The organism is Paraburkholderia sp. J11-2, assembly GCF_905220185.1.
Lineage (GTDB): Bacteria > Pseudomonadota > Gammaproteobacteria > Burkholderiales > Burkholderiaceae > Paraburkholderia.
Genome location: NZ_CAJMYY010000012.1, coordinates 115344 through 173014, shown reverse-complemented (window position 1 = coordinate 173014; position 57671 = coordinate 115344). Strand labels below are relative to the sequence as shown.

40 protein-coding genes and 1 pseudogene (2 of these 41 cut by a window edge) are annotated in these 57671 nt (G+C 65.6%); 20 read left to right on the top strand and 21 right to left on the bottom strand.

The annotated features are described in order from the left end of the window. The 3 genes from U5A57_RS18590 to U5A57_RS18580 form a co-directional block, all read right to left on the bottom strand. Window positions 1–247 carry the 5' end (the start) of a GlxA family transcriptional regulator gene (locus U5A57_RS18590; RefSeq protein ID WP_321913139.1) on the bottom strand. 758 nt of this gene lie to the left of the window's left edge, so the window shows 247 of its 1005 coding nt (coding positions 1–247); the start codon lies at window positions 245–247; its stop codon lies beyond the left edge, outside the window. 352 nt (window positions 248–599) lie between these two features. Further along, window positions 600–1052, bottom strand: a complete 453-nt coding sequence (locus tag U5A57_RS18585) for a GDP-mannose mannosyl hydrolase (protein WP_321913138.1) — start codon at window positions 1050–1052, stop codon at window positions 600–602. 183 nt (window positions 1053–1235) lie between these two features. Continuing rightward, window positions 1236–3212, bottom strand: coding sequence for a hypothetical protein (locus U5A57_RS18580; RefSeq protein WP_321913137.1), 1977 nt, complete (start codon window positions 3210–3212; stop codon window positions 1236–1238). A gap of 628 nt (window positions 3213–3840) precedes the next feature. Between U5A57_RS18580 and U5A57_RS18575 the strand changes: the two genes are divergently transcribed. The 7 genes from U5A57_RS18575 (at window position 3841) to U5A57_RS18545 (ending at window position 13944) form a co-directional block, all read left to right on the top strand. Further along, window positions 3841–4845 (top strand): GlxA family transcriptional regulator, encoded by a 1005-nt coding sequence (locus tag U5A57_RS18575; protein ID WP_321913136.1) that lies wholly within the window; start codon window positions 3841–3843, stop codon window positions 4843–4845. 89 nt (window positions 4846–4934) lie between these two features. After that, window positions 4935–6443 (top strand): mannose-1-phosphate guanylyltransferase/mannose-6-phosphate isomerase, encoded by a 1509-nt coding sequence (locus U5A57_RS18570; RefSeq protein WP_321913135.1) that lies wholly within the window; start codon window positions 4935–4937, stop codon window positions 6441–6443. Between the two features lie 40 nt (window positions 6444–6483). Continuing rightward, window positions 6484–7875 carry an undecaprenyl-phosphate glucose phosphotransferase gene (locus tag U5A57_RS18565; protein ID WP_321913134.1) on the top strand — a complete coding sequence of 464 codons (1392 nt, stop codon included), beginning with the start codon at window positions 6484–6486 and terminating at the stop codon, window positions 7873–7875. A 76-nt stretch (window positions 7876–7951) separates the two neighbouring features. Then, entirely contained in the window at window positions 7952–10183 is a 2232-nt protein-coding gene (locus tag U5A57_RS18560; protein WP_321913133.1) for a polysaccharide biosynthesis tyrosine autokinase, read from the top strand. 100 nt (window positions 10184–10283) lie between these two features. Continuing rightward, window positions 10284–11402: a GDP-mannose 4,6-dehydratase gene (gene gmd, locus U5A57_RS18555; RefSeq protein WP_321913197.1), complete on the top strand. Its 1119-nt coding sequence runs from the start codon at window positions 10284–10286 to the stop codon at window positions 11400–11402. Between the two features lie 4 nt (window positions 11403–11406). Continuing rightward, entirely contained in the window at window positions 11407–12366 is a 960-nt protein-coding gene (locus U5A57_RS18550; protein WP_321913132.1) for a GDP-L-fucose synthase, read from the top strand. A 189-nt stretch (window positions 12367–12555) separates the two neighbouring features. Continuing rightward, entirely contained in the window at window positions 12556–13944 is a 1389-nt protein-coding gene (locus tag U5A57_RS18545; protein ID WP_321913131.1) for a glycosyltransferase WbuB, read from the top strand. Between the two features lie 30 nt (window positions 13945–13974). On the opposite strand, the gene U5A57_RS18540 is transcribed toward U5A57_RS18545, so the two are convergent. Beyond that, the gene (locus tag U5A57_RS18540) at window positions 13975–14574 is read right to left on the bottom strand and encodes a hypothetical protein (RefSeq protein ID WP_321913130.1); all 600 of its coding nucleotides are present in this window, start codon (window positions 14572–14574) and stop codon (window positions 13975–13977) included. 247 nt (window positions 14575–14821) lie between these two features. Between U5A57_RS18540 and U5A57_RS18535 the strand changes: the two genes are divergently transcribed. Beyond that, on the top strand, window positions 14822–15523 hold the full coding sequence (locus U5A57_RS18535; protein ID WP_321913129.1) for a putative colanic acid biosynthesis acetyltransferase: 702 nt from the start codon (window positions 14822–14824) through the stop codon (window positions 15521–15523). A gap of 66 nt (window positions 15524–15589) precedes the next feature. Here the strand turns inward: U5A57_RS18535 and U5A57_RS18530 are convergent, their stop codons facing one another. The 3 genes from U5A57_RS18530 to U5A57_RS18520 form a co-directional block, all read right to left on the bottom strand. Then, a complete protein-coding gene (locus U5A57_RS18530; RefSeq protein ID WP_321913128.1) occupies window positions 15590–16825 on the bottom strand; it encodes a polysaccharide biosynthesis/export family protein in 1236 nt (411 codons plus the stop codon). 195 nt (window positions 16826–17020) lie between these two features. After that, on the bottom strand, window positions 17021–18250 hold the full coding sequence (locus tag U5A57_RS18525) for a glycosyltransferase (protein WP_321913127.1): 1230 nt from the start codon (window positions 18248–18250) through the stop codon (window positions 17021–17023). After that, entirely contained in the window at window positions 18247–19644 is a 1398-nt protein-coding gene (locus tag U5A57_RS18520; RefSeq protein WP_321913126.1) for a sulfite exporter TauE/SafE family protein, read from the bottom strand. The genes U5A57_RS18525 and U5A57_RS18520 overlap by 4 nt, the downstream gene beginning before the upstream one ends. A gap of 314 nt (window positions 19645–19958) precedes the next feature. Between U5A57_RS18520 and U5A57_RS18515 the strand changes: the two genes are divergently transcribed. Beyond that, on the top strand, window positions 19959–21122 hold the full coding sequence (locus U5A57_RS18515; RefSeq protein ID WP_321913125.1) for an acyltransferase: 1164 nt from the start codon (window positions 19959–19961) through the stop codon (window positions 21120–21122). 51 nt (window positions 21123–21173) lie between these two features. Here the strand turns inward: U5A57_RS18515 and U5A57_RS18510 are convergent, their stop codons facing one another. Further along, complete coding sequence (locus U5A57_RS18510; RefSeq protein WP_415774643.1) at window positions 21174–22454, bottom strand: glycosyltransferase; 1281 nt, start codon at window positions 22452–22454, stop codon at window positions 21174–21176. A gap of 279 nt (window positions 22455–22733) precedes the next feature. Between U5A57_RS18510 and U5A57_RS18505 the strand changes: the two genes are divergently transcribed. After that, the gene (locus U5A57_RS18505) at window positions 22734–23981 is read left to right on the top strand and encodes an oligosaccharide flippase family protein (RefSeq protein ID WP_321913123.1); all 1248 of its coding nucleotides are present in this window, start codon (window positions 22734–22736) and stop codon (window positions 23979–23981) included. Window positions 23982–24013: 32 nt separating this feature from the next. Here the strand turns inward: U5A57_RS18505 and U5A57_RS18500 are convergent, their stop codons facing one another. After that, the gene (locus tag U5A57_RS18500) at window positions 24014–25180 is read right to left on the bottom strand and encodes a glycosyltransferase (RefSeq protein WP_321913122.1); all 1167 of its coding nucleotides are present in this window, start codon (window positions 25178–25180) and stop codon (window positions 24014–24016) included. A 433-nt stretch (window positions 25181–25613) separates the two neighbouring features. On the opposite strand from U5A57_RS18500, the gene U5A57_RS18495 reads away from it, so the two are divergent. Then, on the top strand, window positions 25614–26558 hold the full coding sequence (locus U5A57_RS18495) for a glycosyltransferase family 2 protein (RefSeq protein ID WP_321913121.1): 945 nt from the start codon (window positions 25614–25616) through the stop codon (window positions 26556–26558). Between the two features lie 57 nt (window positions 26559–26615). On the opposite strand, the gene aroG is transcribed toward U5A57_RS18495, so the two are convergent. The 4 genes from aroG to U5A57_RS18475 form a co-directional block, all read right to left on the bottom strand. Beyond that, complete coding sequence (gene aroG, locus U5A57_RS18490; protein WP_321913120.1) at window positions 26616–27689, bottom strand: 3-deoxy-7-phosphoheptulonate synthase AroG; 1074 nt, start codon at window positions 27687–27689, stop codon at window positions 26616–26618. Between the two features lie 427 nt (window positions 27690–28116). Next, on the bottom strand, window positions 28117–29583 hold the full coding sequence (gene tldD, locus U5A57_RS18485) for a metalloprotease TldD (RefSeq protein ID WP_321913119.1): 1467 nt from the start codon (window positions 29581–29583) through the stop codon (window positions 28117–28119). A 121-nt stretch (window positions 29584–29704) separates the two neighbouring features. Continuing rightward, window positions 29705–30532 (bottom strand): carbon-nitrogen hydrolase family protein, encoded by an 828-nt coding sequence (locus U5A57_RS18480; RefSeq protein ID WP_321913118.1) that lies wholly within the window; start codon window positions 30530–30532, stop codon window positions 29705–29707. An 87-nt stretch (window positions 30533–30619) separates the two neighbouring features. After that, a complete protein-coding gene (locus U5A57_RS18475; RefSeq protein WP_321913117.1) occupies window positions 30620–35101 on the bottom strand; it encodes a YhdP family protein in 4482 nt (1493 codons plus the stop codon). A 341-nt stretch (window positions 35102–35442) separates the two neighbouring features. On the opposite strand from U5A57_RS18475, the gene glnE reads away from it, so the two are divergent. After that, window positions 35443–38262 carry a bifunctional [glutamate--ammonia ligase]-adenylyl-L-tyrosine phosphorylase/[glutamate--ammonia-ligase] adenylyltransferase gene (glnE, locus tag U5A57_RS18470; protein WP_321913116.1) on the top strand — a complete coding sequence of 940 codons (2820 nt, stop codon included), beginning with the start codon at window positions 35443–35445 and terminating at the stop codon, window positions 38260–38262. Window positions 38263–38319: 57 nt separating this feature from the next. Here the strand turns inward: glnE and recN are convergent, their stop codons facing one another. Both recN and U5A57_RS18460 read right to left on the bottom strand, forming a co-directional pair. After that, window positions 38320–39999 carry a DNA repair protein RecN gene (gene recN / locus U5A57_RS18465; protein WP_321913115.1) on the bottom strand — a complete coding sequence of 560 codons (1680 nt, stop codon included), beginning with the start codon at window positions 39997–39999 and terminating at the stop codon, window positions 38320–38322. 128 nt (window positions 40000–40127) lie between these two features. After that, window positions 40128–41039, bottom strand: coding sequence for an NAD kinase (locus U5A57_RS18460; RefSeq protein WP_321913114.1), 912 nt, complete (start codon window positions 41037–41039; stop codon window positions 40128–40130). 233 nt (window positions 41040–41272) lie between these two features. Here U5A57_RS18460 and hrcA point away from each other — a divergent pair, with 233 nt between their 5' ends. The 7 genes from hrcA to pabB all read left to right on the top strand — a co-directional run bounded on the left by hrcA (window position 41273) and on the right by pabB (window position 50756). After that, window positions 41273–42292 carry a heat-inducible transcriptional repressor HrcA gene (gene hrcA / locus U5A57_RS18455; RefSeq protein ID WP_321913113.1) on the top strand — a complete coding sequence of 340 codons (1020 nt, stop codon included), beginning with the start codon at window positions 41273–41275 and terminating at the stop codon, window positions 42290–42292. A gap of 239 nt (window positions 42293–42531) precedes the next feature. After that, window positions 42532–43599: a ferrochelatase gene (hemH, locus tag U5A57_RS18450; RefSeq protein WP_321913112.1), complete on the top strand. Its 1068-nt coding sequence runs from the start codon at window positions 42532–42534 to the stop codon at window positions 43597–43599. 37 nt (window positions 43600–43636) lie between these two features. Further along, window positions 43637–44044: an RNA-binding S4 domain-containing protein gene (locus tag U5A57_RS18445; RefSeq protein WP_321913111.1), complete on the top strand. Its 408-nt coding sequence runs from the start codon at window positions 43637–43639 to the stop codon at window positions 44042–44044. A 551-nt stretch (window positions 44045–44595) separates the two neighbouring features. Beyond that, complete coding sequence (grpE, locus tag U5A57_RS18440; RefSeq protein ID WP_321913110.1) at window positions 44596–45186, top strand: nucleotide exchange factor GrpE; 591 nt, start codon at window positions 44596–44598, stop codon at window positions 45184–45186. A 240-nt stretch (window positions 45187–45426) separates the two neighbouring features. Next, a complete protein-coding gene (gene dnaK / locus U5A57_RS18435) occupies window positions 45427–47385 on the top strand; it encodes a molecular chaperone DnaK (RefSeq protein WP_321913109.1) in 1959 nt (652 codons plus the stop codon). 282 nt (window positions 47386–47667) lie between these two features. Then, window positions 47668–48804: a molecular chaperone DnaJ gene (gene dnaJ / locus U5A57_RS18430; RefSeq protein ID WP_321913108.1), complete on the top strand. Its 1137-nt coding sequence runs from the start codon at window positions 47668–47670 to the stop codon at window positions 48802–48804. A gap of 56 nt (window positions 48805–48860) precedes the next feature. Then, on the top strand, window positions 48861–50756 hold the full coding sequence (pabB, locus tag U5A57_RS18425; RefSeq protein WP_321913107.1) for an aminodeoxychorismate synthase component I: 1896 nt from the start codon (window positions 48861–48863) through the stop codon (window positions 50754–50756). 79 nt (window positions 50757–50835) lie between these two features. On the opposite strand, the gene panB is transcribed toward pabB, so the two are convergent. The 6 genes and pseudogenes from panB to hda form a co-directional block, all read right to left on the bottom strand. Then, complete coding sequence (gene panB / locus U5A57_RS18420) at window positions 50836–51651, bottom strand: 3-methyl-2-oxobutanoate hydroxymethyltransferase (RefSeq protein ID WP_321913106.1); 816 nt, start codon at window positions 51649–51651, stop codon at window positions 50836–50838. A gap of 84 nt (window positions 51652–51735) precedes the next feature. Further along, entirely contained in the window at window positions 51736–52428 is a 693-nt protein-coding gene (locus tag U5A57_RS18415; protein ID WP_321913105.1) for a deoxynucleoside kinase, read from the bottom strand. Further along, the gene (gene folK / locus U5A57_RS18410; RefSeq protein ID WP_321913104.1) at window positions 52425–52964 is read right to left on the bottom strand and encodes a 2-amino-4-hydroxy-6-hydroxymethyldihydropteridine diphosphokinase; all 540 of its coding nucleotides are present in this window, start codon (window positions 52962–52964) and stop codon (window positions 52425–52427) included. Before folK ends, U5A57_RS18415 begins: the two co-directional genes overlap by 4 nt. Window positions 52965–53036: 72 nt before the next feature. After that, a complete protein-coding gene (gene pcnB, locus U5A57_RS18405) occupies window positions 53037–54668 on the bottom strand; it encodes a polynucleotide adenylyltransferase PcnB (RefSeq protein WP_321913103.1) in 1632 nt (543 codons plus the stop codon). Continuing rightward, a complete protein-coding gene (locus tag U5A57_RS18400) occupies window positions 54665–55351 on the bottom strand; it encodes an HAD family hydrolase (RefSeq protein ID WP_321913102.1) in 687 nt (228 codons plus the stop codon). Before U5A57_RS18400 ends, pcnB begins: the two co-directional genes overlap by 4 nt. Before the next feature lie 608 nt (window positions 55352–55959). Continuing rightward, a pseudogene (gene hda, locus U5A57_RS18395) lies at window positions 55960–56700 on the bottom strand (DnaA regulatory inactivator Hda); the annotation flags it as partial. A gap of 296 nt (window positions 56701–56996) precedes the next feature. Between hda and purM the strand changes: the two are divergent. Then, a protein-coding gene (purM, locus tag U5A57_RS18390; protein WP_321913101.1) for a phosphoribosylformylglycinamidine cyclo-ligase crosses the window boundary here: on the top strand, window positions 56997–57671 show its 5' portion. It continues 387 nt past the right edge of the window; 675 of the gene's 1062 nt are visible here — the first part of the coding sequence; the start codon lies at window positions 56997–56999; its stop codon lies beyond the right edge, outside the window.

Genomic DNA, 57671 nt, shown 5'->3' with positions numbered 1-57671 from the left:
TCCGCAAGCCGCAGCCGCTGGCCACGTTGCCGCCTGGCTCGGAAAGCATCACGACCGAATAAGCAGGAAGCGTGTCGGCGCAGGCATCGTTCGCGAGACGAAACACGTCGGCGAGCAAGGTCACATCCCCGAGCGGGAAGCCCTCGAAAACCAGGATGCCTATGCGTTTGGCCACGTGTCCGAACTTCAAGTGAGCGCCGCGCGGCTGGAAAGCGGCTTGCCGGCAGACCACCCTGTCGATGTACATGGCCGGTTCCTCGCGCAGAAAGGATTCGCAGGAGTACGTTGCGTTTTTGCGCCGCGCGCCCTGATCCGGTTGCTTGGGGCTGCTTTGGGCTGTTACATGCGGTCACATCACGCTTTCGGGATTCATGATAGGCCGGTGCGCCCCTGACGCACGGCGCAGTCTGAAAATGCCGAGAAGTTGGCAGAATGGCTCGATATGCGCTGGGAGGTGGGGCTGGCCCTGGCCGGGCGTTGCGCTTGGGCGCCGCCAGTACATACAAGCGCGCACAAGGGCGAACGCGCCCCACGCGCGAGGTATTCGAAAGCCGCGCGCGGAACGCAGAGGGGCGGGTGTGTGTGGCGCTTGCGCGTTTTCAGCAAAAATATTGTTTCGTATTCTTGTGCACGTCGTCGCGCTTGAGTAGCTCCTCGGGCCAGAGCCACGCGTACTGGCTATGCTGGTCGAAGCGCCCGACGGGCACCGTGCTGTCCAGCATGAATGCATAGGCGAGCACCACATAGTGCGTGCCGATACCGTTCTCCGCCGCGAAGTTGTCGGGATAGTGATGTTCGTATACGCCGACGAAGCGCGCCGAGGAGCGTTGCATGCTCGCAATGCCCAGCTCTGTTTCGACGATGCGCGTGAACGCGGCGTCCAGCCGTTCGTCCTTGTGAATGCGTCCGCCCGGAACGAACCAGGTGCCGCGTGCGGGGCGATTGCGCCGCTGGCCCACGAGCACACGGCCGTCGGCGTCGGCGACGATCAAGTCGATCGCGACGAGCGGTGCGAGCCGCACCACCTCCAGGAATTCTGTCGGTGAGAGCATGGACGAGCGTATCCGCGGGGTGTCGGTCGTGTCGATTAGATGATCCGAAGCGCAGTCGCTGCGCACACGGCGCGTGCGAGGCACGTTCAAGAGCAGTCTAGGCGGGCCAATATCGCGTTGCACTGTCCGCAACCGCCGAAGTCTCGCTATCGTGGGCCAAGATGCGGCTAGCCGACCAGGCGCTCAAGGCTTCGGCGCGACGTAGCCCGCGGGTGTGACAGCGTTCGATCTGGCGATATCGGCGTTGTCCGACACCACATAAACGGGCGATTCGGTCAGGCGCAGCGGGAGCATGCCGTCGTTGTAAGTCATCGTGGTCGGATTGCCCATCATGTCGAAGACGCTGACCTGGCCCGAGCGCCCGCGCGCGTCCACCTGAAGCGTGTAGTTCGTTGCACGTGTGGCATCGAAGCCCGTCTTCGCGCTCCAGCGAGCGTTGTCGTGGCTCCACAGCGCGGTGATCACCTTGCCGCCGCCTTTGCCGTCTTTATTGCCGCCACCGCCCGGACGCGCGAACGCGTACGCATAGACGCCCGCCGGCGTGCCGCGCAGCGGCCCGAGCGTATACGTACCGTCGATCAGCCGCGTCATGGTCGCGACCGCGAGCGCGGCCGGCTTCGGACTGATGTTCGAGGCGCCGTACATGCCCTTCGGATGCTCGAGTTCAAAGAACACGCCATAGCCGGGCGTCGTCTCCGGCATGTCCGCGCCATAGAAGATGAACGTGGTGTCCGCGCCTTCGCCAAGCAGGATCAGATGCGCGCGCGCGACCACCGCACCTTGCGCGTAGAGCGTTTGCGCGTCGGGATAGTTGGCCGCGTAGTTCGTACCAATGTCGTAACTAATACCTGTTTCGGTGACAAAGAGCGGCGCGCCGGGCTTGAGCATGTCGCGCATTGTCGCGCGCAGCTCGCGCATGGCCTCGGGCAGCGAAAGCGTGCCCTTTTCGGGCGCGCCGTACAAACGCTCCGGTGGATGCGAAGGGCTCGTGCCGAAATCGTAGTAGCCGTGGATCGTCACGCCGTCGATATATTTAGCAATGCCAAACGGTGCGAACTTCTTGAGCCACTCGGTGTTGCCCTGCACGCCTGCATAGGTTGGGCCCATCACGATCGCCGACGTGTCGGTGGAGTGCAAGCCCTCGTAGACGGTCTTGTAGAGATCGACGAAATGCGCGTCCGTGTCTTTCCACGGCAGCCCGCCGTCCTTGTCGGGCTCCCATGTGACCTGATAGTAATTGTGCGCCTGGCGCGGAAAGACGCGCGCGCGGATGCGTGCGGACTCGGTGCCTACGCGCGCCATGTAATCGCGCAACTGGGCCAGCGAAGAAGGCAGGTAGCTGTGGGTCTCCTGGCCGTTCGGGCTCGCCCACGCGGGAAAGCCGTCGACCGTGATCAAGCGCATGATGTCGCCGGGCTTGAACTGCAGATCGAGTTCTGAGGCGGCAGGGTCGAATGAATTGGGACCTTTCGGTTCCATGACGTACCAGCCGCGCTTGTCGTTGGCCCATGCCAGGCCGAGGTTCGTGTAGAGCGGACGCAAGCCGTCGCCGCCGCAGCAGTGCTGGCCGGGCGCGATATATGCTGAGCCTTGGCCGCCGAAGCGGTGCAGGTCCTGGCGTGTAAAGGCGGGTGCGGGAAGTGCTGCGCTCACATCGGGCAGCACGCCGAACGTCGTGATGCCGGCTGGCCGCGTGCCGCGCTGGGGCAAACCAGTCGAGGGCTGCGAAGCCAGCGACGCCGAAAACGCGAAGTAGCCCGCCTGTGGCAGCGTGCAGGTGAGCGACGTGACGCGAGGGCCGGCTGCTACCGTGAAGTTGCCGCTGGCCTGCGGGCGGCTCCACGTATCCGCGATCTGCCATTGCACCTTGTCGTCGCGCGTCGCGCGCGTGGTCACGTCGATTCGCACGCTCTTGCCGCGCGGAAAAAGCCGCGTGCCGTCGCTGCCGGGCGTATCGGCCGAGATGGGATCGTCGCTTGCGTCTGTCGCCGCGCGGCTGTCGGCGCTCCTGCAAACGGGCGCGTCGGCGGCGCGGCAATTCATGGCCGGCAGAAGGATGCCGAGTGCGAGCGCCGCAGCCGGCAACCATGAACAGGCGCGCGAGCGGCGCGCGAAACGAGGCGTCACGAGTGCGGATGCAAGGGCTAGGCGCGATGTCATGGGCAGGTTCCTCACTGCATGAAAGGGTAAGCCTAGTTGTTCGAGCCAGTCATTTGACGCCAGCGTCCAGGCTTTTCGCGCAATTTTCCCTCGAAGCTCCGCGTGCAGGTTGTGCAGTGCTCTCGGAGTCCAATCATATAAGGCGGGATTTTGTGAATTTTTTTATTGTGCGGCGCAAACAGGATTTAACAGGTTTAAAATTCGCATCGCGTGCTCGAAATCCGGGCGCAAAGCTTCTTAAACATCATTTAATCAGACGAATAGAGGCGCAGTCTTTTATTGCTCGTTTCTCTTCCATCCCATGCGCACGCATCGATCGGAAGGCATCGAACGATTTTGTCGTAACAAAGGCGAAAATACCGGCCTGTAACGGTTATCCGGCACTTTTGCCCAAACCGATGTAATCGAACAAATTGCCTTTCACGCAGTTTGCGTTTTGTCATTCGACTTGGCGCCCAAGCTTCTAAACGGTCCTCGACCGGACTAAATGCGCCAATGTCTCGCCAGTTTCGGTCAGTCGTCGTTGCAGGAATTTTTCTCTGCATATGATGCACTGCACATGGAATGCTATCGAAATGCTATTACCGGGACTTTTCGCTTGATACGGGGGATTGTTTAGGGGAAAAGCATGGCGTACGCAAGTCTGGATTTACCGTCGTTCAGTCGCCCGCATCTAGTGACCGCGGGCATCAGTCGAGAGGTGCGTCATATCGCAATTCTGCTGTTCGATGGTTGTTCGCTCCTCGGCGCTGGCATTGTGGCTGAAGTGTTTCATGTGGCGAACGAACTCTCGACAGACACCGCTCGCAGTTCACCATACGATGTCAGCATCCTTTCGGCCGATGGCGGCAACGTGACGTGCTCGTCGTCGGTACGGGTCTGGACGGACGGACTCGATGCTCGCCACTACGTTGGTTTCGACGCGCTGTTCGTGGCGGGTGGCAAGGGCGCCTTCGCGGCCGCCAACGACGAGCGTCTCGTCGCATGGCTGCGTCGCGTGCATGCGAATACCGGCACCATTCGTCCGATTGGTGAAGGTCGTTCACTGCTCGAGGCGGCGAGTCTGTGCGGCCAGCGCACCCAGCACGAGTTCGGCTCGTATGCGGTGCAAACGGGCCGTGAAGAAGCAAGCGGCGACGCCGGCGACCGGCTCGAGTCGATGAAGAGCGCACTCACGCTCGTCAAGCGCGATCTCGGTGTGGATGTGGCGCGTGCCGTGACTGAGCGGCTCATGCCCGATTCGGGCGGCAACCTGTTGCCGTTTCTCGGCGATGCGCTCGGCAGCGCACCGGCTGACAAAGTCCGTGCAGCCGCGCGTTGGCTGCAGGAAAACTGTCAGCGCGCCATTTCGATAGCCGACGCGGCACAGGTCGCAGCGATGAGCGAGCGAAACTTCCTGCGCCGCTTCAAGCTGGAGATGGGCATCACGCCATCCGATTACCTCTTGCATGCGCGCCTTGCCATCACCTGCAGCCTGCTCACCGATTCGGAGTTGCCGGTCGACAAGATCGCGCGCCGCACGGGCATGGGCAATGGCGACCGCCTCGCCAAGATCTTTCGCAAGCGCATGATGATTTCGCCCACCGAATACCGCGAGCAAAGCCGCCGCGAGGCCGGCGTAGCCGTCTCGTAACGCCGCGGTAACAACGGTCGCACTTCGTTACAAACGGGGTCGCTTTTCGCGAGCCGAGGTGATCCTGCCCGATATGAAGGAGTCCGAAGATGAATGAGAGGTCATCGATTCAGGAGGGCCAGAGTCAGGCTCGCGTCGAAGCCGCGGCGTGCACGCGTATCGTGCCTGTCGTGCTGGCGGGAGGTTCCGGAACGCGTTTGTGGCCGATGTCGCGCGAACATTTCCCTAAGCAGCTAATTGGTGTGGTGGGCAGCGATACGCTGCTGCAGGCAACCGTGCATCGGTTAGACGGCTTTTCATCGGAGTGGCAGGTCGCGAGCGCGCCAATCGTCGTATGTGGTGAAGAACACCGCTTCGTGATCGCCGAGCAGTTGCATGCGTGCGGTATCGACGCGCGGCTCGTGGTCGAGCCCGCGCGGCGCGACACGGCGCCGGCGCTCACGCTCGGCGCAGCGCTTGCGTGCGCGAACGGTGACGACGCGATTCTCATCGTCATGCCTTCGGACCATGCGATTGCCGATACGGATGCGCTGCAGAGCGCGCTCGAATGCGCCGCGCGCCACGCGCAGCGCGGCGCGATCGTGACGCTCGGCGTGCCGCCGCGCTCGCCCGAAACGGGGTTTGGTTACATCCGTGTGGGCGACGCGATTGCCGACGGCGCGCACCGTATCGACGGCTTCGTCGAAAAGCCCGCGCCGGAACTCGCCACGCAATACATCGCACAGGGCGGCTACTGGTGGAACAGCGGTATCTTCGTGATGCGCGCGAGCGTCTGGCTCGACTCGCTGCGCGCACTGCAGCCCGACATGCATGCAGCGTGCCTTGCTGCATTCGTCGATGGAAAGGAAGACGGCGCCGTGTTCCGTCCGGGCACGGAGGCCTTCAAGGGCGCGCCCGCCGACTCGATCGACTACGCGGTCATGGAGCGGCTATCGGGCAGCAATGGCTGGACGCCCGAGGGCGTGGTGGTCGCGCTCGATGCGGGCTGGTCCGACCTCGGCTCGTGGGACGCCGTGTGGGCCGCAATGGAAAAAGACGAAGACGGCAACGTCGGGCGCGGGCGCGTGGTGTTCGAGGGGGCGGTTGCGACGTACGCGCATTCCGAAGGCAGGCTCGTGGCTTGCGTGGGGACCTCGAACCTCGTGGTGGTCGAGACCGCCGATGCGGTTCTCGTCGCGGACCGCTCGAAAGTGCAGGACGTGAAGGGGCTCGTTGCGCGCATCAAGGCCGAGCATGCGCCCGAAGCGGATTCGCATCGCAAGGTGCAACGTCCGTGGGGCTTCTACGATTCGATCGATTCCGGCGAGCGCTTTCAGGTCAAGCGCATCGTCGTCACGCCTGGCGCGCGGCTCTCGCTGCAACTGCATCACCATCGCGCCGAGCACTGGACGGTCGTGCGCGGCACCGCGCTCGTCACGCGTGGTGAGGAATCCTTTCTTATGACGGAGAACGAGTCCACGTACATTCCGCTCGGCGTGCGTCACCGGCTGGAGAATCCGGGCAAGGTGCCACTCGAAATCATCGAGGTGCAGTCGGGCGCGTATCTGGGAGAGGACGACATCGTCCGTTTCGACGATACGTATGGCCGCTGCGGTTGAGGGCAGCAGCACGGCCTGCAGGGAGAAAAAAGGAGAAAGCATGCGCGAGCTGCAAAATCTGATGGCGAGAGTGCTCGACGTATCTGCCGTGATGATCGGCGCGAGCGTAGCTTCGGAGATCCGCTTCGACGATGTGGTGCCGCGCGGCGTGAACGAAGCCTTCGTGCTGCTCGCCGCCGCGTTCGCGCTCGTGATCTTTCCGGCGTTCGAGCTTTACCAGTCGTGGCGCGGCCGCTCCAAGGCGCTGCTCGCGGGCCAGGTGTCGCTTGCGTGGCTCGTCGTGCAGGGCTGCGCGCTGATCTCGATGTACTCCACGATGCATCATGTCGACGTCGTTTCGCGCCTGTGGTTCGCTTACTGGACCGCGCTTGCAGGCGGCTTGCTCATTACGTGGCGCTTCCTCGCGCACGGCGTGCTTGCGCACATGCGGCGCGCGGGCATGAATCTCCATCAGGTCGCCATTGCGGGGTCCGCTACGCAGTGCGACGAGATCGTGCGGCGCATCGGCGCGGAGCCGGGCTCGGGCTTTCGCGCGAGCGCCCTCTACAACACGACGCCGCAATCGGCGCGGCCCGCCAGCGAGAAAGACACGCCGGTGTGCGACACGATCGAGGCGTTCGCGCAGTACATCCGCGAGCATGACGTGCATGAGTTGTGGCTCGCCCTTTCGCTTGCCGAGGAGCGCACAGTGGTGCGGCTCGTGAGCGAATTTCGCAACGACCTCGTGAATATCCGCTTCATTCCGGACGTGCGCTCGCTGGCGCTATTCGACACCAGTACGGTGATCGAGCTGCTCGGCGTGCCCGCGATCAACCTCGTCGCTTCGCCGCTGCCCGCGAGCGCGCAGTTCAAGAAGGCGGTGTTCGATCGCGTGTTCGCGGCGCTTGCGCTCGTGAGCCTCATGCCGCTACTCATCGGCATCGCCATTGCGGTGAAGTTTTCCTCGCCGGGGCCGGTGCTGTTCAGGCAGCGCCGCAAGGGCGCCGACGGCCGCGTGTTCACGATCTACAAGTACCGCACGATGCGCGAGCACAAGGAAGCGCCCGGCACGGTGAGCCAGGCCACGCGTGACGACCCGCGTGTGACACGTCTCGGCGCGTTCCTGCGCCGCACGAGTCTCGATGAGTTGCCGCAGTTCTACAACGTGCTGCGCGGCGATATGTCGGTGGTCGGTCCCCGCCCGCATGCGCTCGAGCACGACGATCTGTATCAGAGCGTGGTGAAGGGCTATATCCACCGTTATCGCATCAAGCCCGGCATTACCGGCTGGGCGCAGGTCAACGGATTTCGCGGCGAAACCGATCGCCTCGAAAAGATGGAAATGCGTGTAGCGCACGATCTGTATTACCTCGGGCATTGGTCGTTCTGGCTCGACATGCGCATCATCGCGGCCACGGTCGTTCACGGGCTGGTGGGCCGCAACGCGTACTGAGCGCGGCGGCGCATCCGGGCAAGCATCACCAGTCAAGCATCACGAGCAAGCAATACCAGGTTTCGGGAGAAGCAAGATGGCGATGAATTATGACGGCGCTTACTACGGCGCAGCAGCCGCCGACGAGCGATACCTAGGCGACTATCTGCAAACGATGGTGGCGAACTGGCGCGCTATCGCGATCGTGACGCTCGCCGTCACGCTGCTGGGCACGGCCTATGCCTTCCTGGCCACGCCGACCTATCGTGCCGACGTGCTGTTCCACCTCGTCGACAAGGGCGACGCCAGCAAGAAGGACAGCAGCCTGCCGCCGCTCACGGGCATGTTCGACGAGAAGTCGACCGCGAACGGCGTGATCGAAATGCTGAAGTCGCGCAACGTGACCGAGGAAACGGTGCGCAAGCTGCACCTCGACATTTCTGCGCGGCCGCGCGAAATGCCCGTGATTGGCGGCATGCTCTCCAGCATCATGGGCTCGCCCTGGGCGCAGAAGCTGCCCGGCTTCATGCGCCCGGCCGGCTATGCATGGGGTGGCGGCGAGATCAAGGTGTCGCGCTTCGATACGCCCGAAGCGATGTATGAGCGCGATTTCACGCTCGTCGCGGGCGACGAGCCCGGCACGTTCACGCTGCGCGACCCCGACGGCATTCCGCTCCTGGAGGGCCGCGTGGGCGAGGACGTGAGCGCCAATACATCAGTCGGGCCGATCGCGCTGCATGTGGACAGCTTGAGCGGGGAGCCCGGAACGCCTTTCCTGCTCATGCGCGCCTCGACGCTCACCACTGTCGACCGGCTCGAGCGCGCACTCGAAATCCAGGAAGTCGGGCTGCAGTCCGGCGTGATCCGCGCGAGTCTCGAAGGCCACAACAGCAAGATGACGGCCGCGATCCTCAACAACGTGGCGCACGAGTTCATCAAGCAGGACATCGCGAGCCGTTCGGCCGAAGCGGAGCACATGCTCGCGTTCCTCGACGACCAGTTGCCGCAACTGCGCGCGCAGGTGGATACGGCCGAGCAGAAGTACAACAAATTCCGCAACGAGCACGGCACCGTCGATCTCGGCGAAGAAAGCCGGCTGCTGCTCCAGCAGGTGAGCGACAACAAGATTCGTCTCGAAGACCTGCGCCAGCAACGCGCGGAACTCGCGCAGCGTTTCACCGAGCATCACCCGGCCGTTCAGTCGCTCGACGCACAGATCGGCACGCTGCAGGCCGCGCAGTCGCAACTCACGCGCAATGTGGCGCAACTGCCCGATACGGAGCAGTCCGCAGTGCGCCTGTTGCGCGACGTGCATGTGAGCACGGAGCTGTACACGAGCCTCTTGAACAGCGCGCAGCAACTGCGTGTGGCGCGCGCGGGCCAGGTGGGCGACGTGCGCGTGGTCGATTTCGCCGAAGCGCCGGACGATCCCGTGCGTCCGAAGAAGCTGCTCGTGATCGCGCTCGCGATCGGCGCGGGTCTCGTGCTGGGCGTGCTCGTCGCGTTCGTGCGCAAGTCGCTGTACGGCGGCGTGGAGCGCCCGGACGAACTCGAAGCCGCGCTCGGCGTGCCGGTTTTCGCGGTGGTGCCGCGCAGCCCGCAGCAACTGCGGCTGCAGCATCACGTCTCATCGCGCCGGCGCGGTCTGCACGTGCTCGCGCAACAGAACCCGCAGGACGTGGCGGTGGAAGGCGTGCGCAGCCTGCGCACCTCGCTGCAGCTCACGCTCAACGACGCGCGCAACAACATCGTGATGCTCACGGGCTCGCGCCCCGACATCGGCAAATCGTTCCTCTCGGTCAATCTCGCCGCGCTGGTCGCCTCAGTGAACAAGCGCGTGCTGATCGTCGACGGCGACATGCGGCGCGGCGACGTGCACTCGCACTTCGGCATTGTTCACCAGCCGGGCCTCTCCGACGTGCTGCTCGGCGCGGAGCTGGAGCGGGCGATCCAGCGCGAGGTGCTGCCGGGCCTCGACGTGCTCGCCAAGGGCTCGCTGCACTCGCATCCGTCCGAGCTCCTGATGAGTCCGCGTTTCGAGTCGCTGCTGCAGGAGCTGGGCGCGAAGTACGACCTCGTCATCGTCGATACGCCGCCGGTGCTCGCGGTGACCGACTCGACGGTGATCGGACGCTACGCGGGTACGACGCTTCTCGCGATCCGCCATGGCCGCCACCCGATTTCGGAGCTCGAGGAAACGGTCAAGCGCCTGCGCATAGGCGGCGTGAATCTGCGCGGCGTGCTGCTCACCGACGTGCCGAAGACCGGCGCATTCATCGGCGGCGGGTATCGCGGCGGCTACTACGGGTACGAAAGCATTGCAGGGTAGGGCAGCAGGCAGGCAGCAGGACCGCGGCCGGCCGGGGGGCCGCCGCGGCTAGTGGAACCACCGAATCCCATTTCGCTCACGCGAGGAGAGAACGATGGCGATGGCTCGCAAGGTTGCGTTGATCACCGGTATCACCGGTCAGGACGGTTCGTATCTGGCAGAACTGCTGTTGAACAAGGGCTACGAAGTGCACGGTATCAAGCGGCGCTCGTCACTCTTCAACACGGACCGCATCGATCACCTTTATCGGGACGTGCACGACCCGGAACCCGGCATTCAGCTGCATCACGGCGAGCTGACCGATTCCACGGCGCTGCTGCGCGTGATCCAGCGCGTGGCGCCCGACGAAATCTACAACCTCGCCGCGCAAAGCCACGTGGCGGTGTCGTTCGAGGAACCCGAGTACACGGCGAACGCGGACGGCCTCGGCACGCTGCGCATTCTGGAGGCGATCCGCATTCTCGGCCTTACGCAGAAAACGCGCTTTTATCAGGCGTCGACGTCCGAGCTGTACGGGCTCGTGCAGGAAGTGCCCCAGCGCGAAACCACGCCGTTCTATCCGCGCAGTCCCTACGCGGTGGCGAAGCTGTTCGCCTACTGGACCACGGTCAATTACCGCGAGGCGCATGGCATCTACGCGTGCAACGGCATCCTCTTCAATCACGAGTCGCCGCAGCGCGGCGAGACGTTCGTCACGCGCAAGATTACGCGTGCGCTAGCGCGCATCGCGGTCGGCCTGCAGAAAATGCTGTATCTCGGCAACCTCTCCGCCATGCGCGACTGGGGCCATGCGCGCGATTACGTCGACATGCAGTGGCGCATGCTCCAGCAAGAGAAGCCCGAAGATTTCGTGATCGCAACCGGCGTGCAGTACAGCGTGCGTGACTTCGTGCGCGTGGCCGCCGAGGAACTGGGCATCACCGTGCGTTTCGAAGGCAGCGGCGTGGACGAGGTCGGCATTGTCGACCAGGTGCAAGCGCGCGACATGCGCATAGAACCGGGCGACGTGATCGTGCGCGTGGACCCGCGCTACTTCCGCCCGACCGAGGTCGAGACGTTGCTCGGCGACGCCTCGAAGGCCCAGGAGAAGCTGGGCTGGAAACCGGTGACGACGTTCCATGCGCTCGTCAAGGAAATGGTGCGCGCCGACTACCAGGCTGCCCGGCGCGACGCACTCGTCAAGCTGGCCGGATTCAGGGCTCTCGAACATCACGAGTGAACGCATGGACAAGAACTCCCGAATCTTCGTGGCCGGCCACCGGGGCATGGTGGGCTCGGCGCTCGTGCGTGCGTTGCAGGCGAATGGATACTGGAACCTCGTCATGCGCACCCATGCGGAACTGGACCTCACGGATCAGGCTGCGGTCGATCGATTTTTCGAAGGCGAGAGCATCGATGCGGTGCTGCTCGCGGCCGCACGCGTGGGCGGCATCCTCGCGAATTCGACGCGGCCCGCGCAGTTCGCGTGGGACAACCTGGCAATCGAGACCAACGTGATCCGCGCGTCGCACAACGCGGGCGTGGAGCGCCTCGTGTTCTTCGGCTCGTCGTGCATTTATCCGCGCGAATGCCCGCAGCCGATCCGCGAAACCTATCTGCTCACCGCGCCGCTCGAGCCGACCAACGAGGCCTACGCGATCGCGAAGATCGCCGGCCTGAAGCTTTGCGAAGCGTACAACCGCCAGTACGGTACGCATTTCGTCTCGCTCATGCCGACCAACCTGTACGGCCCCAACGACAACTACGACCTCGGCAGCAGTCATGTGCTGCCCGCGCTGCTGCGCAAGGCGCATGAGGCGCGCACGAACGGCCAGCGCACGCTGACTGTCTGGGGGTCGGGCAAGCCACGCCGCGAATTCCTGCACGTCGATGATCTCGCCGATGCGACGATCTTCGTGCTGGAGCACGAGACCGGCGACGGCGTCTACAACGTCGGCGTGGGCGAGGACCTGTCGATCCACGATCTCGCGCAGCGCGTGTGCGACGTGGTGGGCTTCGACGGCGAACTGGTATTCGATTCGACCAAGCCCGACGGCACGCCGCGCAAGCTGCTCGATGTGTCGCGCCTGGGCGATCTGGGCTGGCACGCGCACATTGGCCTCGAGGAGGGGCTCGCCCGCACCTACGACGACTTTCTTCAAGCCTATGCCGCACCGGCGTACGAGGCAGGCATGCGGGCTTGATGCGGCCTCACAGGGCCGACGGCTTGCAAACAATCGGCTCGATGGACGAGGGGGAAAGGCGTTTGTTTGGTGGTGGGCGTCGTGCGCGGACCGGATGCACGGCGCCCGCTTTTTTTCGCTCGGCGCGCGAGTCGAAGGAAAGCGGTAGACCAGCAGCTCAAAAAGCAGTTCAGGGACGGAAACAACGCAATGAGAATTCTGATCTACGGACTGAATTACGCGCCCGAAGTGACAGGCGTCGGCAAATACAGCGCCGAAATGGCGGAGCTGCTCGCGGCGCACGGCCATGAAGTGCGCGTGATCTGCGCGCCGCCCTATTACCCGCAATGGCGCGTGCACGACGGCTATCGCGCGGGGCGCTACGCACGCGAAACCTTGCGCGGCGTGAGCGTGTGGCGCGCGCCGCTGTGGGTGCCTTCGCAGCAGGGCGGCCTCAAACGCATCGTGCATCTGGCGAGCTTCGCGCTTTCCTCGCTGCCGCTCCTCGCGCGGCTCGCGGCGTGGCGGCCGGAGGCGGTCATGATGATCGTGCCTACGCTCTTTTGTGCGCCCGGCGCACTGATGCTCGCGCGCGCCGTTGGGGCGGGCAGCTGGCTGCATATTCAGGACTTCGAAGTCGATGCAGCATTCGATCTGGGGCTGCTCAAGGGCGGCCAGGGCTCACGTCTCGGGCGCGCGGCGCTCGCCTGCGAGCGCTGGCTGTTGCGGCGCTTCGACGCCGTCTCGTCGATTTCGCCGCGCATGGTCGAGCGCGTCATCGACAAGGGCGTGGACTCCTCGCGCGCCGTGTGCCTGCCGAACTGGGTCGATACCCAGGCGATCTTCCCGCTGCCGTATCCGAGCGCGTTCCGGCAGCGCCTTGGCATCCCGCAGGACAACACCGTCGTGCTGTACTCGGGGAACATGGGGGCGAAGCAGGGCATCGAAATTCTCGCGGACGTCGCAACGGCGCTCGCCGCGCGCACGGATATCAGCTTCGTGTTCTGCGGCGACGGCGCGGCCAGGCGAGACCTGATCGCGCGTTGCGAGCCGCTTTCGAACTGTCACGTGCTGCCGCTGCAGCCTGCGTCGATGCTCAATGAACTGCTGAACGTGGCCGATATCCACGTGCTGCCGCAGCGCAACGACGCCGCCGACCTTGTCATGCCCTCGAAGCTCACCGGCATGTTCGCGAGCGGGCGTGCGGTGATCGCCATGGCGCGGCCCGGCACGAGTCTCTTCGACGTGGTCTCGGATCACGGGATTGTCGTGCCGCCCGAAGACGGCGAGGCGCTGGCGGCCGCGATCGTCGAACTGGCCGGGAACCCGGCGCGGCGCGCCGCGCTCGGCCATGCCGCACGGCGCTACGCGAAGCGCATGCTGTCGCCGCAAGCGATCTTCGACGTGCTCGAAGCGAGGCTTGCCGGGCTCGCAGGTGTGGCTGGCGAGCCGGCGAGTCAGACGCGAGTGGAGCCGCAGTCGGCGGCAAGTGGCGCTGCTTCGACGCATCGAGGCGCGGATCAATCTGGCGACGAACCCGCTCATCAAGCAGGCAAAGGCGGATCGACGTTGCCCGAGGTCGAGCAGTCCGATGTCTGATCGACGGCGGCCTTGGGCCGCTAGCAGAGCTTACCAGGGCGACTTGTAGAGCTCGGAGTTGGCCTGGTCCGGCGACCCGTACGGGTTGCTGTATGGATTGCCATAGACCTGGGCGGTCGGCGAGGTTTCGCGGGCGCCGTAGTCGTATCCGGCGCTCGACCGATGGCTACCGGCAGGGTTGCCTGCCGAGCTTCTCACCACCGCGTTGCCGGCGCGAGACCGGCCGTTCGATCCGATCCTGCTGCTCGCGCCACCTCGGCCGTTTCTGCCGCCCGAGGCGCTCGCTTCGCTTGCCGCGTAATCCCCAGGCGTGACGACGTGCATGTGCTTTTCGTTCGTGAGCGCGTCTTGCGCGTCGTCTGGCGAAGCGCCGTTGCTGCCGTACGGGGTCACGCTGTACGGGTTGTCCGAAGTGCCCGGGCCGCCGAGCAGGCGTTGCTCGTCGAGTTTCTGGCGCTGCACGGCGTTGGTGAGGGTGTCGCCCTGGCTGCTCTGGTATTTCGCATTGGCGGACGAGCCGCCGGATGGGGCGTTTTGCGCGAACACCGCGCACGGCCATGCGGCGCACGCGGCTTGCAGCGCAGCGGCGAGCACGTAGGGCGCAAACTGATGTCGATTCAGGCTGGACATGGCATGGATCCCGCGCGCCGCGAATCATGCGGCGTCAAGCCTTCATGTTGCCCACGCAGCGTCGCCCCGCTGCGCCAAAACCCCTGCCGTGTCGGCCACGCGCGGGAGGCGATGCGCAGGCCGCCGGATAATGAAATCGCGGCTCGACGCCGCCCGTTGTCCCGTTGCCGGTTTTCGGCACGGGCTCGCGACGAGCCGGGAAGCACGCAAGCCACATAGAACCGACCCGGGTGGGCAAGGAGCGTTCATGACGGAAGCGGTCGAAGGTTTAGGAACCCTCAAAGGGAACGTCGGCGCGGCCGGCCGCAGGGATGGCGCTGGCGAGGCACCGTCTGCAGGCGTCGCGCCGCCGCAAGCCGCCGCGCAGTCTGCAAGCGCGGAAATCCGCGTGATCGATTTGAGCCGCGCGGGCAAGGGCAACTTCGTTGCGCGCCGCGGCAAGCTCGTGCAGGCCGCCTGGTATCTGGTCGAGACCTGCGTGCTCGACAACCGTCTGCTGCCGCTCTCCGCGCTGCGCGTGAGCTTGCTGCGCCTGTTCGGCGCGAAGGTCGGCGCGGGATGCCGCCTCGTGCACCCCATGCGCGTGAAGGCGCCGTGGAATCTGGAGATGGGCGAGAACTGCTGGATCGGCGTGGACGTGTGGATCTACAACCAGGCGCCCATCCGCATCGGCTCGAACGTCTGCATTTCGCAGGGCGCGTTTCTCAGCGCCGGCTCGCACGACATGCGCACGAACATGGACCTGCACGTCGCGCCGATCGTGATCGAGGACGGCGCGTGGGTCTCGTCGAAATGCGTGGTGCAAATGGGCGTGACGATCGGGCGCTCGGCGGTCGTCACGCCGCTTTCGGTCGTGCATCGCTCGCTGGAAGCCGGCGGCGTGTATGGCGGCAATCCGTGCCGCTTTATTCGCTGGCGTTTTGAGCAGAGCCAGCCGCCCAAGGCATGAGGCGGCGCTCAAGCCGCGGTATGAGCAGGCCAGCAGGCCTGCTCATACGCACACGAACTCCACCCGCTAGTAACCGCCGTAACCCACCGCCCGGCCCGCAGCGGCTGCCTGCGTACTCGGCAGGATCAGGTTGATGACGCGGCTCCACTTCACGAGCGCCGAGGCATCGACGAACACCACGTCGTTCGGCTTCAGGTCGAACTCGTCGGCCGTGGCCATGGCTTCCGGCGTCGACGCGTCGAGGTGGTAGACCGTGCGGTGTCCTTCCTTCTGCCCGCGCACCACGTACACCTGCGAGGCGTCGCCCGATCCCTGGCTGATGCCGCCCGCGTTGCCTAGCGCGTCGTTCAGCGAGAGATGGCCGTTATCGAACGGAAGCGGCCCCGGGTGCCCGACTTCGCCGAGCACGAACACGCGGCTTTCGTTCGCCGAATACACGCGCACGAGGTCGCCGTTTTGCAGCAGGATTTTGTCCGGGTTCACGCCTTCCTTGATCATGTCGGGAATGTTCACCATGATCGTCTTGTCGCCGCGCGTCACGCTAACCCGCGAGCGGTCGCCCGCCGCCGTGAAGCCGCCCGCGCGGTTGATCGCCTCGGGCAGCGACATCGTCATGTCGTTGAGCACCATGAGGCCGGGCGTGCGCACTTCGCCGTCCACATACACACGCCGGCTGCGGTACGACTCGATGCGCAGCGTCACCTGTGGCTTGTTCAGGTAGTAGGCCAGCTTGCTCGCCACGAGATTGCGCGCCTCCATCTCGGTGAGCCCCGCTACGTGGATCGGCCCCACGTAGGCCACCTGGATCGCGCCAGTCGAGTCCACGGTATAGCCCGACTGCACCTGGCTCGCGCTCTGGTCCTGCGACCCGTTACCGCCGCCACCGCCGCCCGTCGGCAAGTTCATCTCGGGGTGATCCCACACGACAATGCTCAGCACGTCGCCGGGCCCGAGCGTGTAGGGCTTGGGCGTGCCGAACAGCGACGAGACGTTGGTCGGGACCGCCGTCGGTCGCTCTGCCGCCTGTTTCGCGACCAACGCGTTGTTGATTTCGACGAGCGCACCCGGCGGCGGTTGATCCCCGTTGCCGCCCGAGCGCGCGGAGTCGGTGGCGGCTTTCGCCTGCGTGACGCTCGACGGCGCCGTCATGCCAGGCGAGAGCGCGCAGCCCGAAATCATGGCTGCGGCCGCCACGATGGCCGCCACCGCCGACAGGACCGCCCGTGCGCGGCCCGCCGATAACTTGCGCAAACTGCGCGCGGGCTGCGTCGCGGTTGCGGCAGTGGCTGCAGTTGCATGCACGGCTTCGCCGCCAGAACAATCAGGTGTGCTGTTTAACATAGTGTTGCCCCCTTACTCACAGGATTCGCACATCGCCACGAAGGTGCAACGCGCTCACATCGTTCGATTGGTTATGACGCTTGAGCTGCGTTGCTTCGTCACCCCTGCCAATCCCTACCATGACCGCTATCTGATGCTGTTTTTTCTACTTTCCGTTTATTCGGTTTGCTCCGCGGGCTCGCCCTGCGCCATGGCGCTCATCGCACGCCCTCGGTGAAATCGAGCGCCCGCATACGAAGGATGTTCCTGCAGCAAGCCGAGCAGCGAGCGCACCATGCCATCCATCGCGAAGCGTGCATCGAACGTGCGCCGGGCCTGCGCGCGCATCGCGTCGCGCGAGGGTTCGTCGAGCGCGCGCCATGACGCGAAGTTGCGCTGCGTGCCGGCGACCGTGTCGGGCGCGACGAAACCGGCGCCATCCTCATCGATCTCGCGCCATACGCCCACCTTGTCCGAGACCAGCGCGGGCAGCCCGCACGCCAGCGCCTCCGCTACGGACACGCCGAAATTCTCCTGGTGCGACGGCAGCACGAACACGTCGCTGGCAAAGAACGCACCCCACTTGAGGTTGCCCTGCAGCATGCCCGGCCAGCTGATGCGGTGCGTGATGCCGTGCGTCTGCGCCATCGCCTGCAGCGCGGGCTGCCAGTTGCCCTTGTCGGGGCCGGCCATCAGCAGATGCGCATCCGGCGTTTCGCGCGCATGATCGGCAAATGCCTGAACCAGCACGTCGCAGCCCTTCTTCGGGTGCAGGCGCCCGAGGAACAGCACGATGCGCTTGTTGCGCAGATGCGGCGACTCTTGCAGGAAGGCTTCACGCAACGTGTCCGGGTCCTCGCGCGGTGCATTGGTGCCGAACGGCACGACGCGCTCGTTGGCGCGGTACAGCCAGAACGAATCGCGCGCGAGCAGGCGTTCTTCTTCGGTTGTGAAGATCACGGCGGCGGCATCGCGCAGCACGCGAAAATCGGCCCACGGCCAGTAAGCCCATTTCTTCAGATGCTTGAGCGGATAAGTCGCCTTGAACCACGGGTCGAGCATGCCGTGTGTGTACACGTAGTACGGCAGCTGGGCGTGACGCAGCGCGCGCCACGCGCCGAAGCCGTGGTATTGCCAGAGGCCGTGCACGATCGCCGCGTCGAAGCGCCTTGCGTTCGCGCGCAGCCACGGCACGTAGCCGGGGCTGTATCCGTAGTGGCCGCGCCCGGGGCCCAGGGCGTGCAGCGGCAGCGGGAATTCGCGCACGTAAGGCGCGTCGATCGGGTCGAGCGAGGCCACTTCGATCTGGTGATCGAGCGCCGCCATCGCGAGGCCGCTCTGGCGCACGCCTTCAATCGGGCCGCCCGAACGGGGGTCGACCGTGGACACGAGGTGCAGGATTTTCATCGGGGCTCCGGAGTCGCGTACGTGTTGAGCGGCACCGGCGCCGCCGCGGGCGCCGTGGGTCGGAAGGCAGGCTCGCGCCCGTAGGACGGGTGCAGGCGCTGACGCTTGCGTTGCAGGTCGATGCGGTAATGAAGCTGCGAATACAGCGAGACGATGAGCCCGAGCGCGAGGCCATACACGAGGCCCGAAAAACGCGTGCCGAGCGGATTGCCGCCAATCGAAGCGCCGGGCAGCGCGGCGAGCACGAGCAGCGCCATGCTGAGCGGCATGAGCATCGGGTGACGCGGCGCAATGCGGCGCCAGCGCCTGAATGCGCGTCCGGCAACGATGAGCGCGACGATCACCGCGAGCGGCATGCAGCCGCCGAACACGATACCTTCGGCGTAGAGCTGATACACCCAGAAGTTGTGGCCCGCCACCCAGTCGCTGGTGTTGAAGTAATCGTCCTTGCTGAATGTCTGGTTCACGTACTGGTAGTAAATGGGCGAGTAGCGGTAGAGGTGGCCATACCCCTTGCCGAACAGTACCGACTCCACCGATTCGGTGACCTGGTCGTACTGGTCGCGCATCTCCGCAATACGTGTGACCGTGGTCGGGTCGCGGTCGGAGTCCGAGTTTTGCGCGGCCGTCACGCGCTGCGTCCAGTGTTCGGTGATGGACGGGAAGAGCCACGCGGTTCCCACGCCCAGCGCCACGATGAATAAAAGTGCGATGCCGGTGCGGAAGAACGATTTGATCAGATGGCTCACTGAAGGCGAGGCGAGCCACGCCGCGAACATGGCGAGCAGGACGGTCGCGATCAGCAGGCTGCGCGTGACGCTCAGCAACTCGACGATCAGCGTGGCAAGGAACACGATCACCATTGTCATGTTGAAGCGCCGGGCGACGATGAACTGGTGCAACAGCATGCCTTGCAGCGCGAGCATGGTCGGCGAGACGATGCGAAAGCGGATGTCGGCGAGCGGCCCGCCGACAGCCAGCAAGCCGAAGAAGAACGTAAACACGAGACACAGCACGTTCGCGTAGTAAAGCGCGCGCTGCAACTGCATGACGCGAATGGGGTGCCACGGGCGGCACATGGCCCAGTAGCCGAGCACAAAGAGCAGGAACGGCAGGATCACGCGCAGGTACTGGCCGACCGGATTGTGCTGCAGCACTTGAGCAATGAGGCTGCCGATGAGGCTTGCGACGAGCGCGCCCGTCACGAACGAGCGCAGCCGGATCGGACGCGCGAAGCGCGGGCCGATCATCGCGAGAATCAGCGCGCCTGCCAGGGCCGGAATGACGGCCAGCCATTGCGCGCCGTGGCCGAACTGGGAGTCAGGGGCCTTGTAGTCGAAAGCGAGAGGCACGAGGCACACCCAGAGCCACAGAACAGCATGTTTGTTTCGCATCCGCGTTTCTCCCGGTGCGGTGCATAGGGTTGCAAACGCTGCGCAAGAAATATGCGCACCAAACGCGTTGGTTCGACTCAATATAAAACGCCGCAAGCGCCTTGCGCATGCGCGTGGCGGGAAGCGGCAGGGTTGTGGCGGCAGGAAAAAAATTCTGATTTGGCGTGTGGTTTGCTCCACACACCTGGCCGAGAACGGCGGGAACTTGGCGCACGCTGCACGGCGCCAGTGTTCATGATGGGGTCGGCAGGAGTAAGTTTTCCATCGTCTGCCTTGCGCAAGAATCCGGCATGGACGAAAACGAGGGAAAGGTCATGAAGCTGCTACACGGAGTGAGTCAATCGACGAAAGGGCGCTCCGTCGAACTCGACTTCGTGCGTGGCATCGCGATCTTCGTGGTGATGGGCTTTCACTTCCACACGGTGCGCACGGGCCATCCGTGGGTGAGCGTGATCGAGTACCCGCTGAAAAGCTTCGGCCACGAAGGCGTGAATCTTTTCTTCACACTAAGCGGCTTTCTCGTGGGCGGGCTGCTGCTGCGCCAATACGCGCAAACGGGCCATATCGGCGCGCGCCGCTTCATCGTGCGGCGGATCTTCAAGATCTGGCCTGCCTACTACGTGCTCATTCTCTTTCACCTGCTGGCGGGCCGCCACCGGCCCGATACGTTCCTCTGGCAGAACCTCACGCACATGCAGAACTACTTCGGCACCTCCATTGCGCAAACGTGGAGCCTCGCAGTCGAAGAGCACTTCTATCTGTTCCTGCCCGCACTGCTGATCCTGCTCGCACACTTCCGGTTGCGCGCGAACGCCCTGATCGCCGTAATGGCCGGCCTTTGCGCGATCGTTTTGACCGCGCGTTGCATTGCGGTATCGCACGGCGATCTCGTCGGGGCGTTCAACTACACGCAGTACCGCATGGACAGCCTGCTTGTCGGCGTGATACTCGCGACGATTTACTGGATGAAGCCCGACGTCTGGCGCATGCTCGTTGCGAAGAAGCGCTGGCTGTTCGCGGCGGTGGGGCTGCTCCTCGCCTGGCTCATCTTCGCGACGCCCGATGTCGCGCTGGACGAGAGCATTGGCTACACGATTCAGGCCATCGGCTTTTGCGCGCTCATCATGCTCGTGCTCGAACATTCGGGCCGATTGCGCACGACGTGGCTGTATCGCGGGCTTGCGTGGCTCGGCGTGTATTCGTACGGCATCTACCTGTGGCATTCGCTCGCGCTCGCGCCCGGCGACTATCTGATCCACAAGGCGAGCGCGCTCGGCGTGCCGCCGCTCGCCGCCTGGCCGGTCGTGATCTTCGCGCAGTTCTTTATCGCTGCGGCGCTCGGTTATCTCACCACGCGCGCTGTCGAATTCCCGTTCCTGCGTCTGCGCGAGGCGATGTTCCCCGACTCGCGCGGGTCCGTTCCCGCCGAGCGCCCCAACACGAGCGCGGCGGATCGCAAGATCGAAGGCGTTGCGTGAGCGGGTCGAACTGATTCGGGATGCTGATTAGCTGCGGGCGTTTGCCCAGGTTCATGCCATCGCGGCCTGCAGCGTGTGCTTGAACTGCGCGAGCGTGTTGCTCGACAGGAGGTGTTCGCCCGCCGGTTGCGCGGCGCCCGGGCCTGCGCGCCAGCGCTGCGCGAGCGCATCGAGCGCGTGGGCGATCGTGGCGGGCTCGAGGTCGTCGAGGAGCGGGCCGAGCGCGCCGTCGCGGCAATACCAGCCAATCAGGCCATCCGCGCTGGCCACCACGGGCTTGCCGAAGCGGTATGCCTGCACGAGCACGCCGCTCATGCCGTAGTGCTGCTTGTAGCCCAACCACACGGCGTCGCAGGCGCAGAAGAGTTCGCGTTCCATCTCATCGGAGATGAACTGGTTGAAGATCACCGGCGCGTTCGCGAGTCGCGGTGCGTGTGCGTCGATGAACGCGCGCGTTTCGTCATCCTGCTGGCCGGCGATCACGAGGCGCGGCGCGTCGGGTTTAAGCTCAAGCGCGAGCATCAGTTCGCGAATGCCCTTGCGTTCGCCAATCGCGCCGTACACGAGCAGATAGCGCGTATGCGCATCGAGCTTCAGTTGTGTGCGCGCAAGCAGCGGGTCCATGCGCTCGATTTCGGGAAACGGGTCGGCCAGATAGCTGAGCGGCGCGGCGCCCTGGGGCTTCGTGACCGCGAACCAGTCGGGCAGCGTCGGGTCGATCGTGAAGAGTTCGCGCAGCCCGCGCGAGCACATGGCGCGGCGAAACAGCGCCGACTTGGCCATGTCGACGAAGCGCCGGCGCGGCGTGCGCAAGCCGATGCCCGCGTGATGAAACGTCATGCCCATGACGATGGCGATCCACGGAGTGTTGCCGAATGGCGAGTCGAACCCCGCGAGCGTGTAGAAGAAGTAGTCGGCATAGGGCGCCACGACGAGCCGCACATGCATCGTTTTGCTGATCTGGCGGAAGGCGCGCGCATAGAAGTTGCGAAAGCGCATATACACGCTCACGGCGAAATGCGGGCCGGGCGGAACGGTGTGCAGGTCGAGCAGCACGAGGCGCAGATCGGGCCGCGCTTCGCGCACGATGCGCTGCGCGAGCGGATGGTCCGCGTACTCCGTGTCGGTGACGACGAGGCAGCGGTGTCCGGCTTCCACGCACGCCTGCGCGATCCACTCGACGTAGCGCCAGCGGTGGCCCGTGAAGTTCGGCTCGATGATGGCGATCCAGTCGCCGCTCGCCGTTGCGCGCACGCCGGCTGGCTCGGTCACTTCGGCGTCCGGGGTGTTGGGGTCGGCATTGCGGTATCTGGCGATCGACACGTTTTCCATGCGGCAGGCCCGATGAGCATTATTACGAACAAAATAGCAGTGGTGCGCAAGCGGTATGCGCCAGATTGCAGGGCAGGGTGGCTGAAAATGCCTGGGCATATGCCGATTGATTGAGTGGGCGTGCCCCGTCCGAATCCGCCTGGTTGATGGCGCGTCGTGGCAACTGCGGCGCGGTAAGGTCCAGAACGGGTCACGAAAACGCGTTCTCAAACATGCCTGAAGGGAACTCGGAAAAAGGGCAAAAGCCCCGACTCAGGGATCGAAAACGGGAGAGGTATTTTGCGCGTCATGCGGCTGCCAGCAATACCGATCAAGGCCGGCTTCGGACCCGGCGCGGCGACCTGGGTGCTGTTGCAGCAGGTCGTCGTGCGCGGCCTCGTGGCCGTCAAGTTCCTCGTGATTGGGCGCATTCTCGGGCCGTCCGCAATCGGTCTCGCGAGCGTCGCGCTGCTCGCGGTCGCGATTGCCGAAGCGCTGTCCGACACCGGGCTCGCGCAAGCCGTGATCCAGGGCCAGTCGCCGCCCACGCGCCAGGAGGCCGGCGCCGTCTGGACCACGCTCGCCACGCGCGGCCTGCTGATCGGTGTGCTGCTCGTCGCGAGCGCGCCGCTTATGGACGCGCAGTTTCACCTGGGCGGCGCCATCGGGCTCGTGCAACTTGCCGCGCTGCTGCCGCTCTTGCGCGGACTCGCCTCGCCCGCGTATTTCATCACGCAGCGCGAGCGTCACTTCCAGCACATCGCGGCGATCGAAATCTCGTCGGCGGTGCTCGACTGCGGCTTCGGTATCGCGCTCGCACTCGCGGGTACGGGGCCGTATTCGCTGCTGCTCGGCATGATGATCGGCGAGGCCTTCAAGAGCGTCGTGACATGGATCGCGCTCTCGCCGCGTCCGCCGATCCGGCTGCGCTGGTCGGGCATCGGCCACTACGTGGGATTTAGCCGCTGGATCTGGGCGAGCAGCGTGATCATCCTCATCACCAACCAGTTCGACAAGGTCGTGGTGGGCAAGCTGCTCGGACCGACACAACTGGGCGCCTGGCAGATGTCCTCGAAGCTCGCGCAGATGCTGCTCGCCGACGCCGCGCTTGCCCTCTCGCAGTATCTGTTTCCCACGTTCGCCGCGCATCATCGCGGCGGCCCGCAATCGGCCGCGCGCCTGTTCCGGTTGTATCTCGTCGCGGCCGTGGCGGGGCTCGCGTGCGTGGTGATCGTGCTGCGCTTCGCGGCCGAGCCGCTCTTCTCGCTCGTGCTCGGCGCCGCGTGGCTGTCGGCCGTGCCGCTCTTTCGCATCTTCGTCATCAACATGGCGATCAGTGCGCTGAACTCGGTGCTCGCTTCCTATCTGCGCGCTGTTGGCGACGCGCGCGCCGTTACGGTTGCGTCGCTGCTGCAGGTCGTGGCGCTCATCGTGTCCGTGCCGCCTTCGCTGCATATGTGGGGCGTGACGGGCGTGGCATGGTCGATGACCTTCGGGCTGGCCTCGTGCGCAGCGTGGATGCTGTTGCGCGTTTCGCGGCAGAAATAAGCGGGAATTCAGGCGAGGATTCAGGCAACGTCTCAGGCGCGCAGCGCCGCTTCGACGATCTCGGCAAGCTGATGGCCAAGCGTTGGCGAGTTGAGCTGGCAGTACACCGCATGCGCGGCGGCGGCGGCTGCACGCATTTCGTCGGGCGGCATGGACCAGATGCGCCGCAGCGTGGCGGCAAGCGCTTCTGTGCCGCCTTCGCGCCCGAAGAAAAATCCCGTGCGGCCGTCCTCGACATAGCCCGGCTCCGGGCCCATATGCAGCGGCAGCCGGTCGTGCACGATGGGCGGCAGGCTCAACGCGAACATGTGCACGACGCTCAAGCCCGCCGAGCCCGGATAGCAGCCCACGCGGCAGCGCCGGCTGATGGTCGCGATCGCGTCGTCGTCGAACACCGCGCCGTACCAGACCACATAGCGGCGATCGCTGTACTTGCGCTTCAGGCGCTCGCCATGCTCGCCGTCGCCGATCACGTGCAGCGTGATGTCGTTGCCTTCGCCGTGGAGCTGGCCAACCACCTCGATGAGCGGCTCGATCTCCGAACCTTCGCGCAGCCTGCCAATGAAGAGGACGCCGCTCTCCGCGCCTGTTTTGGTGGCGGGCTCCACGCCGCACGAGACCGTGAGCGCGTTGTTCGCGACGACGAGTTTCGCGGGCGGGCAGCCGATGCCGATGAGCGAGCGCCGCGAAGCCTCGGTATAGCAAACGTAACGTACGGCGAGCGCGACCGCGAGGCGGTAGCAGACCGTGCGCATGATTCCCGCGGACTCGTGCCGATAGAGCCCCTGGCCGTGAATCAACACGGGCACGCGCATCAGGCGCCCGGCGATCAGCGCGAGCCACAGCGAGAGATACCGAACGTCTGCGAAGATCAGTACGGCGTCGGGACGTTCGAAAACGATGCGGCTCAGCACGCGGCTTTGCATGCGGATACGCCGCGAAGGCAGGCCCGCAATACTCGCGATATGCGTTTCGACGAATTCGTCGCAGGCGGGTTTCTCGCGCGAAAAGCCATTGGCTTCCACGCCCTCGGAGCACGCGAATACCTTGACGGAGAAAAGACGATTGAGCGACTCGATGACTTCAATGCGATAGCGCGCGATCAACGGCTGCACGTAGAAGACCACTGGGCGTTTGCGCCGCGCGCCGGATTCGGTTTCGCAAGCCGTTGTGTCCGGAGCGAGGATCTCGTGTTCCACTGGCTGGCTCCGACGTGTCGACGCAGTCATGTTGAGAGGATCTTTCCGGGGGATGGGTCAGTCGGTCATATTTGCGCAAATCTCTTTTAGCAGTTGTAGGCGAGTCTTATCAAAAGAGGAATCCGAAAATTGCTATTGAACGAATTTCACCTGCGAGGCTGCGCTATGGGCGATGCGTAATCGATAAAAGCACAGGGAAAGTGCAATCAATGCGAAATTAATTAACGAAAGGAAAAGCGGTAAAAGCGATGCAAATGCGCGGGCGGCGGACAACGCTCACAGAGCGAGCGCATGCATGCTCGTTCACAAACAGGTGGAATCAGTCGTTGAATAGATCGTTTCGGACAACTTGAATCCGGCCCGACTGGCAGCGCGGGGGCCTCGTGCTAACCTCGATTCGAGTCGAAACGACCACCGGAATGCGGAGAAACCGATGCCAGCGCTCGCAGCCGATGATCTCGCGTCTTCCCCGGCCCAGAACGTCACGAAGGCCGCGAAGGCGCGCATGCGCGTCGCGGTGGTGATCGCGACCAAGGGGCGGCCAACCGCTACCGCATGGGCCGTGCGTCTGCTCGCGCGGCAAACGGTGCGCCCGGATCAGATCATCCTCTCGGCGAGCAGCGCAGACGACATCGGACCTTACGATGCTAACGGTTTGCGCGTGAACGAAATCGTTGGCACAGCGGGTTCGAGCGTGCAGCGCAATCGCGCGCTCGATGCACTCGCACCGGACATCGACGTCGTGATCTTCCTCGACGACGACTTCGCGCCCGAGCGGCACTGGATCGAGCTGTGTATCGCGCTGTTCGAAAGCGACGCGAATCTCGTGGGTTTTTCGGGGCGCACCCTGCGCGACGGCGCGAATACGCAGCCCATCGCGTGGGAAGAAGCCGTCGAGCTCGTGGACGGTGCGCAAGCCGAGACGATGCGGCGTCCGCCGCTGCGGCCCTGCGTGGAACTGTATGGTTGCAACATGGCGTGCCGCGCGCAGGCTATCGCCGATTTGCGCTTCGACGAGCGTCTCGTGCTGTACGGCTGGCTGGAAGATAAAGACTTCTCGCGGCGCCTCGCGCGCCGTGGCGGGATCGTGTACTGCGACTATCTGCTGGGCGTCCACCTCGGGCTGCGAGGCGGCCGCGTGTCGGGCCGGCGCTTCGGCTATTCGCAGGTGGTCAACGCCATGTACCTGTGCAACAAGGGCGTGATGTCGCGCAAGGAGGCGACCAGCAACATCCTGCGCGCGCTGAGCATGAACTGCGTGAAGTCGGTGCGCCCGGAGGCGCATCTCGACCGGCGCGGCAGGCTCATCGGCAACGTGATCGGGATTGCCGATCTGTGCATCGGCGCAGTGCGGCCCGAGCGCGCAGCGCGGTTGTGAACTCACGCGCAGCGCGGCTTTGAGCGTCCGCACCGCGCGCTTCACACGCTATCGCGCTCAGTTGCCCGAGCCGCGCGCGATGCGGCGCTGCTTGACCGCTTGCGCGAGCCCTTCGAGCACGCCCACGCTTTCGTCCCAGCCAATGCACGCATCGGTGATGCTCTGGCCGTAGGTCAGCTCGCAGCCTTCCTTGAGGTCCTGGCGGCCTGCCACGAGGTGCGACTCCACCATCACACCGACGATGCGCTCGTCGCCCGACGCCACCTGGCGGCCAATATCGGCGCACACGGGAATCTGGTTCTCGTGCTTCTTCGAGCTGTTGGCGTGGCTCGCGTCGATCATGAGGCGCGCGGCGAGACCCGCCTTGCCGATGTCGCTGCAGGCGGCGTTCACGCTCTCCGCGTCGTAGTTCGGCGTCTTGCCGCCGCGCAGAATCACATGGCAGTCCTCATTGCCTGCGGTCGAGACGATCGCCGAGTGGCCGCCCTTCGTGACCGACAGGAAATGGTGCGGCTGCGAAGCGGCCTTGATCGCGTCCACGGCGATCTTCACGTTGCCGTCCGTGCCGTTCTTGAAGCCCACCGGGCACGACAGCCCCGAAGCCAGCTCGCGGTGCACCTGCGATTCCGTTGTGCGCGCACCGATCGCGCCCCACGAGATCAGGTCGGCGATGTACTGCGGGCTGATCATGTCGAGGTATTCGGTGCCGGCGGGCAGGCCCAGTTCGTTGATCGAGACGAGCAGCTCGCGCGCGGTGCGCAGACCGTCGTTGATCTTGAAGCTGTTGTCGAGGAACGGGTCGTTGATGAGGCCCTTCCAGCCCACCGTCGTGCGCGGCTTCTCGAAGTACACGCGCATCACGATTTCGAGCTCGTTGGAAAAGCGCTTGCGTTGCTCGACGAGCTTCTTCGCGTAGTCGACCGCGGCCTTGGTGTCGTGAATCGAGCAAGGCCCGATGATGACGATCAGGCGGTCGTCCATGCCGTGCAGGATGCGGTGCATGGCGCGGCGCGATTCGAAGATCAGCGTGGAGGCGGCTTCCGAGCACGGGAATTCGCGGATCAGGTGAGCGGGCGGCGTGAGTTCCTTGAGTTCGCGAATGCGGACATCGTCGGTGTTGTGCGGGGGCATGTCGTTTTCTCCTGATCCTGTACGTAGCGTGCGTCGCGTGGACGGTGCTTCAAAAAATCGGTTAGATGAAGTTAAGGCTCTGGGCTAAGGGCGAAAAAAAACCGCCAGGCTTGGCTGGCGGTTTCTCGTGTGTTCGGGGTCCTGCGCGTACTATCAACCCTCTCGATCCGCCAGCGGTCTGAGATACCAAAAGAAGTAAAAGTAAAACTTCGTGGCGAACATGGCGGTGGGTGTCTGAACGTTCGTGACTTCGGTTCGTTACGTCGAAAGGTTGATTGCCTTTATAACCCGCGCTTCTCGTGGCTGGCAAGCGGGGTGCGGCAAAAAAGCGGACTATCTGCGAAAAAAATGGCTCATGCGCAGGAAATCCGCACGGCGATGCGGAAATTCCGCATCGCCGTGCATGGAGTGCGCGTGGACGACGGCCTTAAACCGTGCCGCCGACCGTCATGCGGTCGATACGCAGCGTAGGCTGGCCCACGCCCACCGGCACGCTCTGACCCTCCTTGCCGCACACGCCCACGCCCGAGTCCAGACGCATGTCGTTGCCGATCATGCTCACGTACTTGAGCGATTCCGGGCCGCTGCCAATGAGCGTTGCACCCTTCACGGGGTAGGTGATCTTGCCGTTCTCGATCATGTAGGCCTCGGAGGCCGAGAACACGAACTTGCCGTTCGTGATGTCGACCTGGCCGCCGCCGAAGTTCACGGCATAAAGGCCGTTCTTCACCGAGCCGATGATTTCCTGCGGGTCCTTGTCGCCGTTGAGCATGTACGTGTTGGTCATGCGCGGCATCGGCAGCGCCGCGTACGACTCGCGGCGCGCATTGCCCGTGACGGGCATCTTCATGAGCCGCGCATTCAGCGAGTCCTGAATGTAGCCCTTGAGAATGCCGTCTTCGATCAGCGTCGTGCACTGCGTGGGGTTGCCTTCGTCGTCGATGTTCAGCGAGCCGCGGCGGTTGGGCAGCGTGCCGTCGTCCACCACGGTCACGCCCTTGGCGGCCACGCGCTCGCCAATCCGCCCCGCGAACGCCGACGAGCCCTTGCGGTTGAAGTCGCCTTCGAGACCGTGGCCGATCGCCTCGTGCAGCAGCACGCCGGGCCAGCCCGGGCCGAGCACGACGGTCATCGCACCGGCCGGCGCCGGGCGCGCTTCGAGGTTCACGAGCGCCGCGTGCACGGCGTCGTCCACGTACTTCGACAGAATGTCGTCGGTGAAATAGGCGTAGTCGTAGCGGCCGCCGCCGCCGCCGTTGCCGATCTCGCGGCGGCCGTTCTGCTCGGCGATCACCGTGACCGAAACGCGCACGAGCGGGCGGATGTCGGCGGCGAGCGCGCCGTCGCTGCGCGCAACGAGCACCACGTCGTACTCGCCCGCGAGCGCGGCCATGACCTGGGTGATGCGCGGGTCGCGCCCACGCGCCATCTCTTCGATGCGCTCAAGCAGCTTCACCTTTTCGGTGGCGTCGAGCGAGGAGAGCGGGTCGGACGGCAGATACAGATCGCGGCCCGCAATGCCGGTGAGCGACTTCGCCACCTGGATCTTCTGTTTGCCGCCGCCGGCCTTGGCGATCGAGCGCGTGGCAATGGCCGCCTGGCGGATCGCTTCGGGCGAGAGGTCGTCAGAGTAGGCGAAAGCGGTGCGCTCGCCGGACACGGCGCGCACGCCGACGCCCTGGTCGATGCTGAAGCTGCCCGACTTGACGATGCCTTCCTCGAGGCTCCATGCCTCGCTGCGCGTGGTCTGGAAGTAGAGGTCGGCGTAGTCGATGCGGTGCGTGAAGATCTCGCCGAGCGTGCGCGTGAGCACTGCCTCGTCGAGGCCGTAAGGCGTAAGGAGCAGGTCCTTCGCGGTCGCCAGATTGCGGATGCCGGGTTCGATGATGTTCATGCGCTCTTTGGGATCAATCGATGAGTCTGTCAATGGAGATTCGGGCGCGGTGCTGCGAAATCAAGCGCCTGAATGGGGAATTCGTGTGCACTGCGCGTGGGGTTCATTCGCGTGGTGCGCGTCACGCGCAGTCGAGCACGCGGTGCCGCCATGCGGGCAGGCTCGCCCGCACGCTGGCGATGCGTTCGAGGTCGATGTCGCCGGCCACCACCCCCGCGCCTTCGTCGCGTACCGCGACGATCTCGCCCCACGGGTCGATCAGCACGCTGTGGCCCCAGGTGCGCCGGCCGTTCTCGTGCTTGCCGCCTTGCGCCGCGGCGAGCACGTAGCACTGGTTCTCGATCGCACGGGCGCGCAGCAGGATTTCCCAGTGCGCGCGGCCGGTGGTGTAAGTGAACGCAGAGGGCACGACCATCAGTGCGCAGTCGCCCATGCGCCGGTACAGCTCGGGAAAGCGCAGATCGTAGCAGACCGAAAGGCCGACACGGCCGAACGGCGCCTCGAACGTGCGCACCTCGGCGCCGGGCCGGATCGTGCGCGCTTCGTCGAATGATTCGGCGCCTTTTTCGAAGTTGAAGAGGTGGATCTTGTCGTAGCGCGCACGTTCCTCGCCGCTCGGGTCGAACACGAGCGTGGTGTTGAGCACACGCGTGTCTTCGGGCGCTTTCAGCGGCAAGGTGCCGCCGATCACCCACACGCCATGGCGCTTCGCCGCATCGGCGAGAAAGCGCTGAATGGGCCCGTCGCCGTACGGCTCGCGGATGGCGAGCTTGTCGCTGTCCTTGTGACCCATGAAGCAAAAATATTCGGGCAGCAACACGAGGCGCGCGCCTGCGGCGGCGGCCTCGGCGATCAGCTTGTCGGCTTCGGCGAGATTGCGCTCACGATCGGGCGTGCTGACCATCTGCAGCGCGGCGACGCGAAACGGGTCGAGAGGGGGAGCGCTCATCGGCAAGTCGTGAATGGGTTCGGGGTGCATGGGGCGCATGCTGCGCGCCCGCGGCGCGGCCCGGTAGTGCTCAATTCAGTGCGCAATTCAGTGCACGGTGGCCGGCGTCTGCGCGTCCATCTTACCCTGATCGCCATGCAGCCGCTCGACGTGCGGTTTGGCCCACGGGCCCGTGATCGCGAAGTCCATCGCGAACGCGTGCTCGAGCGTATGCGAGAGCACGACGTCGCCGATCAGCGCGCCGAGGCCGAAGAGCGGATTGATGATGGTCGCCGCGACCACGCCCGCGCCCGCGCTGACCGTCGGCACCACGTGTACGCGCAGGTCCTGGGTTTCGTGCGCCAGGTCCACGCTGCCCATCATCGTCGCGCGCCCGGGGGCGGTCACGAGCTTGAAGTCGTTGGTGCTGCCAATGCCGTTATGGATTTGCGCGGTGGCCGTCGCGCTCGTGAACGGCAAGCCTTCGCCGATGATGTCGCGGAAGTCCATTGTCGCGAAGCGCGCGAGGCTTTGCAGGCTCAGCACGCCGAGCAGTCTCGCCACGCCCGGATCGACCTTGAGGATCTGGCCGTGGTGCAGGTCGAGCGTGAGGTTGCCGTTGAGCGACGGGAAGTCGATTTTCGTGGGGCCGCCTTGCCACTCCAGGTTGCCCGAGAGTGTGCCCGAGCCGCTCTTGAGCACGTGCGGCCTGCCGGCGCGTACGAGCAGCGCGCCGGCGTCCTTGATGTCGAGATGGAAGTCGAGCGCGGTGCGGCGCGGCGTTTGCATGCCGGCGGCGGCCGAGTCGTCGCCGGCGGCCGTGTCGCCCACCGCGCGCCAGTTTTCCGTGGCGGTGAGGTGCGCATCCGGGTTGCTGATGTCGAGCTGGTCGAGCTGCCAGACAGGCACGCCGTTGTCGTCGAAGTTGTGCGCGTTCACCTGCAGGCGGCCGAGATCGCGCTCGCGCACGATGAGCTGGTTCACGACGAGGTCGATCGACGGCATGTTCTGCGCCGGCTGCGACATCGCCTGGCCGAGCAGGTCGTTTTCGGTGGCGGCGGGCACGGTGAGCCGGGCGAGTCGCGCTTCGAGCGTGCCGGGCGCGCCCGGCACGGCGCCCGGCTTCCACGAGACGTGGCCGGAGACCTGGTTGGAGGCGACGTTCGCCTGCCATTCGTTGCCGCGCTCGCCGGTGCGCGACGCGCCGAGCACGACGTTCTCCCAGTGGCGCTTGAGCAGCGTGAGCGTGCCGACGTGGACGGCGAAGCGCGACGGCAGGAACTGGCCGACCGCGCTGCTGGGGGCGAGCGGGGACGAGGCGGCGGTGGGTGCGGCTGCCGCTGCCGCCGTGGCCGATGCCGGGTTTTGCGGCGCGGCAGCGGGGTTGACCGCCGCAGCTTCGGCGCCTGCGGAAGCGGCTGAGGCTGCGGAGGCAGCCTCAGCCGCGGCGTTTTGAGCTTGCCTTTCTGCTGCCCTTTCTGCCGCGGTTCGCGGCGGAGGCACCGGCGTGGCCGCTGCGCGCGCAGGCGTCGAGCCCTGGGCTTGTGCTGCCGCCGTGCCGCGCATCTGCTGCACCACGGCGCGCCAGGCGTCGGCGTCGAAGGTGGGCAGATCGACGGCGGCGGTCACGCCTTCCGAGGGCAGATCGGCCGGTCGGTTCATACCGATCGCACCGCGCACCACTTCGGGCATGCGGCCCGGATGGCGGCGCATCACGTAACGCGCGGCAAGCGGCCCGAGCGTGAGCTCTGCATGTTCGAACGCGGCGTCGTCGGCCTTGGCGTCGGCGCTGCTGGCAGACTCCGCGCTCGTGCCCGTGCCCGGCTGCAGTTCGAAGTCCAGCGGCATCGGCGTGCCGGCCGCCTTGCCGAACGGCGCGGGGAGGTCGAGCGCGAGGCCGGTGAGATCGGCGTTGGCCTTCACGTCGGGCAGGCGGCCGCGCTGCCCGGCCACAGAAAGCGAGTAGGGCGCCGCGCCCGAAAGGCGTCCGACTGCCGCCGCCGCCATGCCGTGCAGGTTCAGGCCACGCGCGGCATCGACCGCCACGTCGCCCGCCACGTTCACTGCATAGTGCCCGTCGTCGCGCATTGCGCCGCTTGCGCGCAGGTCGCCGCCGAGAAAGCGCGCCGTGAGCCGGTCGACATTGGCGGTGTGAGTCGTGAAGCGCACCCGGCCGGTGAGGTTCGAGACCGGCGGCACGTTCTTCGCCGTGAGCGTGTTGTTCTCGAAGCCGATGGCGCCCGCGACCAGCACCTTCGGCATTGGATGGCGCGGGATCGTGAGCTTGAGCGCGAGCGTGGACTGCCCTTGCGCTTGCACCTTCGCGGTGGCGTGCTTCGCCATGTAGCCGATCGAGCTGTTGTCCGCGTAGTCGAGCAGGTCCGCGAGCGGACCGCGCCCGCTGCCCTCGATCACGATATCCGAGCCCTTGATGCCGAGTTCCTCGATGCGCCCGCTTACGTTGCGCAGCACGAAGTTGCGATAGTGGCCGCGATCGACGTCGAAGCGCAGCTTGTTCTCATGCAGCTTGAAGATGCCGTCGATGCCGTCGAAGGCTGGCCAGACGTTCGGCGCGCCGTTGCGCATCTTGCGCGGCGGGAACGGCGACGGGTCGAAGCGCCCGCCCGTGAACGGCGCGACGATGCGGAACTGGCCCGCGTCGGGGTCGCGCGAATAGGGGAATTTGGTGAGGTCGCCGTGGATCTCGATCGTGCCGCCCTTCGACATGCCCGCCTGCAGCCCGTGGCCGAGATAGATGCGCGTCTTTTCGCTGATGGCGGTCGGCAGGTAACGCGGGATCGCCTTGACCTTGGCCTCGTCGAAGTGCGCGACGAGGTCGAGCGAACCGCGCCCCTTGCCGGGATTCGTGTAGTGCGCGGTCATTTTCGCGCGTGCGTCGGCGTTCTCCACGCCGAGGTTCGCAACGTCGACGGTGAACGACTTCAGCCGGTTGCCGGGCTCGCGCTCGGCGGCCACAGTCCATTTAGCCGCGCCGTAGAGCCGGTCGAACGTGAGGCGCGGATTGTCGAACACGCCGGGCAGCGTGATGGCCACCTGGTTCGTGTCGAGGTCGATGGTGCCGTGCGACTCGTCGGCGTCGATGTGCCCCCAGAGGTTCTCGACCCCCGGCAGGCCCGCGCGCGGGTGGCCGCGCGGCGTGAGGCCCGGCCCCGGCTCCTGCGCGTTCACGCTGATGCCTTGCAGGTCGCCCTTGAAGCGATAGTGCGTGACCGGCTCGACGCTCGTGGAGCGTTGCTCGGCGGCCGCTTCGCCCGACTCGGGTTTCGCGCGCTCGAGGGAGAGGTCGTAGTTCGCCACCAGCCCGCGCGGGTCAAAGCGCACGAGCGCGCCCTGCACGCGCCCGGGCAGCGGCAGCGCGCGCATGAACTCGGCGAGGATGCCGAGATCGATGCGGTCGCCTCGCACGCTCATCAGCTGGCCGTGCTGGAGCGTTTGCTGGCGAAAGCGCGCGTCGAGCGTGGTGAGCGCGAGCGAGCGCGTGAGCGGCGTGCCGTCGTCGAGGGGCGGCTGGCCGAGTTCGGCGTGGAAGTCGCGCAGCTTGAGCGCGTAGTCGCCGGGCTCAATCCCGATGCTCCACTGAAAACTCGCGACCGGCAGGTCGAGCAGCGGCTGCGTGGGCCGCGTGCGCAGCGAAACATTCGTGCCTTCGAGCGCGCCGCTCGCTTCGAGAATGCGCCCGTTCGAGAAGTGCGCCCAGATCGCGTTGTCGATGCGCCCGCCGTAGGTGGCGATCGGGATGTTGATGTAGCGCGAGAGCGTGGGCAGGTCAACGGGGCCGGTCGAGAGATAGGTGTCGCCGGTCCAGCTGATCGGTTTGCCGGCCTGCGCGTTGCGCGCGTGCCTGAAGTGCGCGCGGAAGTCGAGCGGGCCGTGCAGCACGGTGCCCTCGGCCGGCGCCTGGAGCGCGACGCGGTGATCGTAACCGTCGTTGAGGATCGCAAGGCGAATGTGCGAGAGCGCGAGGTCGGGCACGTCGCGCGTGGCGTCGTGCCAGCGCAGCGTGCCGCCGCGCAGCACGATGGCCTCCTGGCGCATGAGCCAGGTCGTGAAGGTGGCGTTGCCCGTGTGTGCGGTGGGCACCGGCACGCCCGCCACGGTGAGGGTGCCGTCGTCTTCGCGCGCGATGTGCACATCGGGCTGCTCGACCACGATGCTCGACAGCAGCGGTTCGAACAGCACGACCGAGCGCCATGACACCGAGGCCGTGGCATGCGGCACGTCGAGCGCGACGTTGCCGTGGCGGTCGCGAATCGTCAGATCGCTGATGTCGATGCCGGGCTGGAAGCCCGACCAATGCGGCGCGAGCTTGCCGATGCGGAATTCGGCGTGAATCTTCGAGGAGACGAGCTGCTCGATACGCGGACGGAAGTTGTCCACGTACGGCAGCACGACGTAGCGCAGCCCGAGCAGCAGGACCGAGACGATGAAATACAGGACGAGCGCGATGATCGCCAGCACGCGCAGCGTGTGGCGCAGGACCGGGTGATGATGGTGCGGGCCCCCGGGCTCCGTAGCCTGGCTGGCATGTCCAGATTGGGGTAGGCCGGCGTGATCGTTTCGCTCGGACATGCTGCGGCGGGTGGGGTATGGTAGCGTTGCGTTCTAACGACGAAATGTATCACAGAGGGCCGTCAAAACGCCCATCCGGGGAACCCGGGATGGCCGTGCGGCGCGTGATACGCATGATTTTTTTGCACTGCAGCGGCGACTATGCCGGACGCATTGGCGAGTCGAGGCGCAACAGCCGGCGGTCGGTGCGTGCCGTGTGTGTAGTGCGTGCGTCATGTGGCGGGGCGAACCCTCGCGGTCGAACCATCGATATCGGCATCGTCGCATCGGCACCGTCATCAACCCAGGCGCGCGCGGCGAAACAACAGCGGACAGCGGGCCTTCCCGGCAAGCAGCACTTCATGACTGACATCCCTCTTCTGAGTTCCAGCTATTCCCGTTATGCAGCGCGAGCTTGCGCCGCGCGTCCCGAACTGGCGGCACAGATCGAGGCGCTGGCCGCCGCGCCGATCTCGCGCGAGCGCATCGTCGCGCGGCTCGACGCGCTGAGCGGCCAACTGCTTGCTGCAGCAAACGCTGCGCCCGGCACGCCGCTCAACGACGAGCAGTTGAAGAAAGTCCTGCGCCAGCTGCGCGTGGAAGTGATCTGCGCCGTGATGGAGCGCGATCTCGGCGGCGTGGCCGACGTCGCCGAAGTGACCGGCAGCATGACCGATCTCGCCGAAGTCACGATCCAGCGCGCACTCGCCTGCGTGAGCGCCGATCTCGAGACGCTCTTCGGCGAGCCGCGCGGCCCGAACGGCGAGCGCCTCACGCTCGGCGTGGTGGGCATGGGCAAGCTGGGCGGCCGCGAGCTGAACGTCTCGTCGGACATCGACCTGATCTTCGTGTACGAGGACGACGGCGAAACCACGGGCGGCCAGCGCTCGCCCATCGCCACGCAGGACTTCTTCACGCGCGTGGGCAAGCGCCTGATCGCCGCGCTGAGCGACGTGACGGCCGACGGCTTCGTGTTTCGCGTCGACATGCGCCTGCGCCCGAACGGCGACTCCGGGCCGCTCGTGTGCAGCCTCGGCATGCTTGAAGAATACTTCTATGTGCAGGGCCGCGAGTGGGAGCGCTATGCGTGGATCAAAGGCCGGCTCGTTTCCGAAGACGAGAGCGACAGCGCGCTGCGTCTCGCGCGCCAGCTCGATTCGCTCGTGAAGCCGTTTGTTTACCGGCGCTATCTGGACTTCGGCGTGATCAGCGCGATCCGCTCGCTGCACGTGCAGATCCGCCAGGAAGCGCAGCGGCGCGCCATGATGCGCCCCGACAAGGCCGACGACATCAAGCTCGGGCGCGGCGGGATTCGCGAGATCGAATTCAGCGCCCAGGTGTTCCAGCTCATTCGCGGCGGCCAGGATGCGGGCTTTCGCGTGCGTCCGACGCTCGCCGTGCTCGGCTACGCCGCCGCGCGCGGACTGATCGCGCCCGAGGTGTGCGGCGAGCTCACGCGCGCCTACAACTTTCTGCGCGAACTGGAGCATCGCCTGCAGTATCGCGACGATGCGCAAACGCACGCCATGCCCGTTGACGCCGAGGAGCGCGCCGCGCTCGCGAAATCGATGGGCTTCGCCGACTACGCCGCGCTGATGACGACGCTCGACGGCCACCGCGACAAGGTCGAGCGCCAGTTCGTGCAGATCTTCTCCGACAAGGTCGGCGGCGAGGGCGGCTGCCGCGCCTCTGAAGACGGCGCAGCGGCGTGGGTGTGGAGCGGCGCGCTCGCGGAAGAGGGCGCCGACGACTCGTTGCTCGAACGCCTCATGGAGTTGGGTGTCAACAACCCGGCGCCATTGCTTGCGCGTCTGCGAGGGCTTTGGCAGTCGTCGCGTTACGCCGGGCTCCCCGAAAAGAGCCGCGAGCGCTTCGACAGCGTCGCGCAGCGCGCGCTCGAATCCGCGCCTACGCTGGAGCCGCGCGAGCGGCGCGCCGACACGCTCGCGCGCATGTTCGACCTGCTCGAAGCCGTGATCCGGCGCGGCGCGTATCTCGCGCTGCTCTGCGAATATCCGGACGCGCTCGACCGCGTGCTCAAGGTGCTGGGCGGCTCGCGCTGGGCGGCGGGCTACCTGATCCGCCACCCGCAACTGCTCGACGAACTGCTCGACGACGAGGCGATGGCCACGCCCTTCGACTGGCCCGAGTTCTCGCGCCTGTTGCGCGCGCGTCTGGCCGCCGCCGCCGACGTCGAGCAACAGATGGATCTGCTGCGCCACGCGCACCAGGCCGAAGTGTTCCGCATCCTGCTCAACGACCTGGCGGGACGGCTGTCGGTTGAGCACGTGAGCGACCGGCTCTCCGAGCTTGCCGACGCCGTGCTCGACGTGACCATCGAGACCGTGTGGAAGCAGTTCGCGAAGCGCCACCGCGAGGTGCCGCGCTTCGCGGCGATCGCCTACGGCAAGCTTGGCGGCAAGGAGCTAGGCTACGCGTCGGACCTCGACATCATCTTCCTGTACGAAGACGACGACGAGCACGCCTCGGAAATCTACGCGACCTTCGCGCGCCGCCTCATCACGTGGCTCACTACGGCCACCGGTGCCGGCACGCTGTTCGATGTCGACTTGCGCTTGCGGCCGAACGGCGAGTCGGGGCTGCTCGTGACCGATCTCGACGCGTTCCGCCGCTACCAGTTGCGCGAAGGCGACGCCGCGAACACGGCTTGGGTCTGGGAGCACCAGGCGCTCACACGTGCGCGCTTCTCGGCCGGGGACGCCGCGATCGGCAACGCGTTCGAGGCGATCCGCGTGCAGGTGCTGACCACGCCGCGCGATGCCGCGCCGCTCGCGAAGGAAATCGTCGAAATGCGCCAGCGCGTGGAAGACGGCCACCCGAACCGCACCGAACTCTTCGACCTGAAGCACGACCGCGGCGGCATGGTGGACATCGAGTTTCTCGTGCAGTACTGGGTGCTGCTGCACGCGGCGCAGGACCCGGAGCTGATCCGCAACACGGGCAATATCGCGCTGCTGCGCGAGGTGTCGCGCTTCGGGCTGATGAGCGAGGAGGAAGCCGAGACGATAGGCTCGGCGTACCGGCTTTATCGCAAGCTGCAGCACCAGTTGCGCCTCGACGGCATGGAGAAGGCGCGTGTGAATCCGGCGCGTGTGGAGCGCGAGCGCGAGGCGGTGCTGGCGTTGTGGAAGCGGGTGTTCGGGGAGCGCGGGGAGGCTTAGGGCGAGTGCGCTACGCGCCAATGGCCGGTGCGGCTGGCGCGTGAGGCACAGCCTTCTTCAAGCTGCCAACATCTCTTTCGCATGCCGCCTGGTGGTCGCGGTAATCTCCAGCCCGCCCAGCATGCGCGCAACTTCTTCCACGCGGCCGCCCTTGTCGAGCGGCGTGACGGCCGAGACTGTGCCGCCGTTGCCGTCGCCGGACTTCGCCACCTGGAAGTGGTGATCGCCGCGCGCCGCGACCTGCGGCAAGTGCGTGACGCACAGCACCTGGCGCGCGCGCCCGAGCTGGTGCAGCAAACGCCCGACCACTTCGGCCACGCCGCCGCCAATGCCCGTATCGACTTCGTCGAAGATCAGTGTGGGCGTGGGGCTCGCCGCGCTCGCGATCACGGCGAGCGCGAGGCTGATGCGCGCGAGTTCGCCGCCTGAGGCGATCTTCGCGAGCGGGCGCAGCGGCACGCCGGCATGGCCCGCCACGCGGAATTCGATCTGCTCCAGACCGTGCGCGCCGCCGATCGGCTCGCCAGTCGAACTGTTGCCAAGCGCCACGAGCGCGACTTCGAAGCTGCCGCCCGCCATCGACAGTTCCTGCATGCCCTGCGTGACCGCCGCGCCGAGCGCCTTCGCCGCCTTGGCGCGCGCCTTCGAAAGCTGGCGTGCCTGTACGAGATACGCTTCCTGCGCCTTCTGCTCGGCGACGCGCAGGCCGTCGAGATCGGCCGCGGCGTCGAGCGCCGCTAGCTGCTGGCGGCGTGCCGCGTGTTCCTCGGGCAGCGTTTCTGCCGGGAGGCGGAACTTGCGCGCTGTCGAATGCAGCGCGTCGAGGCGCCGTTCAACCTGCGCGAGATGTTGCGGATCGAGATCGAGACGCTGCGCGTAGTGCGAGAGCGAGTACGCCGCTTCCTGGATCTGGATCGCGGCCGGTTCGAGCGCCGCAAGCGCGTCGTTGAGTTCGGCGTCGACCTCGGCGAGGCTTCGCAGCTTCGAGACGATCGAGTTCAGCTGCGAAAGCATCGCCTCGTCGGATTCGGACAGCGCCGCGAGCGCGCCTTGCACGCCTTCGATCAGGTTGGCCGAGTTCGAAAGCCGCACGTGTTCCGCGTTCACTTCTTCCCATTCGCCCGGCTGCGGCGCGAGCTTGTCGAGTTCGGCGAGCTGCCACGCAAGGCGCTCGCGCTCGAGCTGCAGTTCGCGGTCGCGCGACATGGCGCTTTGCAGCGCGAGACGTGCGTCGCGTGCGTCGCGCCACGCACTCGTGACGGTTGCGGCGAGATCCGTGAGGCCTGCGTGCGTGTCGAACAGTTCGCGCTGTGCGTCGGGGCGCATGAGCAGCTGGTGCGCATGCTGGCCGTGGATGTCCACGAGCATTTCGCCCAGTTCGCGCAACTGCGCGAGCGTCGCGGGCGTCCCGTTGATGAAGGCGCGCGAGCGCCCGCCGCTATCCACCACGCGGCGCATCATGACGGTCTGCTCGCCGTCCCCGTTCGCGAGCGCTTGCTCGTCGAGCCAAAGCGCTGCGTGCGGCGGCACATCGAACTCGGCGGTGATGTCGGCGCGGCTCTCGCCCGTGCGCACGACGCTCGCGTCGGCGCGCGTGCCGAGCGTGAGGGCGAGGGCGTCGATCAGGATCGACTTGCCCGCGCCCGTCTCGCCGGAAAACACGGTGAAGCCGCTGTCGAATTCGAGGTCGAGCGCCGCGACGATCACGAAGTCGCGAATCGAAAGATGGCGAAGCATGGCGTCTGGTTCTGCTTGTTTTGGTTGGCTTGGGTTACCGTGGGACTGCTGGCGGCGTGGCAACTGCATGGCAACTGCGTGGCAACTGCGTGGCAACGACCACGCGCGCTTCACGCGAAGACGCGGGTTTAGTCCTCCGGATCGCCCTGCAGCGAGGGGTGCTCGTTCCAGTGCAGTTTCTTGCGCAGCGTGCGGAAGTAGCTATAGCCGACCGGGTGCAGGAAGGGCACCGTGTGGCGCGAGCGGCGCACCTCGATCACGTCGTTCAGTTCGAGTGCCGTGAACGATTGCATGTCGAAGTTCACGTTGACGTCGCGGCCCGCCACGATCTGGATGCTCACCTTGGAGTCGTCGGGCAGCACGATCGGGCGGTTCGAGAGCGCGTGCGGCGCGATCGGCACGAGCACGATGCCTTGCAGCTGCGGATGCAGGATCGGCCCCTGCGACGAGAGCGCGTAAGCGGTCGAGCCGGTGGGCGTCGCGACGATCAAACCGTCCGAGCGCTGGTTGTACATGAAGCGGCCATCCACGTTCACGCGCAGCTCGGCCATGCCGGAAAAGCCGCTGCGGTTCACGACCACGTCGTTGAAGGCTAGCGCGTGGTAGATCGGGTCGCCGTCGCGCGTGATGCGCGACTCCAGCAGCGAACGCTCCTCGCGCTCGAACGAGCCCGCGAGCAGTTGCGGCACGACTTCCTGCATCTCGGAGAACGCGATGTCGGTAATGAAGCCGAGCCGCCCATGGTTGATGCCGATGAGCGGCGTGCGGTACGGCGCGAGCTGGCGGCCGATGCCGAGCATCGTGCCGTCGCCGCCGAGCACGACAGCCACGTCCGCGCGCGCCCCGATCTCGGCGGGTTGCAGCGCGGGATAGCCTTGCGTGCCGATTTCCTCTGCGGTCTGCGCTTCGAACACGACTTCGAAGCCGCGCTTCGAAATGGTCTGGGCGAGCGCCATCAGCGGCTCGGCGATGCCTGGCGTATTGCTGCGCCCAACGAGCGCAACAGTCTTGAACTGGCTCTGGATCTTCTGGATCTGCATGCCGGCATTACACCATAGTCACGTCGCGAAAAGAACCTGGCGCAGACCGGGACAGGCCCGCCGGGCCTTGCGCGCCGCGCCTTCCAGCCCGCCGCCGGTGACACGGCGATGACAAGGCGCGAGCTATCGCGCGAAGTACCGGGGCGCCGCACCCCGAGCCGAAGGTACGCCCGCCAGGCCCGGTCTGGCGGCGCACTCGCGGCCAACCCGCCGTTAGGCTAAAATTTTGAGTCATGCTAGATCCTCGCGCACAAACCCTCCTCAAAACGCTGATCGAGCGCTACATCGCCGAAGGTCAGCCGGTCGGCTCGCGCACGCTGTCGCGCTATTCCGGCCTGGAATTGAGCCCGGCGACGATCCGCAACGTCATGTCTGACCTCGAGGAGCTGGGTCTCGTGTCCAGCCCGCATACGTCGGCGGGGCGTGTGCCCACGCCGCGCGGGTATCGCCTGTTCGTCGACACCATGCTCACCGTCGAGCCCGGCTCCGACGACGACGCGGTGACGCGCGCGGTGAAGACCACGCTACGCCCCGGCGAGCCGCAGAAGGTGGTGGCGGCCGCCGCCAGCGTGCTCTCGAACCTCTCGCAGTTCGCGGGCGTGGTGCTGACGCCCCGGCGCAGTCACGTGTTCAAGCAGATCGAGTTCATGCGCCTGTCCGACAAGCGCATCCTGCTGATCATCGTGACGCCCGAAGGCGACGTGCAGAACCGCATCATGGCGACGCAGCGCGACTTCTCGCCTTCCGAGCTCGTCGAAGCTTCGAATTACATCAACGCGCACTTCGCTGGCCTGTCGTTCGACGAGGTGCGCCGCCGCCTGCGCGAGGAAATCGACGCGCTCCGCGGCGACATGACCTCGCTCATGCACGCGGCCGTGACCGCGAGCACCGAAGAGCCCGAAAGCGGCGACACCTTGCTCATTTCCGGCGAACGCAACCTGCTCGAAGTGGCCGATCTTTCGTCGGACATGGCGCGCCTGCGCAAGCTCTTCGACGTGTTCGACCAGAAAACCAGCCTCCTGCAGCTGCTCGACGTATCGAGCCACGCGCAGGGCGTGCAGATTTTCATTGGCGGCGAGTCCCAACTCGTGCCGATCGAGGAAATGAGCGTGGTGACGGCGCCCTACGAGGTGAACGGCAAGATCGTCGGTACGCTCGGCGTGATCGGGCCGACGCGCATGGCGTACAACCGGGTGATTCCGATCGTCGACATCACCGCGCGCCTGCTCTCGCTCACGCTCAGCCAGAACTGAGCGCCGCCACCGGCCCGCTGCATCGGCTATCAGGCACACCTGTCTTTCCGAAGATCATCCCCGAAACGCTTGCCGCGCGCCATCGGCCGAATGGCCAATGCCAGGCAAACTCAGGCAACCCCTGACAACGCACGGCGACCCGCGCCGGCGCGGGCCGGTTTGGGCCGCCAGGACCGCCCGCTATAATGATTGTTTCGTGTAACCGTTGCTGCGCACTCGCGCGGCGCCACTGATCGCCTATGCGTTTCGACCTGGAGCGGCCTTCGCAGTCCGCCGCGGCGCATCGCGTCGCCGTGCTGCTCATCAACCTGGGTACGCCGGACGCGCCCACGCCGCGCGCCGTGCGCCGCTATCTCGCGCAGTTTCTGTCCGATCCGCGCGTGGTCGAGATTCCGGCCCCGATCTGGCAGGTCATCCTGCGCGCGTTGATCCTGCCGTTTCGCGGCCGTTCGTCGGCGAAGAAGTACGCGGCGGTCTGGACGCCCGAGGGCTCGCCGCTGCGCGTGCACACGCAAAAGCAGACCGAGGGCCTACGCCATCTGCTGCAGATCAACGACTACACGGTCCTGGTCGATTACGCGATGCGCTACGGCACGCCCGACATCCCGGCGATGCTGAACCAGCTCAAGCTGGCGGGCGCGGAACGCATCCTGCTCGTGCCGATGTATCCGCAGTATTCGGCGTCGACCACGGCCACGGCGTTCGACGCGGCCTTCGTCGCGCTGCGCCGCATGCGCAACCAGCCGGAAGTTCGCACGGTGCGTGGCTACCACGACCATCCGGCGTATATCGCGGCGCTCGCGGCCCAGGTGCATCAGTACTGGCACGCGCACGGCAAGCCCAATTTCGCGGCGGGCGACCGCCTCGTGCTGAGCTTTCACGGCGTGCCGAGCCGCACGCTCGATCTGGGCGATCCGTACCACGACCAATGCCAGCAAACGGCCGCGCTACTCATGCACGCGCTGGAGCTGACGCCGATCGAATGCCGGGTGACCTTCCAGTCGCGCTTCGGGCGGGCGCAGTGGCTGCAGCCGTACACGGCGCCCACGCTGCGGGAACTGGGCGCCGGCGGCGTGCGCCGCGCCGACGTGTTCTGCCCCGGTTTCACGGCGGATTGCCTTGAAACCATCGAGGAAATCGGCATGGAAGTGCGCGACGAATTCCTGCACGGCGGCGGCAAGGAATTCCATCGCATCCCGTGCCTGAACGCTTCGCACGCGTGGATCGCGGCGCTGGGCGAAATTGTCGCGCAACACCTGCAGGGCTGGCCGGTGCAGGCCGCGGCGCCGGCCGGTGCGGTGGCGTGACCCTGCAGATTGAGCGGCGCATTGCGGAAAGCCTCTGATGAACTACAAGATTTCGACTGAACCTGGCGCGCGGCTGCGCATCGACAAATGGCTATGGGCGGCGCGCTTCTTCAAGACGCGCTCGCTCGCCTCGGACGCCGTAGGCAAGGGGCACGTGCGCATTGGCGGCGACGCCGTGAAGGCATCGAAGGACGTGCGCGTGGGCGACCTCGTCGAAATTGAGATCGATCACGTGGTGTGGGAAGTGCAGGTGCTGGGAATTTGCGAGGTGCGCGGCTCGGCCAGCATCGCGCAAACGCTTTACGCGGAAACCGATGCCGGGCGCGAGAGGCGCGCGGCGGAACAGGAGCGGCGCCGGCTCTTTCGCGAACCGGCTGCCGTGTTGCAAGGCAGGCCGACCAAACGCGACCGCCGTACTATCGACAAATTTTCGCGTGAGGGTTGAACAGCGCTTCCATCGTAGCGTGCACGCCCCCGTATTCCGTCGTGTTTTCGTTCACGGCGCCCGACATGCAGATGGTCGTAGTTCCGGCGATGAGTACCAGCGCGACCACCGATATGGCAAAGGTCAGTTTCACGGTACTCCCCTTGGGATCGCGGCAAAACGGCCAGTTTCGGGGCCCGGTTAGCGTTTTTATGTGCAGCGAAGCCGCTAAACAAATTTGCTGACCGCAGGCCCATTCGGTGCGGTGCCAGGCTCAGGGTAAACGCGCCGTGAGCAGCACCTGTTCCTGAGTGTAGGTCAGGGATGTCCCGTACTCAATTTCATTTTTGCGGCGGTGCAGTAATGATTGTTACAGGCAGTTTCGCGGCTTTGATCTCTGTATAAAAAAGCCGCGGGAGCCTCTTGAAACAAGCGATCCGGCACCCATGTGCTGTCGCAATGTACAAAGCCAATGTCGCGCCGGCGCAACGGTCGCCGGTGTAGCAGGGAGGGCCGCGAAACGGCGCCCGACGCTTTGTTCCCTTTTTCACTATTCAACGACGTTCAGCGACATGGAAAACACGCAAGAGAACCCGACGAGCCAGAACCCCACGCCCGCGGACGAGGCGTCGCAAGCAGCAGCCCAGCCGCAAGCGGCTGAGGCGGCCGAGCAGGCAGCCCAAGGCGGCGTGGACCAGAACGCCGCGGCCCTTGCCGAGGCCGCGCTGGCCGAAGCGCAGGCTAAGGTCGCCGAATTGCAGGACGCGTTCGTGCGGGCCAAGGCCGAGACGGAGAACGTCCGCCGCCGCGCGCAGGAAGACGTCGCCAAGGCGCACAAGTTCGCCATCGAAAACTTCGCCGAACATCTGCTGCCGGTCATGGACAGCCTCGAAGCCGCGCTCGCTCATAACTCGGACGACCTCGCCAAGGTCAACGAAGGCGTCGAGCTCACGCTCAAGCAGCTGACCGGCGCGCTCGAGAAGGGCCGTGTCCTCGCCATCAACCCCGTTGGCGAGAAGTTCGACCCGCACCGTCACCAGGCCATCTCGATGGTGCCGTCCGAGCAGGAAGCGAACACGGTGGTCAACGTGCTGCAAAAGGGCTATGTGATCGCCGACCGCGTGCTGCGTCCGGCGCTCGTGACCGTTTCGGCACCGAAGTAATGAAAACGTAATAAATGCGACGGCCTGTAGGCAGCAAAAGGGCCCCGCAATTGAAAAAAATGATGGAACGCATAGCCCAAACCCCTTGAAATCGCCGTAACGGCACTTATTTGGGCAGCAGTTCCGTATTGAAGTGGACGCCAGCCGCGCACAAGGGAAAACGCGGCTCGAGCATGCAGTTACCTGCGCAGCGCGAAAGCGGCGTCCGCACAGCGATCAAAATCTGGAGATTTGAGAAAAATGGGCAAAATCATCGGTATCGACCTCGGCACCACCAACTCGTGCGTGGCGCTGATGGAAGGCAATCAGGTCAAGGTGATCGAGAACTCGGAAGGCGCTCGTACGACGCCGTCGATCATCGCCTACATGGACGACAACGAAGTGCTGGTCGGCGCGCCGGCCAAGCGCCAGTCGGTCACCAACCCGCGCAACACGCTGTACGCAGTCAAGCGCCTGATCGGCCGCCGCTTCGAAGAGAAGGAAGTGCAGAAGGACATCGGCCTGATGCCCTACAAGATCGTCAAGCACGACAACGGCGACGCATGGGTCGAAGCGCATGGCTCGAAGCTCGCGCCGTCGCAGGTTTCGGCTGAAGTGCTGCGCAAGATGAAGAAGACCGCTGAAGACTACCTCGGCGAGCCGGTCACCGAAGCCGTGATCACGGTTCCCGCGTACTTCAACGACAGCCAGCGTCAGGCAACCAAGGACGCCGGCCGTATCGCCGGTCTGGAAGTCAAGCGCATCATCAACGAACCGACGGCAGCCGCGCTCGCGTTCGGTCTGGACAAGGCCGAAAAGGGCGACCGCAAGATCGCCGTGTTCGACCTCGGCGGCGGCACGTTCGACATCTCGATCATCGAAATCGCGGACGTTGACGGCGAAATGCAGTTCGAAGTGCTCTCGACCAACGGCGACACGTTCCTCGGCGGCGAAGACTTCGACCAGCGCATCATCGATTACATCATCGGCGAGTTCAAGAAAGAGCAGGGCGTTGACCTGTCGAAGGACGTGCTCGCGCTGCAACGCCTGAAGGAAGCTGCGGAAAAGGCCAAGATCGAACTGTCGTCGGGCCAGCAGACCGAAATCAACCTGCCGTACATCACGGCGGACGCCTCGGGTCCGAAGCACTTGAACCTGAAGATCACGCGCGCCAAGCTGGAAGCGCTGGTCGAAGACCTGATCGAGCGCACCATCGAGCCGTGCCGCGTCGCGATCAAGGACGCAGGCGTGAAGGTCGGCGACATCGACGACGTGATTCTCGTCGGCGGCCAGACGCGTATGCCGAAGGTGCAGGAAAAGGTGAAGGAGTTCTTCGGCAAGGACCCGCGCCGTGACGTGAACCCGGACGAAGCCGTGGCCGTTGGCGCCGCGATTCAAGGCCAGGTTCTGTCGGGCGACCGCAAGGACGTGCTGCTTCTCGACGTCACCCCGCTTTCGCTCGGTATCGAGACGCTCGGCGGCGTGATGACGAAGATGATCAACAAGAACACCACGATCCCGACCAAGCACGCACAGGTGTACTCGACGGCGGACGACAGCCAGTCGGCCGTGACGATCAAGGTGTTCCAGGGCGAACGCGAAATGGCGGCGGGCAACAAGCTGCTGGGCGAGTTCAACCTCGAAGGCATTCCGCCCGCACCGCGCGGCGTGCCGCAGATCGAAGTGAGCTTTGACATCGACGCGAACGGCATTCTGCACGTGGGCGCGAAGGACAAGGCGACCGGCAAGGAAAACCGTATCACCATCAAGGCGAACTCGGGTCTGTCGGAAGCCGAAATCGAAAAGATGGTGAAGGACGCCGAAGCGAACGCGGAAGAGGATCACCGTCTGCGTGAGCTGGCCGACGCGCGCAACCAGGGCGACGCACTGGTGCACAGCACGAAGAAGGCCGTGGCCGAGTACGGCGACAAGATCGACGCCTCCGAAAAGGAAAAGATCGAAGCCGCACTGAAGGACCTCGAAGAAACGCTGAAGAGCTCGTCGGCCGACAAGGCGACGATCGAGGCGAAGGTCGAGGCGCTGTCCACCGCTTCGCAAAAGCTCGGTGAAAAGATGTACGCCGACATGCAGGCTCAGCAAGCCGGCGCGGCCGGTGCAGCGGGTGCGGGTGCAGCAGGGGCCGGTGCAGCCGAACAAGGCGCGCAGAACAACGCCGACGACGTGGTCGACGCCGAGTTCAAGGAAGTCAAGAAGGACTAAGCCGGTTCGTGGCGGCCATGACCGTTCTGCCTGATCAGCGAACGGTCGTGGTGCTACGAAAGCGGCCGCATCGGTTACGATGCGTGTCAGCATTGCAGCGCCTGGCGAGCCATCCGGCTCTCCGGGCACATTTGTTTTATGGAGGCCGTTCTCTTTCAGGGGCCGCCGCGGCGCAAGAAGCGTCCGTGCGGATGTTCAAAGGAACGGCAAACGGGTCACGAGATCCAGCATTCAAGAGGAGCCGGCGCGCGCCGTGAAGCGCGAGGCCGGCGTTGAACCGATATGGCGAAACGGGATTACTACGAGGTTCTGGGCGTCGCGAAGAACGCGAGCGACGACGAAATCAAGAAGGCGTATCGCAAGCTCGCGATGAAGTACCACCCCGACCGCAATCCGGACAACAAGGATGCGGAAGAGCATTTCAAGGAGGCCAAAGAGGCCTATGAAATGCTGTCGGACTCGCAAAAGCGCGCGGCTTACGACCAGTACGGCCACGCCGGCGTCGATCCCAATATGGGCGGAGCCGGCGCGCAGGGTTTCGGCGGTTTCGCGGACGCTTTCGGCGACATCTTCGGCGATATCTTCGGCCAGGCCGCAGGCGGCGCACGCGGCGGCCAGCGCGCCGGCCCGCAGGTGTATCGCGGCGCGGACCTGCGCTACAGCATGGAAATCTCGCTGGAGCAGGCGGCGCACGGCTACGAGACGCAAATTCGCGTACCGGGCTGGAGCGGCTGTGAAGTCTGTCACGGCTCCGGCGCGAAGCCCGGCACGAAGCCCGAAACCTGCCCGACCTGCCATGGTTCGGGTTCGGTGCGCATGTCGCAGGGCTTCTTCAGCATTCAGCAGACCTGCCCGAAGTGCCACGGCACGGGTTCCTACATTCCTGAGCCGTGCACGAACTGTCACGGCGCGGGCAAGGTGAAGGAAACCAAGACGCTGGAAGTGAAGATTCCGGCGGGCATCGACGACGGCATGCGCATTCGCTCGGCCGGCAACGGCGAGCCAGGCATCAATGGCGGACCGTCGGGCGACCTATACGTCGAGATTCACATCAAGCAGCACGCGGTGTTCGAGCGCGACGGCGACGACCTCCACTGCCAGATGCCGATTCCGTTCACCACGGCGGCGCTCGGCGGCGAGATCGAAGTGCCGACGCTCGCGGGCCGCGCGACCTTCACGGTGCCCGAAGGCACGCAGTCGGGCAAGACGTTCCGTTTGCGCGGCAAGGGCATCAAGGGTCTGCGTTCGAGCATCGCCGGCGATCTGTATGTGCACGTCCAGGTGGAAACGCCGGTCAAGCTCACCGATCACCAGCGCGAAATGCTTCAGCAGTTCGAAAAGTCGCTCGTGGAAGGCGGTTCGCGCCACAGCCCGCAGAGCAAGAGCTGGTTCGACCGCGTGAAGAGCTTCTTCGACTGATGCGCTTTTCCGGCGTCACCATGCAGTAAGCAGGTCAATGGCAGGTAGTTAGCGCAATGGCAGTCAATCCTGGCGGCGCGGCGGGTGCCGCAATTTTCGCGCTGCTCGACGACGGCGACTCGACTGCGGACAACCGCTCGAGCCGCCTCTACACGGGGTTCGTGCGCGAGCTTGCCTGCGAGCGCGCCGCGGATCTCGACGCGGTGTGTTCGCAAGTCAACGCTGAACTGAACGCGGGACTTCACGCGCTCGTGATTGGCGACTACGAGTTCGGGCGCGCGCTCGAATTCACGAAACGCGACACAGCTTCATCCATCGAAACGCAGCACGGCCACGCCGCGCTGCGTTTTTTATTGTTCGAACGCTGCGAAAAGCGCTCGCGCGACGAGGCCGATGCGTGGCTCGCGGCGCAAGAGGGCAACGAGGCACCCGCGCCGGCAGGCGTGGCGGGCGTGACGATCGGTGTCGATCTCGCGCGCTTCGAGCAGGACATCGCCGCCGTGCAGGACGCCTTGCGCGCGGGCGACTCGTATCAGATCAACTACACATATCGGCTCGGCTTCGAGGCGTATGGTTCGCCGCTCGCGCTTTACCGCCGCTTGCGTGAGCGTCAGCGTGTGCGTTACGGCGCGCTGATCGCGTTGCCGGGCGATCGTTGGGTGCTCTCGTGTTCGCCGGAGCTATTCGTGGAGAAGCGCGGCGAAACGTTGCGCGCGAAACCCATGAAGGGCACGGCCGCGCGTTGCGCCGACGCGCAGCAAGACGCCGCCGCCGCGCGTTTTCTCGCGAGCGATCCGAAGAACCGCGCTGAAAACGTGATGATCGTCGACCTGCTGCGCAACGACCTCTCGCGCGTCGCGCAAACCGGCTCGGTGCGCGTGCCGGCGCTCTTCAGCGTGGAGCCGTACGCTTCGGTCTGGCAGATGACCTCGACAGTGGAAGCGACGCTGCGCGAAGGCACGACATTCGCCGACGCCATGCGCGCGCTCTTTCCGTGCGGGTCGATCACGGGTGCGCCCAAGCATCGGACGATGGAGCTGATCGAAGCACTCGAGCATGCGCCGCGCGGGCTGTACACGGGCACGATAGGCTGGCTCGAAGCGCCGGCGGCAGACGAGACTTGCGGCGACTTTTGCCTCTCGGTCGTGATCCGCACGTTGACACTCGATGCGCCTGCCAGGGGCGCGGGAGGCGCGCGGCGCGGCGAAATGGGTGTAGGTGCGGGCATTGTGCTCGACAGCGTGGCCGCCGACGAATACGAGGAGTGCCGCTTGAAAGCCCGTTTTCTGACCGATGCCGATCCGGGTATCGAATGCTTCGAAACAATGTATGCGACACGTGCTGGCGGCGTGCGCCACGTGGAGCGCCATCTCGCGCGGCTCGCGGCGAGTGCTGCGTGGCTCGGTTTCCCATGCGACGTGCAAGCCATGCGCGCGCGCTTCGACGAAACTTGCGCCACGTTTGCAGACGATCACGCGCCGCACCGTATGCGCCTCGCGCTCGGCAAGAGCGGGGCGGCCACGCTGACGAGCGCGCCGCTCGCGGCGCTCGCGCACGATACCGTGGGCGTGCTGCTCGCGCCCGACCACGGTTTTGCGCCGATCGAATCCGCCGACGCGCTGTTGCTGCGCAAGACCACACGCCGCGCCGAATTCGATCGCGCATGGCGCGAGGCCGAAGCGCTGGGCGGCTTCGACATGCTGTTCTTCAACGAGCGCGGCGAGCTGACCGAAGGCGGCCGTTCGAACGTCTTCGTGAAGCTGAACGGCAAGTGGTTCACGCCGCCGCTCGCCTCGGGCGTGCTGCCGGGCGTGATGCGCGGTGTGCTGCTCGACGACGAGACGTTCGGCGCACAAGAGCGCGTGCTTACGCGCGACGATGTGCTCAACGCCGAAGCCTTGATGCTGACGAACGCGCTGCGTGGCGTGGTGCCGGCGCGCTTGCAGCGATGAAGCAGCCGTAGCACGCACCATATAAAAAGCGCGCTCAATCTGGAGCGCGCTTTTTTTTCTGCGAAGCAAAATCGCCGGATCAGAACACGTGTTCCGGGCCAGGGAACGTGCCTTCCTTTACCGCCTGCACATACGCGCGTACAGCCGATTCGATATCGGGCTGACCGGCCATGAAATCCTTCACGAAGCGCGGCCGCTTGCCGGGGAAAATGCCGAGCATGTCGTGCAGCACGAGCACCTGGCCCGAGCAGTCCACGCCCGCGCCAATGCCGATCGTCGGAATGCGCAACTGCTTCGTGACTTCCGCGCCGAGCCCTGCGGGCACGGCCTCGATCACCACGAGTTGAGCGCCCGCGTCCTGCAGCGCGAGTGCGTCGCGAATCAGCTGGGTGGCGGCCGCATCGCTCTTGCCCTGCACCTTGAAGCCACCGAAGGCATGCACCGACTGGGGCGTAAGGCCGATGTGCGCGCACACGGGCACGGCGCGCTCCACGAGCATCTTCACCGTGGGCGCGAGCCACTCGCCGCCCTCGATCTTCACCATCTGCGCGCCGGCGCGCATGAGCTTCACCGAGTTCGCGAACGCGTCTTCGGGCGTGCCGAAGGTGCCGAACGGCAGGTCTGCAACGATCAGTGCCTTGGTTTGCACACGCGCCACGCACGCCGTGTGATACGCGATGTCATCGATGGTGACGGGCAGCGTCGTGCTGTGGCCCTGGAGCACGTTGCCGAGCGAGTCGCCGATCAGCACCGTATCGACGCCCGCGCGGTCGCACAGCGCCGAGAAGCTCGCGTCGTAGCAGGTCAGCATGGCGATGCGCTCGCCGGCGTCGCGCATGGCCTGGAGTTTGGGCACGGTGACCGCGCTGCGGCTCGTTTCCTGCAGGTAAGTCATGGGGAAATCCGTTGGGAAAGGGAAAAACGGGGAGGGGCTGCGCCGCTCGTTCGATCGATCGAGTCGATCGAGCCGTTGAAACGGCTATAGCGACGTGCCCTTGACGAAGGATTCCTTGCGGCCGCGCATCGTCTCGATACGTTCGGCAACGAGCGCGAGGTCCGCATCGGAATCGAGCAGATCCAGATGTTCCGCGCCGACGGTGAGCACCGGCGCATGATCGTAATGATAGAAAAAATCGTTGTAGCTGTCGCAGAGCGCACGCAGGAAGGCGCTCGAGATAGGCAGCTCGCGCGGTGTCGCCCGCTTCTGGATGCGCGCGTAGAGCGCCTCGGGGCTCGCCTGCAGGTAGACCACGAGGTCGGGTGCAGGCGCGGACGAAGTCAAACGCGAGGCGAGCGCGCGGTACAGCGGCAGTTCGTCTTCAGCGAGCGTGAGGCGTGCGAAGAGGTCGTTGCGTTCAGCGAGGAAGTTCGTGACGAGCGGCGCGTTCGTTGCCCGGCGCATGGCCACTTCGCGCGACAGCTGCTCGCGCTGCAAGGCGATATGCAACTGCGCGGCGAGCGCATGCGACGAAGGCGCGCTGTCGCGATAGACGCGTTCCAGAAACGGATTGTCTGCGTTCGATTCGAAGAGGGTCTGCATCGACCAGCGTTCGGCGAGGCGCGTGGCGAGCGTGGTCTTGCCCGCGCCGATCGGCCCTTCGATGACGATGTACTGGAGCGCCGCGGGCCGCGTGGCGCGCGCGCTGACGACGGGCAGGGGGGCCGTGCTCATCGGCAGTTGCCGGCGGGCGGCGTGTCCGGTGCGGGCGCTGTGCCCATGCACTGGCACAGCGGCTTGACCTTCTCGATGCGCTGGTCGGCCACGGCGGCGAGAAACGCGCTGGCAGGCCCCAGGCCCGGAATCACGAGTTCGGGATCGATCTCGACGAGCGGCACGAGTGCGAATGCGCGGCCCGTCATGCGCGGATGCGGCACGACAAGGTCGGTTTCGTCGATGGAGGCGCTGCCGTAAATCAGGATGTCGATGTCGAGCGTGCGGGGCGCGTTGCGAAAGGGACGCTCCCGGCCGAAGTGATGCTCCACGCGCTGGCAAAGCGCGAGCAGCGCGTGAACGTCGAGACTCGTCTCGATCTTCACGACGCAGTTGTAATAGTCGTCGCCGCCCGCGTCGATGGGCGCGGTGCGGTACAGACTCGATTTGGCGACGACGGTGAGGGTGTGCTGTTGTGCGAGGCACACCACCGCGTCTTTGAGGGTTTGGCGCGCATCCCCCAGATTCGCGCCAATTCCCAGCCAGGCAACCGTCATGGCTTCACTTCCTGCGACTTTTGTTGCTGTTCGACACATGTGCATCGCGGCTTGCCGCGACGCCGCACGGCGTCAGTCCTCATGCGGACCGGTGTGGCCGTCATAGTCTGCACTGCTGGCTTCCTGCTCGTCACCGCCTGCGTCGGCTTCCGACGCAGCACCTTCACCCGTTCTGCGGCTTTTCGCGCCGCCGCGGCGGCGGCGCTTGCGCGGCGAGCGTTCCTTGCCGCCCTGCGAGAGCAGCGCCTCGCGCGCGGCGATGTCGCCGGAAATGAAGTCCGTCCACCATTGGCCGATTTCGGCGTCCAGTTCGCCCGATTCGCAGCGCAGCAGGAGGAAATCATACCCTGCTCTAAATCTTTGGTGTTCCAGCAGCTTGAGCGCGCCGCGGCCACGCTTTTCAAGGCGCAGCTGCAGGCCCCAGATCTCGCGCATGTCCGACGAGAAGCGGCGATGGATCGCGAGCTTCTCTGTTTGCGCGTCGATTACGTCGTCCATCGCGCGATGCAGCGCCGGCACCGGGATTTCGCCCGCAGCCGTGTACTGTTGCCAGCGCTGCTGCACGTCGTGCCAAAGCAGCGTGGCGAACAGGAAGCCCGGCGACACCGGCTTGCCCGCGCGCACGCGCGCGTCGGTGTTCGAGAGCGCGAGCGTGATGAAACGCTCACCCTGCGGCTGCTCGAGAATTACGTCGAGGAGCGGCAGGAGGCCATGATGCAGGCCTTCCTTGCGCAGCCACCGCAGGCACTCGAGCGCGTGGCCGGAGAGCAGCAGCTTGAGCATTTCGTCGAACAGACGCGCCGCAGGCACGTTGTTGATGAGGTCCGCGAGTTTCGTGATCGGCTCGCGCGTGTTCTCCTCGATCTCGAAGCCGAGCTTCGCCGCGAAACGCACGACGCGCATCATGCGCACCGGGTCTTCGCGGTAGCGCGTGGCCGGGTCGCCGATCATGCGCAACAGGCGCGCGCGCATGTCGGCCATCCCGTTGTGATAGTCGAGCACCGTCTGCGTGGCTGGGTCGTAGTACATCGCGTTGATCGTGAAGTCGCGGCGCGTGGCGTCTTCATGCTGCTCGCCCCAGACGTTGTCGCGCAGCACACGGCCGCTCGCATCGACGGCGTGGGTCTTGCGGTCGAGCTCGTCGCGGCGCATGCGCTTCGCGGGCGCCGGAGCGGGCGCGGCATCGGCGGGCGGGGCGTCCACCAGCGCGCGGAACGTCGAGACCTCGATGATTTCCTGGCCGAACTGCACGTGCACGATCTGGAAGCGCCGGCCGATGATGCGCGCGCGACGGAACAGCTTCTGCACCTGGTCGGGCGTGGCGTCGGTGGCCACGTCGAAGTCCTTCGGCGCGACGCCGAGCAGCAGGTCGCGCACCGCGCCGCCCACGATGAACGCACGGAAGCCCGCTTGCTGCAGGCCTTCGGTCACGCGCACGGCGTTGCGCGAGATGAGCGCGGGGTTGATGCCGTGGACGTCGGCGGAAAGGATGACGGGCGTGGCCGGATCGGGCGCGCCTTTGCTGCCGCGCGGCTTCGACGTTTTCTGCGCGCTGGCCGGTTTGCGGCGCGCGCGGGTCGCGCCGGCAGCGGCGGCCGCGCCTTCATGCGAGGCCGTGTGCGGATCGGCGGCGGGGGCTTCGGTGTCTTGCGCCGCTTCGGCGTCGTCCTGGCCGAACAGCTTGCGGATGAGTTTCTTGATCACTGGGCTTGGAACAAATCGAGGATGCGCCAGCCCGCTTGTTGCGCGTGAGCGCGCAGGGTGTCGTCGGGGTTGGTGGCGATCGGGTCGGTGACTTTTTCGAGCAGCGGGATGTCGTTGTGCGAGTCGCTATAGAAGTAGCTGTGCTCGAAGTCCGACCAGCTTTTGCCAAGCGACGCGAGCCAGGCTTCGACACGCACGATCTTGCCTTCGCGGTAGCTCGGCGTGCCCGTCGGGCGGCCGGTGAAGGCCGATGCCGGATGGCCGTCCACGGTTTCGACTTCGCACGCGATCAGCTTGTCCACGCCGAACACCTCGGCGATGGGCGCCGTGATGAATTCGTTGGTGGCCGTGACCACGCAGCAAAGATCGCCCGCTTCCTTGTGCTTCTTCACGAGTTCGACCGCGCTCGGCAGGATGGTCGGCTTGATCACCTCGTGCATGTACTGGTCGTGCCATTCCTTCAACTGCGCGCGAGAATATTTCGCGAGCGGCGTGAGCATGGCGACGAGGTACGCGTGGATGTCGAGCTTGCCGGCCTTGTAGTCGGCATAGAAGCGGTCGTTTTGCTCCGCAAAGCGCTCGCCGTCGACAATGCCGAGCTTCACCATGAAGCGGCCCCATTCGTGGTCGCTGTCGGTGGGGATCAGGGTGTGATCGAGGTCAAAAAGTGCAAGGTTAGCCATGGGCGCTCATTTTACTTGAAGCGGGGGACGCCGTTGCCGCCGCCGGCGGGCGGCGTCGGCGCGGCGGGGTCCGCGGGGGATTCGGGTGCGGGAGGCGTCTCGCTTGCGGCGGACGATTCGCTGTCTTGCACGTGGGACGGATCGGGCGTTGCCGGCGCTTGCGCCGATGTTTCTTGCGGCGCTTCACTGGTGCTCACGGCGACGCTTGCCCCGCTGGCGGCGCTCCCGCCCGGCGGATCGAGATCGCCGCGCAGCTCGCCGGTCATTTCGTTGCTCACGTCGGCTTCGACTTCGCCCTTGAGGTCCGTGCCCAACTCCTTGTGGACGACGTGACGGTATTTGGCCCCTAATTCGCCTTCGACGTTGTCGGTCGGTTTGTCGAAGGGCACGGGCGCCTGTGCGCGTGCCTGCAGGGCCGGTGCTTTCGGCGCTTCGTAGGGCTGGGCGTCGTCGTCGGGCTCTGCCGCGGGCGAAGGCGGCGCGGTCGGCGCATCGAGACCGGCGAGTTGCGCCTGCGCCACGATTTCTTCATCCGGAGCCGCGTCGCGTTCGTCTGCTTCGTCCGCTTCGTCCGCTTGTGCCGCTTCGTTCGTTGGCGCCGGTTCTTCACCGGGAAGCGCATCGTCCGTCGCCGGCGTGCTCGCTACGCTCACCAGATCGCCCACGCCGTTGGCGAGCATCGTGCGCAAGAGGGGCAGCGTCACCGCGCGCTTCTGTTCGAGCGAGAAGCGGTCGAGCGCGTCGAGCAGGCCCATGAGGCTCGGCATGTCGCGCCGGAAGTGCGTGAGCAGGTAGGCGGGCACGTCGTCGGCGAGCGCAATGCCGCGCTCGCGTGCGGCGAGCTTGAGGATCGCCGCCTTGCCTTCGTCGGAGAGCGGCGCGAGGTGGAACACGAGGCCCCAGCCGAGGCGCGTGCGCAGGTCCTCGCGCACGGCGAGACCCATGGGCGGCGCGTTGCCCGTCGCGACGAGCGCGCAGCTCGGGTAGGAGCGCACCTCGTTGAACAGGTTGAAGAGCGCGATCTGCTGCGCGCCCGAGAGCGAATCGCAGTCGTCCACCGCGTAGATCGTCACGCGCGGATCGAACGTGAACGCGGCCAGCGCGCTTTGCGGGCCCAGATAGCGCACGTGGCCCGGCGGCGCCTCGTCGGCGAGCGCATGCAGCAGATGGCTGCGCCCGTTGCCCGGTTCGCCCCAGACGTAGAACGTGCGATCAGCGACCGGGCCCGCGGTGAGCGCCGCGTCCAGACCGCGCAGGCGCGCGACCAGCTCGGCGTTGGCGCCGATATGGAAGTTGTCGAAGGTCGATGGCGGCGGGGTGCCGAGATCGAGCGTTAACTGTCGCTGCACGGTGTGTCTGGACGGAATCGGTTCTAGTAAAGCGTGCTCTCGCGAGAACTGCGCTGAGATCTGCGGAGATCACTGAGCCGCGAGCGCCGCAGCACGTGGCCGAGGGCGAGCGCGATCCCGGTCCAGATTGCGGCCCGACGCGGGTACTGCGCGAAATACAGTGTGTTCTGCGGCAAAACTCGGTTTCCGGTGGTGGGGCGTCAAGCGAGGCGCGTTCCAAATCTCGCTCCACCCGCGGCGGCGGGGCGCCGTCAATCGGTTAAAATCGCATTTTACCGACCTTCTGGCGCTTCCCCATGAATCAACCGAAATCCGGCCCCGCTAATCAGCCCCAAGGCCTCTCTTACGCCGACGCGGGCGTGGACATGGTCGCGGGTGACGCGCTCGTCGACCGCATCAAGCCCTTTGCGAAGAAGACCCTGCGCGAAGGCGTGATGGGCGGCATCGGCGGTTTCGGCGCGCTCTTCGAAGTGCCGAAGAAGTACAAGGAGCCCGTGCTCGTCTCGGGCACCGACGGCGTGGGCACCAAGCTGCGCCTCGCGTTTCATCTGAACAAACACGACACGGTCGGCCAGGATCTCGTCGCGATGAGCGTGAACGACATCCTCGTGCAGGGCGCCGAGCCGCTGTTCTTCCTCGACTACTTTGCCTGCGGCAAGCTGGACGTCGATACGGCGGCCACCGTCGTGAAGGGCATCGCGCAAGGCTGCGAGCTGTCGGGCTGCGCGCTGATCGGCGGCGAAACGGCCGAAATGCCGGGCATGTACCCCGACGGCGAATACGATCTGGCCGGTTTCGCGGTGGGCGCGGTCGAAAAGAGCAAGATCATCGACGGCAGCACGATCGTCCCGGGCGACGTGGTGCTCGGTATCGCTTCGAGCGGCATCCACTCGAACGGCTTCTCGCTCGTGCGCAAGATCATCGAGCGCGCACAGCCTGACCTCGCCGCCGACTTCGACGGCCGCTCGCTC

What these genes read in the sequence shown, in the direction of transcription:
- U5A57_RS18585 (WP_321913138.1), bottom strand. Translation starts at nt 1,052, where the DNA reads ATGCTCTCACCGACAGAATTCCTGGAGGTGGTGCGGCTCGCACCGCTC.
- U5A57_RS18580 (WP_321913137.1), bottom strand. Translation starts at nt 3,212, where the DNA reads ATGACATCGCGCCTAGCCCTTGCATCCGCACTCGTGACGCCTCGTTTC.
- U5A57_RS18575 (WP_321913136.1), top strand. Translation starts at nt 3,841, where the DNA reads ATGGCGTACGCAAGTCTGGATTTACCGTCGTTCAGTCGCCCGCATCTA.
- U5A57_RS18570 (WP_321913135.1), top strand. Translation starts at nt 4,935, where the DNA reads ATGAATGAGAGGTCATCGATTCAGGAGGGCCAGAGTCAGGCTCGCGTC.
- U5A57_RS18565 (WP_321913134.1), top strand. Translation starts at nt 6,484, where the DNA reads ATGCGCGAGCTGCAAAATCTGATGGCGAGAGTGCTCGACGTATCTGCC.
- U5A57_RS18560 (WP_321913133.1), top strand. Translation starts at nt 7,952, where the DNA reads ATGGCGATGAATTATGACGGCGCTTACTACGGCGCAGCAGCCGCCGAC.
- gmd (WP_321913197.1), top strand. Translation starts at nt 10,284, where the DNA reads ATGGCTCGCAAGGTTGCGTTGATCACCGGTATCACCGGTCAGGACGGT.
- U5A57_RS18550 (WP_321913132.1), top strand. Translation starts at nt 11,407, where the DNA reads ATGGACAAGAACTCCCGAATCTTCGTGGCCGGCCACCGGGGCATGGTG.
- U5A57_RS18545 (WP_321913131.1), top strand. Translation starts at nt 12,556, where the DNA reads ATGAGAATTCTGATCTACGGACTGAATTACGCGCCCGAAGTGACAGGC.
- U5A57_RS18540 (WP_321913130.1), bottom strand. Translation starts at nt 14,574, where the DNA reads ATGTCCAGCCTGAATCGACATCAGTTTGCGCCCTACGTGCTCGCCGCT.
- U5A57_RS18535 (WP_321913129.1), top strand. Translation starts at nt 14,822, where the DNA reads ATGACGGAAGCGGTCGAAGGTTTAGGAACCCTCAAAGGGAACGTCGGC.
- U5A57_RS18525 (WP_321913127.1), bottom strand. Translation starts at nt 18,250, where the DNA reads ATGAAAATCCTGCACCTCGTGTCCACGGTCGACCCCCGTTCGGGCGGC.
- U5A57_RS18520 (WP_321913126.1), bottom strand. Translation starts at nt 19,644, where the DNA reads ATGCGAAACAAACATGCTGTTCTGTGGCTCTGGGTGTGCCTCGTGCCT.
- U5A57_RS18515 (WP_321913125.1), top strand. Translation starts at nt 19,959, where the DNA reads ATGAAGCTGCTACACGGAGTGAGTCAATCGACGAAAGGGCGCTCCGTC.
- U5A57_RS18510 (WP_415774643.1), bottom strand. Translation starts at nt 22,454, where the DNA reads ATGGAAAACGTGTCGATCGCCAGATACCGCAATGCCGACCCCAACACC.
- U5A57_RS18495 (WP_321913121.1), top strand. Translation starts at nt 25,614, where the DNA reads ATGCCAGCGCTCGCAGCCGATGATCTCGCGTCTTCCCCGGCCCAGAAC.
- aroG (WP_321913120.1), bottom strand. Translation starts at nt 27,689, where the DNA reads ATGCCCCCGCACAACACCGACGATGTCCGCATTCGCGAACTCAAGGAA.
- tldD (WP_321913119.1), bottom strand. Translation starts at nt 29,583, where the DNA reads ATGAACATCATCGAACCCGGCATCCGCAATCTGGCGACCGCGAAGGAC.
- U5A57_RS18480 (WP_321913118.1), bottom strand. Translation starts at nt 30,532, where the DNA reads ATGAGCGCTCCCCCTCTCGACCCGTTTCGCGTCGCCGCGCTGCAGATG.
- U5A57_RS18475 (WP_321913117.1), bottom strand. Translation starts at nt 35,101, where the DNA reads ATGTCCGAGCGAAACGATCACGCCGGCCTACCCCAATCTGGACATGCC.
- glnE (WP_321913116.1), top strand. Translation starts at nt 35,443, where the DNA reads ATGACTGACATCCCTCTTCTGAGTTCCAGCTATTCCCGTTATGCAGCG.
- recN (WP_321913115.1), bottom strand. Translation starts at nt 39,999, where the DNA reads ATGCTTCGCCATCTTTCGATTCGCGACTTCGTGATCGTCGCGGCGCTC.
- U5A57_RS18460 (WP_321913114.1), bottom strand. Translation starts at nt 41,039, where the DNA reads ATGCAGATCCAGAAGATCCAGAGCCAGTTCAAGACTGTTGCGCTCGTT.
- hrcA (WP_321913113.1), top strand. Translation starts at nt 41,273, where the DNA reads ATGCTAGATCCTCGCGCACAAACCCTCCTCAAAACGCTGATCGAGCGC.
- hemH (WP_321913112.1), top strand. Translation starts at nt 42,532, where the DNA reads ATGCGTTTCGACCTGGAGCGGCCTTCGCAGTCCGCCGCGGCGCATCGC.
- U5A57_RS18445 (WP_321913111.1), top strand. Translation starts at nt 43,637, where the DNA reads ATGAACTACAAGATTTCGACTGAACCTGGCGCGCGGCTGCGCATCGAC.
- grpE (WP_321913110.1), top strand. Translation starts at nt 44,596, where the DNA reads ATGGAAAACACGCAAGAGAACCCGACGAGCCAGAACCCCACGCCCGCG.
- dnaK (WP_321913109.1), top strand. Translation starts at nt 45,427, where the DNA reads ATGGGCAAAATCATCGGTATCGACCTCGGCACCACCAACTCGTGCGTG.
- dnaJ (WP_321913108.1), top strand. Translation starts at nt 47,668, where the DNA reads ATGGCGAAACGGGATTACTACGAGGTTCTGGGCGTCGCGAAGAACGCG.
- pabB (WP_321913107.1), top strand. Translation starts at nt 48,861, where the DNA reads ATGGCAGTCAATCCTGGCGGCGCGGCGGGTGCCGCAATTTTCGCGCTG.
- panB (WP_321913106.1), bottom strand. Translation starts at nt 51,651, where the DNA reads ATGACTTACCTGCAGGAAACGAGCCGCAGCGCGGTCACCGTGCCCAAA.
- U5A57_RS18415 (WP_321913105.1), bottom strand. Translation starts at nt 52,428, where the DNA reads ATGAGCACGGCCCCCCTGCCCGTCGTCAGCGCGCGCGCCACGCGGCCC.
- folK (WP_321913104.1), bottom strand. Translation starts at nt 52,964, where the DNA reads ATGACGGTTGCCTGGCTGGGAATTGGCGCGAATCTGGGGGATGCGCGC.
- U5A57_RS18400 (WP_321913102.1), bottom strand. Translation starts at nt 55,351, where the DNA reads ATGGCTAACCTTGCACTTTTTGACCTCGATCACACCCTGATCCCCACC.